Raw genomic sequence first — 56,334 nt, forward strand, 5'->3', positions numbered from 1 at the left:
ACGGTTCAATCCTTACCGGGTCGAGCGGCTCAATTTGCGCTAGGAGCGGCTCAGTCGAGCCTCAGCCGGAAGCGCGCTTGAAAATCTCCCTGCCACCACATCGGGAAATTGGTTCCCCATTTATTGTTGTGCAGATTGAAGCGGATGCCGGCGGTGAAATCCGGCAGCGTCCTGCAAAACGTCATGAAATCTGAGCTTTGCGGCGCAACGAGCGGCGCATCGAAGGTTTCGATCGTCAGCGGACCATCGGCAAGATCACCGCGTGCTGATGTTACCGCCTGCAATTGTCCGCCGCCGCTCGTCGCAATATTCCCGGATCGATGCCAGAGGCCCATCTTGCGGAAATTCCAGTCCGCGGCACCATCAGGCGTGAAGGTGAGGAAGCTTGCCTCCGGCATGCGGTTGGCCGGCTTGTCAAGCAACGTCAGGCGCAGGTCGAGGCGATCGCCCTCGGCGGTGAAATGCAGCATCACATGCGGCGGCGCGCCATATTTCTGTACTGCCTCGGCCGGCATCGACAGGAGGATGCCCGCCTCATCAGTCGCCTCCAGCGTCGGTAGAAGAACCTTCGAAAGTGCCGCCCCTGACCGGGCAAGCCCCGGCTTGTCATGGTCGAGCACCGCCCACTCCTGGCGATGGGTCAGGTAGGTTTCCATGTGCCTGACAACGTCGCCGGCATCGTAGCTCTCGTATCGATAGGCGATCAACGCGCCGTCGCGGCCGGTGATCGTCCTGCCGGACGGCGAGGTGATTTCGGCGACATCGCCGCTCGCGCCGTCGAGCATGATCGACCAGCCACCGGCCTGCAGGCGGAGCTCCCGCCCATCGCCCTCGATAACGGCAGGCGTGGCGAATTCGGCGAGCACGGCATGGGCCGCCTTCCGGTCCGTCTCGTCGAGCTCCGAGACCGCCTGGTCGAGATAGGCGCGCTGCTCGTCCCATGAGGCTTCGGTATAGGCAAAGCGATAATCGGATCGGCGCGCCGCCTCGAAATCGGCCCGCGACCACGCCTTGTCGTCGCGCAGATAGGATTTGATATCGACGCCGCAGGTATGCTCGGCCACCATCGCCAGTCCGCGCCCGAAGGCGAGACGCCGCGCATCGAGACCATCCGTCGCGAAGCGGTCGTAGAGCCGCTGCAGCGCGAGAAACCGCGCCGTCTTCACCGGATCGCTGCCGCTGCCATGGATCCAGCTGTCGCCGAGTTCCAGTTCGACAACAGGGAAACGCTCACGCTCGCTCCAGAGAATGGCGCCGTAATCCTCGAGCGTTGCCGCGCGGATGATTGCATCCGGCTCACGGGCGCGTAATTCGCGATACGCCTCGGCCGTCTGCGGCACGCTCTGCGGCCCGATATTGTCGTTGGTATGGGCAAAGCTCAGCCCATCCTCGAAACCGTCGGGGAAGCAGGTCTCGCCATAGGAGCGCTGGTACATGACGACCACTTCCTCGCCGCCAGGCGCCCGCCAGCGGAAGATGTCGGGCACATCAGGCGGCGGTGAGGCCGTATTGACGCCGAGATGCAGGAAGCGGATGCCCGCCTCGGCAAGCAGCGGCACCATGCCGAGCGTATGGCCGGGCACATCGGTCATCTTCGCCGCGATCGTCGTCTTGCCGAAGCGCCGGTCGAGCTCCTGCGAATAGGAAAGCCCGGCCCGAAAGAGATCCGGCGACATCAGCTCCGTATGCGTGGTGAACGGCAGGCCATGCCAGCGGATCAGCCCGCGCTCGATCGCCTGTTCCAGCGCCGCGACCTCAGGACCGGAGCGCGAATTCAAATGGTCCCAGATCAGCCAGGCGCCCGTCGTCCAGATGAATTTCGGCTCGTCGGGATTTTCAGCATGAAAATGCTTGCCCGTTTCGATCGCCTGCGGAATGAAGCGCTCGTGATATTGCCGGCGGACTTTCTCGGCATGATCGGTAAAGCCGATATCGAGATGGGTCTTGAAGACCAGATGCACGCGCTTTTCAGTCATTCCATTCCACACATCGGTGATGACATCCGAAATTCTGCCAGCGCTGCAAAGGCGCGACGGAATGTAACCGTTTCCACAAGCACCATTGCTCCCGCCGCAAACGCTCCGTCAACCGTTTTGGCACAAATCGATGAAATAATGTGGAATATCTTAACCAAGTATCCAGAACGCAGCGTCCGATCCTTTCGCCGTCAAATCGAATCACGACATGAATGAAGACGTGTTCATCGGCAATTTTTGAGAAAGGCGGGGGGCCTGCCGACTGGCGTGGGTGCGCTGCCTAAATCGCGGAGAAAAGGCTGGGCCGCTCTTCCGGGAGGTTCATCGTCAGAAGGCGCTGGTTTCCTGGCAGAGCGCCCGGTGAACCTCGGTCCAGAACAGCGCCAGCGGCGTGTCGCCGTTGCGTTCGGCAACGAGCGCGCGGATCAGCGCTTCGGAGCCTGCCATGTCCTGCCAGCTGGATTTCAGGCCCTTGGCGGCCTGTTGGCATTCGGCAATCTCGAATGGTCTCTTGCTGTCCATATGAGGTCTCCTCATGACAGGCGCTAGCAGATGGGGCCTGGATTGTCATTCCCCGCATATGTGGGGATGCCTTGTATTTGTGACGGCCCTCGCGGTAGGATTGAGGGGATTGGGGCAGTGGAAATGATTGAGAATACCTACAGCGAAAAGTTCGAGTCCGCTTTCGAACAGATCAAGGCTGCGGCCAATGTGGATGCCGCCATCCGCATTCTCCAGGCGGAATATGGCCTCGATTTCGTCACCTACCATCTTGCCCAGACGATCGCGAGCAAGATCGATTCGCCCTTCGTGCGCACCACCTACCCGGATGCCTGGGTCTCTCGCTACCTCCTGAACAGCTATGTGAAGGTCGATCCGATCGTCAAGCAGGGCTTCGAACGCCAGCTGCCCTTCGACTGGAGCGAGGTCGAGCCGACGCCGGAGGCCTATGCCATGCTGGTCGACGCCCAGAAGCACGGCATCGGCGGCAACGGCTACTCCATTCCCGTCGCCGACAAGGCGCAGCGCCGTGCGCTCTTATCGCTGAATGCCCGCATACCGGCCGAGGAATGGACCGAACTCGTCCGCCGCTGTCGCAACGAATGGATCGAGATCGCCCATCTGATCCACCGCAAGGCCGTCTACGAACTGCATGGCGAAAACGATCCGGTGCCGTCATTGTCGCCACGCGAAATCGAGTGCCTGCACTGGACGGCCCTCGGCAAGGACTACAAGGATATTTCGGTGATCCTGGGCATATCCGAGCACACCACGCGCGATTATCTGAAGACCGCCCGCTTCAAGCTCGGCTGCGCCACGATCTCGGCCGCCGCCTCGCGGGCCGTGCAATTGCGCATCATCAATCCCTAGGTCTTTTGTTGGCGCATGTCGTTGTCGCAAAACCGCGGCACACTTTTGTGCGACATGCTCTGCCCCCCTCATCTGAGGGGGCCCATCTGAGGGAATTTCCGATCCGGCCCGCCTGAACCATTCTGCCTCTCACGAACTTGAAAACGCTGGAGGGCAAAATGTTCGTTATCATTCAGGCGCATGAGTATCAGAAATACGCTGCCGTACTCGACCAGATGTTTCGCCTTCGCAAGAAGGTCTTCGCCGATACGCTCGGTTGGGACGTTCCTGTCATCGGCCCTTACGAACGTGACGGCTACGATTCGCTTGCTCCCGCCTATCTCGTCTGGTGCAACGACAGCCGCACCCGCCTCTATGGCGGCATGCGCCTGATGCCGACGACAGGCCCGACCCTTCTCTACGACGTCTTCCGTGAGACGTTTCCCGATGCCGCCAATCTTATCGCCCCCGGCATCTGGGAAGGCACGCGCATGTGCATCGACGAGGAGGCGATCGCCAGGGATTTCCCCGATATCGACGCCGGCCGCGCCTTCTCCATGATGCTGCTTGCGCTTTGCGAATGCGCGCTCGATCACGGCATCCATACGATGATTTCCAACTACGAGCCCTATCTCAAGCGCGTCTACAAGCGCGCCGGCGCCGAGGTGGAAGAACTCGGCCGTGCAGACGGCTACGGCAAATATCCCGTCTGCTGCGGCGCCTTCGAAGTATCGGACCGAGTGCTGCGCAAGATGCGCGCCGCCCTCGGCCTCACCCTACCCCTTTATGTCAGGCACGTGCCGGTTCGCTCGGTCGTGACCCAATTCCTGGAGATGGCAGCATGAACCGCCTCGCTGAAACCGCCACGCAGACCGCAATTCAGAAGGATATCGGCGCGCTGGAGCGCCATGTTCTCGCATCCCGCGACATCGCCACGCAGATAGGGGATCCCTTCCTCTCCTATCTCCTCTCGATGGCGCTGTTCACGATCTACGAGAAGAAGGCCCATCACGAGAACGAGGCGCTGAAGAGCAGCTTCAGCTGAGGGCCGGTTCCCCTCCGCCGCCTGAAGACGAGCATGTCTCCGGGCGCCTCGCGCGCAGCCGCAAAAACAGTCCCCGTTTTGCGGCTGCGCGCCCCTGTCATGTCATCAGGGTATTTCCGTTACGTCATCAGGGAATTGATGGTCGAAATCAGCGCGTCGTGCATATAGGGCTTCGGCAGGAAAGCGGTGTTGGCGGGCAGCGCCATCGGATCGAGCCGCACCATGCCCGAGGTGATGATGATGCCGATGTTCGGCCGCATCGCCCTCACCCGCTTGGCAAGCTGGAGACCGTCCATCGACCCGGCCATGTTGACGTCGGTGAACAGGATATCGACATCCTGCCTGCCCTTCAGCACCACCAGAGCCTCGTCGGCATTCGCCGCCTCCAGCGCCACATGGCCGACCTCCTCCAGCACATCGAGGATATTGAACCGGATCAGCGGCTCGTCCTCCACGATGAGCACCACGGCACTGTTCGAAGCCACCATCTGCGATCGCCCTCTTCATGCGGAATGTGACTTGGATAAGTGTAGCCCGCGCGAGAAGGTTCCAGTGGCTGCCCACGAAATATGCATCGTCCACAGATGCTTGCGCTCACCGCTTGTGGCTCTCCCGGATTTGCGTTAGAGCGGAACCCGTGCTGCGGGAACCATTGCCCCGGCACCCAAGCGCCGGACACGGCGCCAAGGGCCTGTAGCTCAATGGTTAGAGCCGGCGGCTCATAACCGCTTGGTTGGGGGTTCGAGTCCCTCCGGGCCCACCAACATTTCAAGATGCTGTATCTAGCCGGTCGCTGTAGCCGGACGCGAAAAACCGGAATTTTGACACTAGATTCCGGAATTTTCGAAATCTTTTGAAGCATGCTTGTGGGCGGTTTGATGGCGCGTCATTCGATGATGGTGGGAGCTGCGGACCTAGTCTCCACCAAAGTTCCCCGATTTCGAACGTACCTCAGCTAGATTTTCGTAATTTCTAATGATTGAATCATAAGCTCTTTTGGTTGCCTCGAGATCGACATTCAACGGAATGAAGGCATCGCATTTACCAAGCAGTCTTCGCTGATCCCAATCCCACACTTCAAGGACACCGTTGAGTATATAGTCGCGAACAAATCGCATGACGCTTGCGTAGCTTCTGGCCGCCCCCTCCGATCCGTCGTCGGCCGTCCTCAGCCCATCCTTCACATTTATCTGTAGTCGTTCCTCTGCGAAATTCAGCCTCAGCACCATCTCTGTAAGGTTGTCATCAGAGGTGCACATGACAGTCGCACAGCCATCCGCAATCGCTATTACCTCAGAATGAAGGTTGGTTAGCGCCGCGAACCCCTCACTGCGTGCCAACGACACTGTAAGCCTAGGAAGCAGCGGCCAAAGATTTCGCTCCGGCGAGGCGCCTGCCTTTATGGTCGCCACGGCACCTTCGCCGAATATTTCGTAGAAGCCCTTGAGTTCGTAAAGGTGCTCTTCCCAAATCGTTTGGCTGCTCTTCACACCGAAGTGGTGCTCGATGGCGTATTCCGCCAACATCTGAGCAACAGGCAAATCTTGTCGCATCCGCCGCATATCAGCCGGATCCTCAGGGTTTGCAGTAGTGCCAAAGGCGTGGGCCACAGCGCAGCGGTTGGACCCGTAAAGGTACTTGCCTGGCGTCTCGTTCGAATTCTGGAGGGAGGAGATGCGATTTCGCGCTCTCCGACTGTCTTTGATCTTAGGAATCGTATCGTCAATCCAAGCAATTTGATCTGGACCTTTATCCCTAAAGATGTTGAGAATTTTGAAGAAGCTCAAGCACGCGTAGGCAGGATTATTCAGACCAAGCCCCTCCCGATAGAGGGCAAGTGCCAGACGGGCCTTAGCGTCTGCAGGATCAGGCACGTAAGGGTGAAGAAAATCAGGGGTGGCAACATATGGCCCATTGAACCCGCCCATGGATCGCGGCAAATTTCCTCCACTCCACTGTTCGATCTCGATAGACTGCCCATGTGCCCAGGCCAGTGAACTGAGAAAATGGCTTATCAGCAGCTGCCCCGAATCCCGGTCTTCGTCAGGCTGTAAAGAGACAGCGGCGGCGGGATACATTATCCCGGCTGATCCTCCAGCATCGGCCCAAGGTATGAGGAAGATTGTGCGCTCCCGGAACAACACTTCTGTCGTTACAATCGGCCAAGCCATTTGAGAGCGAACACAAGCCACTACCCAATCGCCTCTCATAGCAAGTCGGCCGACATATAGATCCTGCAACTTTGGGACGGCGACTTTTTGGACCATGGCTATGCTTTATCAACTCCTTGGCGTCCTTCGAAGGGTACTTGAAGCAGCCTCAAAGGGGCTTGAACCGGCGGCAGGCAAGTCTATGGCTTCAGCACCCAAGCGACTTCGCTATAGCCTTGGAAGGGTGCATTCAAACTGCGACGGTTTTTCCGCTGACGCACGCTCGATGTTCACCTTGCTATAGGAAAAGCCCTCCGGCGTCGCCAAGCCAATCGAGCCGAAGTATCGTTCAAGAGCGCCTTGATCGAGACCGTAGCGGTAGGCGTCCGCATATCCAATGACACCGGCCGTGCCCGAAAAGTCCCTTCACATAGTCCCGGGACAGAAGCCGAATTTCCCTGTCGCAGGTTGTTCTCCCCATAAACCTAAGTTCTCTACTGGTTGGAAGGACTTGCGACAGGACTTCTGCCTTGTTTTCCAAAGCCCTGTTCGTTGCCGCTTGCTGTTCTTTTGCCGTGGAACCCAAGCGTTTCAATTCGACCTGACGCGGTGCGCGCCGGATATGGCATCCGCGCCTCAAGGCGCCTTCTGCCAACGCAAGCTGCTGCCGCAGATGGCGGATGTCCTCGAGCAGAGTGCCTATTCGGCCGCCTTATCTCCTTTGCGACAGGCTACCACCTCGGCGAATTCGTCGCCGACCGGGCCCGACCTTCGCTCTGGATTCATGGCAGCACCCATGAGCCTCCTACCTACACCGGGGTGAATGGAACCCCTTCGACAGGCTGCGGCTCCCCATGTCGTCGTTGTCCAAACAAACGACATCTGTAAGCGTGACCGAGACAGCCTCGATCGTGGCAGCGAGCGCTGGCGAAGGGCTTTCAGCCAATAACAAAATCTTGATCGACAACGACGGTTATCAGGACGCCTCATCGGCCCTACTTGCCAGGGTTATACGGACACTTTGGACAGTGAGGGGTGGGGAGATGCTTCAAACTCACAAACTATCGGCAGCTATGGCAGCCGTTTTCGTCATGGCCATGTCGGCTTCGGCCTGCACCACGAGCCCAAACGACTCGATGCAAACGGGCTCGATCGGCTACACCGCTCAGAGCGCTGACTTTGCCCTTCGGCCTGCCTGCCGCGATGGATTCGGCAACGATCGTCCATGCAGCTATTAGTGCTGGAAAATTGGAAGTCTGATGCCGCGAGACTTCGCCTCCGGCGATGGCCAGTCAGACGACTTCGTCCGGCGGCATCAAGCCCGATCGGCGCACATTTCTAATAGCTACAAGAACGCCCATCGCTCGGCCTGAACCCACCCCCACACGCCGGATTAAGCGGCTGACGCTCATAATAACCGCCATAACCGCCGCCGATCGACGACGTCTGGTCGAGGCTTCCGGACGAAGTGCAAGCCGAAATGATCGTGGCAAGGCTGATCAGCGTTCCGGTCGCGATAAATGCGAAAAATCGGTTCATCTGAGCTTCTCCTCGGAGGGGCACGGCTTTAGCCGAAGTTTGCAATCTACCACGCCATCACGAGGGTATGCGAGGACTTATAGGGGTTGAGCGGCCTCGGCGGCCCCTTCTAACGCCAATGTGATCGTTTTTCAGCTCCACTGCCTCAAGCCATGCACTGTCGCATAACTGTCATGTAAAATTGCCCATTGTGATAGCAGCTTGCGCAAAATATATGCTGCCAGCTAACAAAAAAAAGAATGAGTAAACTGCCATGAGTGCCATACACAAACTTTTCCACCGCAATCTCCTGACCCGCTTCGTTGCTGGTCTCGGCGCGGTTCCCCAGCGTATTCGCGACGCACGCGAAGAGCGCAAGCCCGCCATCCATCCATCCTTCATGGACGATTTCGGCGCTTAATAGGACAATTGGCGAGTCAACAGACTCGTCTGCCCCGCGATTACGTCCTCCAATGTCATCTCAGTTGATATCTGATGGGAAGCCGCCAGCGGCTTCTGATCAACTTGCGGCGTAAAATTCCTTCCGGAACCAGATCCGGTCAACGGGCCGGCCTCCCGCATGCCCGCTGACCCTGCCGAATTCGACATATCCGAGCTTCGGGTAAAAATCCGGGGCCTGGGTCGAGAGCGTGTCGACGCAGGCCGCGACCGCGGCGCGGCGACGCCCTTCTTCTTCGGCCGCCGCCATCAATTTCGTGCCGATGCCGCCCAGCCGCAGCGATTTTGCGACCCACAGATTACCGATGAAAAGAACCGAGAAGGAAACGGACGCCGTTATTCCGGCGATAAGCCCTCCGTTCTCTCGCCAAACGATGGCAAAAGCCTCGCGTCTGATCTCAGCGCTCTCGTTGAAGGCGTTCAGGCCGTCGGAAATCGCGGTGGCGATCTCGGACGGGACGGGATCGAGCGTTTCGAACATTGCTTCCTCGTTGTCGATGGTCGCCATATGATAGCGAGCCGTCGGTTCCGGTCCAGCCGTTTCGGCTCTTGAGGATCGGCGGACGTCCTGCCGGTTTAGGCTCCGATACAGGCATCCCTGACATTTTTTTCTCGCTACACATGCGCCTGTCTTTTCCGCCGTAATAGCTTCACAATCAACCGACAGAAAGCTCTTCCGGGAAACGACAACCAAGGAATGAAAACATGGCGCCGATCTATACCAGAACAGTCCTGATGACCGCCCTTTTGGCGCTGCCGCTCGCCGCCGCAGTGCCCGCCTTCGCGCAGGAGATGAAGCCGCGCGAGCCGGTGATTTCGGTGACCGGCGATGGCGAATCGTCCGTCGCTCCCGATATGGCCATCGTAAATTTCGCCGTCGTCAAACAGGCGAAAACCGCCCGCGAAGCGCTCGACGAGAACAACAAGGCGATGAACGACGTGCTTGCCGCGCTGAAGAGCGGCGGCATCGCCGAGCGCGACCTCCAGACCTCCGGCTTTTCCATCCAGCCGCAATACAATTATCCGCAGCCGGTCGACGGCCAACAGCAGCAGCCACAGCTGATCGGCTACCAGACCATCAATTCGGTCACCGTCCGGCTGCGCGATCTCGCCAAGCTCGGCGCGGTGATCGACCAGTCCGTCAGCCTCGGCATCAACCAGGGCGGCGACATCCAGTTCACCAATGACAAGCCGGATGCCGCCATCGAAGAGGCGCGCAAGGATGCCGTCGCCGAAGCCGTCAAAAAGGCGAAGACGCTGAGCGAAGCCGCCGGCGTCAAGCTCGGCCGCATCATCGAGATCAACGAGAATGTGCCTCGCGCAATGCCGCAGCCGGTCTATCGCGCTACGATGATGAAGGAGGCCTCCGACGCTGCCGTTCCCGTCCAGAGCGGCGAGAACAATTACAATGTCAGCGTCACCGTGACCTTCGCCATCGAGCAGTAAAATGAAAGCGCCGCGCGTCTTTTCAGACGCGGGGCTCAAACTGCTGACAAAGTCTACCGACTTCCTGCTGATTGAGACACGCAACATCTCGGCTCTGGAGATCGGCGAGACCAGCCCCTCATCCGGCTGCCCGCCACCAGCCGGATTGAGGGGCAGCCATTGGCGCCAACCGGACAGCCGTGGCACAAGACCCACGATGATGCCGGAGGAAAGAGCGCAGTCAGACTGAGCGCACAAAGAAAACCGCCCTTGCCGATCCGGGGAGACTGGCAAAGGCGGTTGTGGCCGCCGCATCGGGGAGACGGGGCGGCGTTTTCTTCTAACGATTAGCGGCGCAGAGCGGGGCAGCCGCGCACATTGCCGAAGCTCATTTCATCTTGGCCGCGACGCGTCCAACCCTGGACGATCACACGGCGCGGCGTGATGTCGACGACCCGGGCGCGACGAAAGCCGTAATCGCGAGCAAGGTTTTCGGCGAGCTGCGGATTGCAGCCGCGCGACGGGCGGCCGTAACCCGGAGGCGGACGGTCATAACCCGGAGGCGGACGGCGGTAGTCCTGCGGCGGGCCACGGTCCTGATCGCCAATAATGATATTCAACTGGGCGGCGGCCGGGGCCACCGTGCCGGCCAGGGTACCGGCTGTCAGCATGACGGCAAGACCCGCCTTTGCCAGAAACTGCATCATCGAAAAACCTTTCGTTTGAAAGTCGGTGCGGTCAAGCCGCCCTCCCCATTAGTCCGCATTACGCCGAAGCGTCATTTGGGAATCACTCATACAGGTCAGAGAAGAGACGGCTGAAAGTGTCAGCGTCAAGGCAAAAACCGACCGGAAGCGCCGCATCGGCGCCTCCGGCCGCAGTCCTCAGCGCCGGATCAGCGGGCAGCCGCGGACATTCGCGAAGGTGATCCTGTCCCAGCCGCGGCGTTCGCGCCCGGCGACGACAACGACCCGCGGCGACATGCGGGTGATGCGGGCATCGCGCAGGCCGAAATCACGCGCCTTGCGCACCGCGTGCATCGGCGAGCAGCCGCGGATCGGGCGATGGTATTGTGCCTCGACGATAAAGCTCGTCTGCGGTCCTGCGGCGGCCGCCGTGGAAACGGTGGCCGGAATGGTGCAGAGGGCGAGCAGAGCGGCAAGCGAAGCCTTGGTCAGGAAATGCGTCATGGGATGTCTCCGTCGATTGGTATTACCTAAGCTCTCCCTTCAGGGATTGTCTCGACAGTAACCGCCGCAAACTGAACGGTGTTCGAACCGGGCATTCAGTTTGCATTCACAAGAGCATGATGCCGAAAAGTGTAAGCGGTTTTCGGACGACATCATGCTCTCCTTCTTCGATTTAGATCCGGATGATCATCCGGATCTGGAATTAATCCGGTTTCAGCTGCTAAGATGCAGCACGATTTCGCGCCGGTGCGGCCGGTCGCGATGTTCGTAGAGATAGATACCCTGCCAGGTGCCAAGCATCAGCCGCCCCCTGGCGACGGGAATGCCGATCGAGACCTGCGTCAGCGCCGCCTTGATATGCGCCGGCATGTCGTCCGGCCCCTCGGCCCGATGCACGACCCAGCCCATCGAGGGATCGGAGGCCGGCGGCACGAGGCGGCGGAAGAAGGAGAGGAGATCGGTGCGCACGTCGGGATCGGCATTTTCCTGGATCAGCAGCGAACAGGAAGTGTGGCGCACAAAGACAGTGAGAAGCCCCTCCTCCCGCCCCGACGCGCTGACGAAGGCCTCCGCCTGGTCGGTGAATTCGTAAAGGCCCTGTCCGCGTGTGGACAAGGTGAGGATCGTCTGAGGCAAGGCGCTCTCCCGTCTCGGAATGACATTCCCCGCGAGTTGGCGCGCCACCGGCGGCAAGTCAATGGCTGCCTTGGGCCATCAGAGCTTGAGCATCATCTCGAAGCCGCCATAGATCATCCGCTTGCCGTCGAACGGCATCTGCCAGCCGTCGCCCTTGAGCCTCGGATCGTCCATCACCTTGGCATTGATATCGTCACGCTCCTGGCGCGAGCCGTAGACGATCCAGGAAAAGATCACCACCTCATCCTCCTTCGCCTGCACGGCCCGGGGAAAGGAGGTCAGCTCGCCATAGGGAACGTCGTCGCCGATGCATTCGACATATTCGAGGGCGCCATATTCCTTCCAGATCGAGCCGGCGAAGGTCGAGAATTTTTTGTAGGCCTCGATATTCGCATTCGGAACCGCCACGATGAAACCATCGACATAGGACACCTCGCTCCTCCTCTGCGTGTCTGCGCGTCGTTATCGTGGAGGAGATAGGAGACTTGCCAAGCGGGTCCAGTCCGCTACCGAGCGGTTAACCCCACGCGCTTATAGCTTCCTGGCGATCAGGGCCCATTCACCAGCTTGAGGATGAGCTGCTGGATATTGCCGCCGTCGCCCATTTCGATCTTGTCGAAGTCACGGCCGCGCTGGCGCTGCCGGGCGGAGATCTCGCCGAGGCGGCGGGTCAGCTCGATCCTGATCTTCTTGCAATCGGGATCATCGGCAACGGTGAGGCCGATGCTCGTCGCCTCGATCTCCTTGACCATTTCCTTGATGGTCTCGCCATGCACCCGCTCGTGGGCTTGCACGCCTGATATGAAGGCCTGCCAGCTGCTCTTGACGGCGGCCGGCAGCTCGGCCGCCGGCTTTGGCAGCGTATAGGTGATGATAAGCTTCGGCCGGTTGGTGACGATAACGCAAGCATTGTCCTGCGGCTCGTATTTCCTGGTCCAGGTCAATTTGAACGTCGTATGCGCGATCGCCCGGCCCGCACCGGCTTCGGGCCCTCGCGCGCCGATCGATTCATAGAGCTCAGCGCCCGTTTTGCCAGATATCGAATAAGGCCGCACCTCTTCGACCGCCTGCCACTCAGCCAGCGCCATAGCCGGCACCGACGCGAAAACCGCCGCCAGCACACAGGATAGAAAATTTGTCGTCACGCGCGGCTCCGCCGTATGATGTTCGGGGCGAACCTATCGGGAGCGGTCGCCGCTTTCAACGCGTCATGCATGCGCTAGCCCTGCAGCGTCTTGACCTGGGTAAGATCGGGGAAGAGCCGCATCCACAGGAGCACGACGACGATCGTGCCGAGCCCGCCGACAACGCCGGTGGCGACGGGCCCGAGGGCTGCCGCCATCATGCCGGATTCGAATTCTCCGAGCTGGTTGGAGGTGCCGATGAACAGCGAGTTGACAGCGCTGACGCGGCCACGCATCTCGTCCGGCGTCAGCAACTGCACCAGCGAGCTGCGCACGACGACGCTCACCGTGTCGGACGCGCCGACGACGAGCAGCGCTACGACGGAAAGCGCGATATTGGTGGAGAGCGAGAAGACGATGGTGGCGACGCCGAAGACGGCGACGGCGGCAAGCATCTTGCGCCCGACATTGCTCTCGAGCGGCCGGCGGGCAAGCACGATCGACATGGCGAGCGCGCCGACCGCCGGAGCGGCGCGGAGAAAACCGAGGCCCCAGGGACCGGCATGCAGGATATCGCTGGCAAACATCGGCAGCAGCGCGGTCGCGCCGCCGAGCAGCACCGCGAAGAGATCGAGCGAGATCGTGCCGAGCATCACCGGCCGGCTGCGGATGAAGGAGACGCCGGCAAAGACCGAGGCTGGTGTCACCGGTTCGCGCTTGGCAGGGCTCCATTGCATCCGGATCGAGATGACGTTGAAACTCGCAACGGCAAAAAGCAGCGCTGCCATAGCAAAGGGCGCGACGGGGTGGAGGCCATAAAGCAGGCCGCCGAGCGACGGACCGATGATCAGCGCCGTCTGCATCATCGAGGTCGAGGTTGCAACCGCCTTCTGCAGCATCGAGGCCGGCACGATGTTCGGCAGCAGCGCCGCCATGGTCGGGCGCTCGAAGGCGACGACGGCGCCGAGCACCGTGACGGCGGCAAGGATGCCGGCCGGCGTCAGCCATTGCTGCCAGGTGGCAACCGCCAGCACCAGTGCCGTCACCGCCTCGATCAATTGGCAGACAAGCCCGATGCGCCGCCGGTCGAACCGGTCGGCGACATGGCCGACGACGAAGGTCAGCACCGCCATCGGCAGGAACTGGCAGAAGCCGACGAGGCCGAGCGCAAAGGCGCTGTGCGTCTGATCGTAGATCATCCATCCCATGGCGATGCCAATGGACTGGAAGGAGAGCGAGGAAAAAACGCGGGAGGCAGCGAAGTTCAGATAGCCGGGGTGGCGAAGAACGCTCCCCGGTCCTTGGGATATGTCCATTGCGATGTCACCGGCCGGCTAAGACTGCGCCGGCCTTATAAGAGTTTTTAAGATCGGAGCGGTGTTCTGCCCGAATGGACGAATTGTCAATCGCAATGAGGCGCCGTCACCGGATTGTGTGATGCCTCGACCTCAGGCCCTGTCTTAGCGCGGTTCCCTGGAGATGCTGAGATAGCCGGGATCGAATTCGGCGATTTCCTGCAGGCGTTCCCAGTCGACAATGGTGATCGTCCGGTTCTCCCAGATGAACACGCCCTCGCGCCTCAGCGCCTGCAGCGTCTTGTTCAGATGGACGACGGAAACGCCGAGCACGTCGGCCATCTCGATCTGCGTCAACGGAAACTGGAAGCTTGCGCCCCGCGTCCGCTTCACCACCTGCAACCGCACGAAGAGTTCGCAGACGAGATGGGCGATATGGGCGCGCTTGGAGCGCCGGCCCATGGCAACGATCCACTCGCGGTGGATGGCGCCATCGACCAGCGTGTCGAGCCAGAGCAGCCGCGTCAGATGCGGCATGCGCTCGGTGATCGCCTTGAGATCGCCGTGGTCGGCGAAGGCGACATGGCAGGACGACAGCGCAACGATGCCGTGATCCATCTTCTTGATCGGGAAAGCGTGAAGGTCGACGAAATCGCCGGCGACATGCAGCGCGGTGATCTGGCGACTACCATCGGCCATCACCTTGTAGCGCGCCGCAAAACCATCGAGCAGCAGCGTGCTGTAACCCGGCCTGCTCCCTTCGGAGACGAGATCCTCCCCGGCAACAAAGTACCTGTCTTTGACGATGATTGCTCTGAGATGGCCTTCCTCTTCGGCCGACAAAACATCGCGGCTTCCAAGGTTGAGCAGCAGGGATTCAATCACGGCCCTGTCCGCCGATGTTGCAAGTGCTCCGGACCATTTCGATGCGACCTGTATTTTCTATAAGAATCAATGCCTAGCCCCTGGAACAATTGTCTTCATCTGTGATTTCTCCTGTGACGCGCAGGAAAAAACATGGCTCGCTACTATTTCGATCTACACAACGGGGAAGGTCCCACGCGCGACGAGCACGGTACCGAGCTCAGATCTCGTGAAGACATTCCGAAAGAAGTGACCCGCATCCTGCTGGATGTGGCCCGTGACGAACTGCCTGCGGGTGATCGCACGATCATCGCCGTCACCGTCCGCAACGAAAGCGGCGATCCGGTCACGGTTGCTAGCCTCGTCTTTAGCAATGAATGGCTCGACGTCTTACGATAGCGGTTGCCTTTTAAGGGCTGCCGCCGGTCACACATACGCATCAATCCGACTCGGTCGGTTGGCGCGACGCTAAGACCCGCCTTCATAGCCGGCAATTAAATTTGACATAGTCTTTTGATTGCTTTGGTTCGATCGACCGGCATTACAGGTCGGCGTGCCTATCGTGGCTGTTTTGCAATTTCTTCGAGAATCAGCCGGATTTCCGCGAGCGGTCGCCGGCTTTCATCGAAGAGTTCCACCGACATCATATTCAAAGGTGCAGCCGGCAGGCCTTCGGTGGCCATCTCCGCCAACACACGCCGTGCCTCCGCTTTCGCAGCCTCGATGGATTCAAAATCATATGCCGTCTCGGTCGTCCCGGCGCCATCACGATCGAAGAGCTGAAAATAGAATTTTGGCACGACACATCCCCTGCAGCAATTCCGGCAAAGTGCGCAGCGGTTTTGCATCCGGAATTGCACAAACAAAAGCCGGAGCATTTCCGTGATTCGGAGAAAACAGAAATGCTCTAGTTGGTCCTAACGGTCGGGCGGACAACATGTTCCGACGGAACGGGTTTCCGTGTCATGCGCACCGTCAGAAGGCGCCGGCTTCCGGAGAGGCCATCTCCTCGATGCCGTCGACGCGGTCGGGATAGAAGGCGAGATGGTCCTTGATGCTGCTGACCGCGGCATTCGGCGCCTCGTAGGTCCAGACGGCATTCTTCGAGCGCTCGCCGCCCGGAATGATGCTGTAATAGGAGGCGTCGCCCTTATAGGGGCAATGGCTGCTGTGGTCGGTGCGTTGAAGCAGCGACATCTCCACATCCCTGCGCGGAATATACTGCACTGGTGGATAGGAGGCCTCGCACAGCGTCAGCGCATCGCGGGTATCGGCAATCGTCTTGCCGCCGAGTGTGACGACGACGCGGGAGGGATTGTGCTCGACGGTGATCGGATGATCCGGCCCCGGAATCTTGAACGACTTATCTGACATGGGGTTCGTCTCCAGGAGATATCGATCGCATGGAGATAGGGCGGGCATGCCGCCGGCCCAAGACCTCGAACGCAGCTTTCCCTGAAATGCTGCGCCCTTAGAACTCGAAACGCGGCGATACCGGACTTAGCATCGCCGTTTTCGGCGCCGCCGGCCAGTGCCGCGCAAGCGCATCCGCAACTGTTTCGACCAGCCTGGCGATGTCGTCGCCGGCGGAGGCGTGCAGGGCCTCGGCAACGATCAGCACCGAGTGCGTCGTTCCCCGCACCGCCGAAAGCCCGCTCTGCCGGTTCGTCCAGCGCCGCGCATGCGCGTTCTCCCCGCCATCTGCGAAGATCACTTCGTTTGGCTCGGGATGTTCGATTTCGCCGCCAAAGGTCAGATAGGTCTCGTCACCCCCAGCCCGCCGGACCTCGAGGTCGCCAACGATCTTTTCAGTGTCGAAGACGGCGACCGGAATGGCGAAGGCGAGTGAAATCGCATTGCAGAGATCGATGAGTGGATGCAGGCGCGGCAGCGCATGTTCCTGGCGGAAGCGCCGCAGCAGCGCCTCGGAAGCGCAGCGATATTGCGTCGGCTTCAGCCCCATGCGGGAAAAGCCGCGCCGCCAGGCCTGGATTTCAGGGAACTCGCTTTCCTGCGCTTGCGTCAGCCGGGCCTCGGCGATCGCGTTGAAGTCTGCGATCGCCGCCTCGACATCGGCATCCGCATGGATCCCTCCCGCATGCAGCGCGCCGGCGCGAAGCTCCGGAAAGGCCTGCCACATAGCATCGGAATGGCTGAACTGCATGATCTATCTCCCACTTGCAAGTTTGACCGTGCGGCTCCCGGCAAAGGCAAGTCCGAGCACGGCCGCAAGCACACAGGCGATGCCGGCGATCTGGTGGAGCCCCACCGGCTCGCCAAGGATGATGAAGGCAAGCATGACGGCGGAAACTGGCGCAACCGCGGTGAAAAGCGCCGCTTCGGTGCCGCTCACCCTTTCTGCCCCCGCATACCACAGCAGAAATCCACCAACGGTCGGCACCAGCGCATAATAGACGACGGCGGCAACAGCGCTTCTCGAAATACCATGTGCGAAAGGCGCTTCGAAAATGGCCGGGATGGCGGCAACGATGAAGCCGATGCCGGCCATCAGCGTCGACTGCGCAAGCGGCGCAATCTCCGTCTTCAGCCGTTTGTTCAGCAGGATGAACAGTCCCTCGCAGACGACCGCCAGGAAGATCAATGCATTGCCGGAGAGCGATCCTCCGGCCGCATCCGGCGTGACGGCGATCGACAGCACGCCTGCCGTCGCCAGCGCCACGGCCAGAAGCAGGGCACGCTGCGGCCGTTCGCGAAGCAGCAGGATGGAGATTGCGGCCGCCACCACCGGCAGCGTGCCGATGATGACGCCGGCATCGGCCGCCGAGGTCAGGCTGAGGCCGGAAATCAGCAGCGTCGTATAACCGACACTGCCGGCCCCCGCCTGAATGACAAGGATGAGGCGGTCTTCCCTGGAGAATTTCGGCAGCCGCGCGCCAGTCGCCCACATCAGCAGGAGAAAGACCGGAAAGGCGATGGCGAAGCGCAATGCGGTGGCGCTGAACGGCGGCAGACCGGATGCGATGAGTTTGCTTGCGACAACCGTGCTTCCCACTGTCAGCATCGCCAGCGCCAGATAGAGATAACCTTGAACCTGCCTCGACATTCAGCGTCTCCTGTTGGATACGCCGAGAAAACAGCAGGAGCCTATCGGGGTCTTGAACGAAATTGCAGGCGCAAAGCCGGCGCTCAGAGAAAGGCGCCGGCATAAAGGCGCGGCGACAGACCATACTTGCGCACGAAAACGCGCGTCATATGGCTCTGGTCGGCAAAGCCGCTGGCAAAAGCTGCTTCCGCAAGCGGCATGCCCTGAGCGATCAGCCGGCGGGCGATATGGATGCGAGCCTGGACGAGATAGGCATGCGGCGTCAGGCCGGTCGCCTTGGCAAAACCCCGCAGCACCTGGAAGCGGCTGAGCCCGCTTTCCCTGGAGAGGTCGGCGAGCGAGACGGCGGCAAGCGGATCGTCATCGATCAGGTTTCGGGCCGCGCGGATCGACGCCGGCACCAGTGGCCGCTCTTCGGTACCAAAGCGCTCGCGCATGACATCGGCGACAAGTTGCAGAAGCAGTTCCTCGCAGAGCAGCCCATCCGCCGCCCTGCCACCGGTCACCGCGCCAAACAGCGTCTCGAAACGGGCGGCGATCGCCGCATTGCGGATGACCGGATGCGGGATTTCCGATCGCCCTGCCCCGCCTTCGCTGATCTCTTGCGACAGACCACTGACGATGCCGGGATCGAAATAGAGGATGCGCCACGACCGCCCCTCGCCGATCGGCGCGCCATCATGCACCTCGTTCGGATTGACCGTGATGATGTCGCCGGCCTCAGCCTCCACCATGCCGCGACCGCTGAGCGACGACTGCGCCCCGGCGGAAATCAAGCCGATGCCGAACTGCTCATGCGTATGGCGCGCGAAGCTGTGATGCGTTTCCGCTTCCACCGCTTCGACGCCTGCCAGCGCCGAGCGCAGCATCCTGAACTGGTTTTTCGCCATCATCTGTCCGCAGGTCCGATCGCCGGCCACTCTGCCAGCCCCCGTGAGATGACGCAATCGTGGCGGCTAGGATGCATACCTAGAAGAATTCGTCGAGCAGCTGATAATAATTGAGCCTTGCCGGATCCGTGGCCGGCATGCCGTAGCGATCAAGGAAGGGCTGCACCAACACCTCGCCGAAATTATAGGCGATGCTGCGGCAGGCGAGCGCGATATCCTGATAGCGGTCGGCGACGCCGAGACGGCTGCAGTCGATATAGCCGGAGAATCCGTCTTCCGAAGCGATGAAATTCGGCAGGCAGGCATCACCATGGGTAACGACGAGATCCTCGCGGTCCGGCCTCCCGCTTTGGAGTTCGGCAAACAGAGCCTCGGCACTCTTTCCAAGCCGCGTCTCATCGAAATCGGTCTCGTCGACGATGCCGGCCTGCATCCGCGCTTTTGCGGCCGCGATACGCGTCTCCAGCCGATGATCGTACGGGCAGGCTGCGATCGGCAGGCGATGCAGGTCAAGAAGCGCCGCAGCCAGTAGTTCGACCCGCGCGATCGGCGCCAGCGCCGATGCGCTGGCGAGATCATTCCCGGGCAGCGCGCTGATCAGCAACCGGTTGCGCATACCGTCACTGTCCTCTGCAATGACAACAGAACAGGGCAGACCGGAAGTCTGGAGCCAGCGAAGCCTGGCTGCCTCGTCAGCGAGTTCGCCGAAAGCACCAGCCTCTTCGACCTTCAGATAAAGGCTCGGCAATCCGAGAGCTTCCAGCCGGAAGACACTCGCGGCGGAGCGGCCAAGCGCATCGCGCTCGAACCGATACCCAGCAAGACGGGCATCAAGCACGCCCGCTGACGGTGGTTGATCCTCTTGGCAAATCGACATGATATCTGGAACCATTGACGCCAGCCGCATTATCTCGACCGGGCGGGAGACCGCAAGCGGCGCGATCGGCTAGCACGTCGGCAGACTGAACAGCCCTCGGGAACCTCAGTGAACGGTTTCGGCGGGCGCGGCTTCGAGAAGAATTTCGAAAGCCTCTTCCAGAGCAGCCACCAGAATATCGGTCAGCTCATCGCCCTTGTTTTCCAGGAACAGCGCGCTCACGGCTTCGTCCTGACGCTCAAAGAAACGCTCGATCTCATTCGACATATCATTGTCCTCTTCTTCACCGGATCATCACGGCCATGGGAAGAAGCTAGGTAGGGTTGCTTGCGCGTGGCTGTTGCCGGTGAGACGCAATCCAGGATCACGAGGACTAGTCACGAATTTCATATTTCGCATACTGACTGCGGGGGATCAATCCACCAACTTCGTGGGCAAACGAGACGACTTTCGTGGCGTCCTCATCCACCTCGCAACGGAAACGAACCTGGTACCAGCCCTTGAGTGTGCCAAAGGCGGCATCTCTCACATCAAGGATGGTACCGGTTCGCAATCCAAAACTGGGCAATGCGGACGGGAAATAACGCGGCGAACCGTGAACGAGCTGGCCCTGAAGCTCGGTGGCGCAAAGCGTGGCCACTCGCTCTTTGCGCGGAAGACCACTGACCGCAGTTTGCGCTAACAAACTGCCATCTTCCGTCCGTGAAAACAGAGTTTTTGCCTTGGGCAGATCGTCCTTAGCAATCACTTTCGGTTTCTCAGCGGTCTGCTGCTCCGGCGGCTTCGCCTGCTCGATAGTCGTATTGGCTTCGCCAGAGACGTCTGTCGGCGGCCCATTGCGCTCCGGAGAAACGTCAGTCGTCGCGACCTCAGGAAGCTTCACATCGTCCGGCACCGGCTTTGACGGAGGCTCCTCAGTTTTTGGTTTTTCTGCAGCAGCCTTTGTCGGCATCTGCTCCGGTTCGGCATCGTGCTGCGGCGGAGTTGTTGCGGGTTTGGCTTCGCCCTGAGGAGAATTTCCCGCCAACGACTTTTCGGGGCCGCTATTCCTGTCGCCAAACTCGATGACAGGGCTCAGAGTCGGCATAGGCCTCGGCTTAGCTTGCTCGGGAGTCTTGCTGGCCGGCGGAGGTGGTGGCGGCGGAAGCTCCTTCTTAGCCTCTTCCGGCGGCTTCGGCTCCGGTGGCTTTTCCTCGGGCTTGGGCTCCGGCTTCTTCTCCTCCGGCGGCGGAACGAGCTCCACCTTCACGCTCTCGTCTTCGGGAGGCTTTGGCTCGATCTTCGGCAGCCCGAAAATCAGAAGAGCAATGATAGGAATATGCGCAACAACGGACGCAACGATGCCCCAGCGGATTTCAGGCCGCTGCTTTCCCGTTTCGTGCTGCGTTTCCGCCGGTTCCACGTCTTCTTCTGTCACAGCAGCGATGTGGCCTCTAAAGCCGGCAGCATCAAGCCACAAAAGAAAAAAACCGCGTGATCGCAGCAGCGACGAGAGTTATTGGTCGGCGGCTCCATCGTCGGCCACCAGATTGTGCTCCTGCCATTCGCCTTGCGGAATGGCATCACCGACGAGAAAGGCGAAGGACAGGACCTTGCCGGAGCCGGCATCGAGCTCGCATTTGAACTGGATGTTGTACCACTTGCGTTTGCTGCGGAAGGCGCCGCCCTTCACCTCGACGCTGTTGCCACTGACCTTCTCCGCCGCCATCGCATAGGGCGCAAGCACATCCGGCGCCATGGCCGGCTGCGCCCGGCGCACCTGCTCCAGCGCCTCGAGATCGCAAAGCTGCAGATTGCGCTCGCTGCCGGAGAGTTGGCGCAGCGCCTCACGGGCGCGGCGGCTGCGCGGATCGGCAAGGACCTTGTCGGAAAACAGCTGTCTTGCCTCGATGAATTCCGTCGGCTTTGGCGCCGGCGGAGCGATTGGTGCCACAGAAGGCATTGCCGCAGCAGGCGGACTATTTGCGACCGGCGCCGCCGGCTCGGCTTCGGGCTTTGCCGCCTCAGGCTTTGCCTGTTCCGGCAAAGGCGCCTTGGCGGGCTCGGGCATTTTCAGCGATTCCACGGCCTGAGGAACGATCTCCACCGAGAGACCGTCATCTGGCAATGGCAGCGGCGGCTCGGCCTTCGGCAACAGCAGCAGAAGGAGCAGGATGGCGATGGCATGCAGCGCGAACGACGCCGCAGCGCCCCGCCGGATCCCGTCATCCCACTTGCCCGCCGCCAGTTCCATCGGTCAGGAAGCGGCTGTCGGACGATCAATGGCGACCATGAAACTGAGGAGCGCTTTCATCATGAGCTTGCCGAAAAGTCGGGCCGGAGCCTGCCGCGGAAATTGAAGCACGCCACGACACTGCCAGCGCAGCTAACGCTCCGCAACCTTCAAGATCGACGATCTCCGGCTCCGGCTACCCGAGCGAGCCGATGAGATCCCGGTAGGCGGCCTCCGGGAATGCCTTCAGCGTCTCCGTGCGGACATTGCCGCCCATCGCCAGCGAGAGGGTAAAATGCGCCATGACGGCGTCATCGGGCGCCTCGCAGACGGCGACCATGTCATGCCCGCCCATCGTCAGATAGAACTGGTTGAAGGAGCCTCCGACGCTGGTGAGCAATTTCTTCGCGGCGTCGAGCCGTTTTGCCGAGTCGCGCACATTGCGGATGCCCTGATCCGTCCAATTGATCAAAAGAATGTAAGTGGTCATGTCGCACCTCCCAGAGCATGATGCCGAAAAGTGTCAGCGGTTTTCGGACGACATCATGCTCTATTTCTTTGATGTGGATCCGGATTCAGATTTTAGGCCCGTCAGGCCTAAATCACCCGGATCTAGCGGAGGATTGGTTCACGCAGGCACACGTCGACCCTCGCTCGCGCGTTGCGATCGATGCCTTCCCCCGTGGCCGGATTATAGGCTTGTCACCAGGGAGGGACAAGAAAGATGCCGGGATCATTGGTATTAATCACAAAAGCAAAAGCCGGGCATGAAGCCCGGCTTTTCCAATCAGAACTGCGTGGCCGAAGCCTTAGCTGTCGAGGAAGCTTCTCAGCTTTCTGGAGCGGCTCGGATGCTTCAGCTTGCGCAGCGCCTTCGCCTCGATCTGGCGGATACGTTCACGGGTGACCGAGAACTGCTGGCCGACTTCTTCGAGCGTGTGGTCGGTGTTCATGCCGATGCCGAAGCGCATGCGCAGAACACGTTCCTCGCGCGGCGTCAGCGAGGCGAGAACGCGGGTCGTCGTCTCGCGCAAGTTCGCCTGGATGGCGGCGTCGATCGGCAGCAGAGCGTTCTTGTCCTCGATGAAATCGCCGAGATGCGAATCTTCTTCGTCGCCCACCGGGGTTTCGAGCGAGATCGGCTCCTTGGCGATCTTCAGGACCTTGCGGACCTTTTCGAGCGGCATGGCCAGCTTTTCGGCCAGTTCTTCCGGCGTCGGCTCGCGGCCGATCTCGTGCAGCATCTGGCGCGATGTGCGGACGATCTTGTTGATAGTCTCGATCATGTGCACCGGAATGCGGATCGTGCGGGCCTGGTCGGCGATCGAACGGGTGATCGCCTGACGGATCCACCATGTCGCATAGGTCGAGAACTTGTAACCGCGGCGGTATTCGAACTTGTCGACCGCTTTCATCAGGCCGATATTGCCTTCCTGAATGAGGTCAAGGAACTGCAGGCCGCGGTTGGTGTACTTCTTGGCGATGGAGATGACCAGGCGAAGGTTCGCTTCGACCATTTCCTTCTTGGCGATACGCGCTTCGCGCTCGCCCTTCTGCACCATATGGACGATGCGGCGGAATTCCGAGATCGAGATACCGGTCTCGGTCGCCAGATTCTGGATTTCCTGGCGAATGTCGCGGATCGTCGTGTTTTCACCCCTGGCGAACTCCTTCCAGCCGCGGGCGGCCAGATTGCCGATCGACTTCATCCAGTTCGGATCGAGCTCAGCGCCCTGATACTGTTCCAGGAAGGAGTCGCGCTTGACGCCGTAGGATTCGGCCAGACGCAGCAGGCGGCCCTCGTTGGAAACGAGGCGCTTGTTGATGTCGTAGAGTTGCTCGACGAGGGCGTCGATGCGGTTCTGGTTCAAGGACAGAGACTTGACGGCCTTGATGAGCTCATCCTTGAGTTCCTTGTAACGGCGCTCCTGGGCAGTGGACAGCGTGCCGGAAGCCGACAGCCGCTGCTCGACCTGCTGGTCCTGCAGCTTGCGCAGCTTCTTGTAGGTCTCGGCGATCGTATCGAGCGTCTCCATCACCTGCGGGCGAAGCTCGGCTTCCATCGCCGCCAGCGAAAGGTTGGATTCGTCCTCGTCCTCTTCCTCCTCCTCGGGAGGCAGGCCTTCGCCGCCGACATCGGTGATGTCGTCGTCGCCGGAGCGGGCACGACGGGTCTTTTCCTTCTCTTCTGCGAGCTTGCGATCGGCTTCGATCTTCTCCGGGCTCTGGAACTGCGGCGCAGCCTTGGCTTCAGGGCCGGAATAGGTCGTTTCGAGATCGATGATCTCGCGCAGCAGCGTCGTGCCTTCGTTGAGTTCGTCGCGCCAAATGATCAACGCCTGGAAGGTCAGCGGGCTCTCGCAGAGACCCGCGATCATCGTCTCGCGGCCGGCCTCGATGCGCTTGGCGATCGCGATTTCGCCCTCGCGGGAAAGAAGCTCCACCGAGCCCATCTCGCGCAGGTACATGCGAACCGGATCGTCGGTACGGTCGGTCGGTTCTTTTTTCTTGGCGGTCGCAAGCGCCGTGCCGCTCGAAGGCGCGAGTTCGCCGCCTTCGCTCTCCTCGTCGCCGCCAGCGTCGTCGTCATCGCTGCCGCCGGAAGCACCGGCTTCCTCAGCTTCCTCGTCTTCGATGACGTTGATGCCCATGTCGGACAGCATCGACATCGTGTCTTCGATCTGCTCGGACGTCACTTCTTCGGACGGCAGGACCGCGTTAAGCTCGTCCATGGTCACATAGCCGCGCTTCTTGGCGGCTTTGATCATCTTCTTGACCGCGTCGTCGGAAAGATCGAGAAGAGGGCCGTCGCTTGCGCCGTCGCGTTCGACTTCCGCTTCTTCGTTCTCTTTGACCTTGGTTGCCATTTATATCGTCGCCTTCCTGACGCTATCCAATCTCGCTACGGTGAACGGGCTGTCTCAGGGCCTGACGCGCCGCACGCGCCGCCCTCGAATCACCTTTGCCCACCTAACGGGATGACATTTAAAGCCTGATTAACCACGATTACCGGCACCGGACAGCAAAGCTTTCTTGCTCTTGGATTTCCGGCCATGGTTGCGCGATCCGCCTTGACCCAGTTCACCATTCAACAAGTCGAACGGTGATTCCCACATTTTTTGTTCTCGTCAAGCTTTTCCAGAAAAAAAGCCCACAAAAATACGGAAAAAGCCTTATCCACAGGCTTTGAACCGCGGCAGCGATTGCGAACCCTTATTTAAGATGCGGCGAACAAAAGACAAGGGCAGCAAATATTTTGCCCGCCATAGCAGTTGTTTCCATCATCTTCGCAGTTGTGCAGACGGAATATGCACCTTTAGAGGGCCGCGCGTCCTTCGGACGCACAAAGGACGCTCTAACACTTTGAGTCTGCGCATCGTGCTTTCCGAAAGTCGATTCCGATTTTCGGGCCGATGCGCTAGCCTGAGAAATTGTGGCTAACGCGCCGCGCCGTCATACGCCTTCACCGTCAGCACGCCGATATCGACCGCGGGAATGCAGCGCAGATTGATCGAAGCCATTGCCGCGCCGTTCGGACCCACAGCCTCGCCGAACGGTGCGATGCCGCAATTGGCGCAGAAGTGATGGCGAATGACATGCCGGTTGAAGGTATAGGTCGAGACATTGTCCTCCGGCGTTTTCAGCACCAGCTTCTCGCGCGGCACGAAGGCGAGAAGCCCGCCCCGCCTGCGGCAAAGCGAACAATTGCAGTCGAGCGCCTCGGTGAATTCGCCTTCGACCTCGAAAGCCACATTGCCGCAATGGCAGCTTCCTTCATAGCGCATGTCGTCCTCCTCACATCCAGTCCATGACAACCTTGCCGGAATTGCCCGACCGCATCGCCTCGAAGCCGTCGCGGAAATCGTCGATGCCGATCCGATGGGTGATGATGGGCGCGAGATCGAGGCCGCCCTGGACGAAAGCGATCATCTTGTACCAGGTCTCGAACATCTCGCGGCCGTAGATGCCCTTGAGATTGAGCATCTTGAAGATGACCTTGTTCCAGTCGATCTCGAAGCCCGCCGGCGCGATGCCGAGAATGGCGATCTTGCCGCCATTGTTCATCTTGTCGATCATGTCGCGGAAGGCGGGTGCGGCCCCCGACATTTCGAGCCCGACGTCGAAACCCTCCGTCATGCCGATCGCCTTCATGACGTCGGCGAGGTTTTCCTTCGATGCGTCGACGACGTGATCGATACCGAGCTTGCGCGCCAGCTCCAGCCGGTGCGGATTGATGTCGGTGATGACGACCTTGCGGGCGCCGGATCGCTTGGCGACGAGCGCGCCCATAATGCCGATCGGCCCGGCGCCGGTGACGAGCACGTCCTCGCCGACGAGATCGAAGGAAAGCGCGGTGTGCACGGCATTGCCGAACGGATCGAAGATCGCGGCGATCTCGTCGGAAATATCATCCGGGATCGGCACGACATTGCTTTCCGGAATGCACACGAATTCGCCGAAGGAGCCCGGCCGGTTGACCCCGACACCGAGCGTATTTCGGCAGAGATGCCCCCTGCCCGCCCGGCAGTTGCGGCACTTGCCGCAGACGATATGCCCCTCACCGGAGACCCGCTCGCCGACATGATAGCGGGTGACCGCCGAGCCGATCTCGGCGATCTCGCCGGAGAATTCATGGCCGACGACCATCGGCACCGGGATGGTCTTCTGTGCCCACTGGTCCCAGTTCCAGATATGGACGTCGGTGCCGCAGATCGCCGATTTCTTCACCCGGATCAGCACATCGTTCGGCCCGACCTCGGGAACCGGCACATTCTCCATCCAAAGCCCAACTTCCGGTTTCGCTTTGACCAGCGCCTTCATCATGTTCGACATCAACGATATCCGCCCTTGTTCTGGTGCCCGAACTTTGCGACTCCCTCTTCTCCCCGTCGGGGAGAAGGTGCCCGTAGGGCGGATGAGGGGGCGGCACGGCACGCCATTAAACCTTACTTTGTTCCTCGCTTGCCGCTCGAAACGTCGCTTCGCTCCTCCCCCTCATCTGTCCTGACGGACATCTTCTCCCCGCTGGGGAGAAGAGGGAAATGGCAAATCCCACTCAAATCACACCCAGTTCCCGCCCTGTCTCGGCAAAGGCCGCGATCGCCCGCTCCACATCCGCCCGCGAATGCGCCGCCGACATCTGTGTGCGGATGCGGGCCTGGCCTTTCGGCACGACGGGGAAGGAGAAGCCGATCACATAGATCCCCTTCTTCAGCATCAGGCCGGCCATATCCTGGGCGAGTTTGGCGTCACCCAGCATGACGGGAATGATCGGATGGCCTTCGCCGGCTAGCGTAAAGCCGAGCTTGGTCATTTCGCTGCGGAAGAGATCGGCATTGTCGGAAAGACGCTTGCGCAAGGCATCGCCGTTTTCGATGAGGTCGAACACCTTGAGCGAGGCAGCGGCGATGACGGGCGCCAGCGTGTTCGAGAACAGATAGGGCCGCGAGCGCTGCCGCAGCCATTCGACGACTTCCGCCTTGGCGGAGGTATAGCCGCCCGAGGCGCCGCCGAGCGCCTTGCCGAGCGTGCCGGTGATAATGTCGATCCGGCCCTCGACGCCGCAATGTTCGGCGGAGCCGCGACCGTTCTTGCCGACGAAACCGACGGCATGGCTGTCATCGACCATGACCATCGCGCCGTATTTCTCGGCGAGATCGCAGACACCACCCAAATTGGCGATGATGCCGTCCATCGAGAAGACGCCGTCGGTGGCGACCAGTTTGAAGCGGCTGCCTTCGGCCTTTTTCAGTTCCTCTTCGAGTGCTGCCATGTCGTTATTGGCGTAGCGGAAACGCTTGGCCTTCGAAAGCCTGACGCCGTCGATGATCGAGGCGTGGTTCAGCGCGTCCGAGATAATCGCGTCCTCTTCCGACAGCAGCGTTTCGAAGAGACCGCCATTGGCGTCGAAGCAGGAGGAATAGAGGATCGTGTCTTCCATGCCGAGGAAGGCGGAGATGCGCGCTTCGAGTTGCTTGTGCTCTTCCTGCGTGCCGCAGATGAAGCGCACCGAGGCCATGCCGTAGCCGTATCGGTCGAGCGCCTGCTTGCCGGCCTCGGCCAATTCCTCGTTGTCGGCAAGGCCGAGATAGTTGTTGGCGCAGAAATTCAGCACCCGCTCGCCGGTGGAAATCGCGATCTCGCCCGCTTGCTTGGAACTGATGACGCGTTCGGATTTGTAGAGGCCGGCATCCTTCAGCGCTGAGATCTCGTTGCTGAGATGGGAGAGAAATTGCGAGGTCATGGACGGCCTTTCCCAGAGATTTCCGTTTGCCCGCCGGGTTAGCATATTGCCGCCGGCTTGTCTTCTTCAGCGCTGGACCGCAATCAGCAGGAACATCGGCCGGTCCAGTTCCTCCGCCCAATTGGGATTGTCGCGCAATTCCTGGTCGTTCGGGCTCCACTCCTCGACATGGCGAATGGCAAAACCGGCCGCGATCAAGGTGTTGAGCGTCGTGCCGAGCTTGCGGTGCTGCTTGACCACGCCCTTGGCGAGCCAGTCGGTGGTGCGCGGACCTTCGACGGAATAGCGATCGAGCGGCCAGATGCGCCGCCCCTCGGCATCGGTTGCCCAGGCGGGATTGGTCGGCGCCATGAAGATCGGATGTTCGATGGTGAAGACGAAATGCGATCCCGGTAAGAGCGCGCGATAGACCGTCGCGACCAGACCAGCGAAATCCTCGATATAATGCAGCGCCAGCGAGCTGTAGGCGAAATCGAAAGAAGCTTGAGCAAGCATGAGATGCTCGAGATCGGCGATCTCATAGGTGATCGCGGCTTCAGCCGCATCGGCCCTCGCTCTCGCGATCATCTTTTCCGAAATGTCGAGCGCCAGCACGCTGGCAGCACCCTGGCTCACGGCGAAACGCGAAAACCAGCCGAAGCCGCAGCCGAGGTCGACGATACGCTTGCCGGCAAGATCGGGCAGCAGCGCACGCACCGCCGGCCACTCGGATGCTCCGTCAAGCCCGTGCACGGATCGCCTCATGCCGCTATATCCGGCGAAGAATTCCGGTCGGTCGTAGATATTCTGGGCCATCGGCGCTCCTCCCTACTGCATAATTCCTGAAATCGGAATCGATTTCAGGAGAAAATTATGCAGCAATTCAAAGTGCTACAGCGTCCTTTGCGCGTCTGAAAAAGACGCGCGGCGCTGTAGAGGCAGCACTACCATGCCCCCTCGCCGGATCTCAAGGATCAGCCGGGTCCGTTAGCCGTTGTCCTGCGCCAGAATGATCTCCAGGAAGGCATCGCCGTAACGCTCGAGCTTCGCCTGCCCGACGCCTGATATGGCGAGCAATTCCTTGCGGCTTCGTGGCTTCTCGGTGGCGAAGGCGATCAGCGTCGTATCGGGAAAGACGACATAGGGCGGCACGCCGAGCGATTTCGCGATCGCCATGCGCTCGGCCCGCAGCGCCTCGAAGAGACTGCCGTCTGCGCCTGATAGTCCCGATTTGCGCTCGCTGCGCTCCGCCTTCTTCGTGCGCCGTTCCGAGGCCGGCCGGTCCTTGCGGAAGAACACCTGCCGCTCGTGCTTGAAGACAGCGCGCGCCTCCGGCTCCAGCTTCAGCGCCCCAAAGGCCTCATGGTCGACGCGGATCAGCCCCATGGCGAGCAGCTGGCGGAAGACCGACTGCCAGACGCGCGCCGGAATGTCCTTGCCGGCGCCGAAGACCGGCATTTCGGCATGGCCGAAACGCTCGGTCTTTTCGTTGACGTTGCCAAGGAGCACGTCGACGACATGGCCAGCGCCGAAACGCTCGCCGGTGCGATAGATGGCGGCCAGCGCCTTGATCGCCGCCTCCGTGCCCTCCCAGGTCTCGACCGGCTTCAGGCAGGTGTCGCAATTGCCGCAATGGCCGGCATGCGCCTCGCCGAAATGGGCAAGGATGGCCTGACGGCGGCAGGAGGCGGTCTCGCAGATCGCCAGCAATGCGTTGAGCTTGGCGCGTTCGACCCGTTTGATCTCCGCGGCGGCATTGCCCTCATCGATCATCCGGCCGCGCTGGATGACGTCGGCCATGCCGTAAGCCATCCAGACCTCGGACGGCAGGCCGTCGCGTCCGGCACGTCCGGTCTCCTGATAATAGGCTTCCACCGAGCCCGGCAGGTCGAGATGGGCGACATAACGCACGTTCGGCTTGTCGATGCCCATGCCGAAGGCAACGGTGGCAACCAGGCAAAGATTCTCTTCTTTCAGGAAAGCATCCTGATTGGCGTCGCGAGCCGCCCTGTCCATGCCGGCATGATAGGCAAGCGCGCGGATGCCCTGCCCGTTCAGCCACTCGGCCGTATCCTCGACCTTGGCGCGCGACAGGCAATAGACGATGCCGCTGTCGCCCTTGTGGCCGGACAGGAACCGCAACAGCTGCTGGCGCGGCTGGTCACGCTCGACGATCTCATAGGCGATGTTCGGACGGTCGAAGCTGGTGGTGAAGATCTGGGCGGCATCGAGCCCCAGCCGCTCGATGATGTCGTCGCGTGTGTGCGGATCAGCCGTCGCCGTCAGCGCCACTCTGGGCACACCCGGATATTGCTCACCGAGCCGGCCGAGCGCGCGATATTCCGGCCGGAAATCATGGCCCCATTGCGAGACGCAGTGGGCCTCGTCGATGGCAAACAGCGCGATCTTCTCGTTGGCGATCAGCTCGCGGAAACCATCGGTCAAAATGCGCTCGGGCGTTACGTAGAGAAGGTCGAGCTGGCCCGCCGAAAGCGCGCGGCGAACCTCGACGAACTCCTCGCGCGACAGCGAGGAGTTGAGCGCGGCTGCCCGGATGCCGAGCTGCTTCATCGCCTCGACCTGATCGCGCATCAGCGCAATCAGTGGCGAAACCACGATGCCGACGCCATCGCGGCAGAGCGCCGGGATCTGGAAGCATAAAGATTTGCCGGCCCCAGTCGGAAAGAGCACGACCGCATCGCCGCCGGAAACCACGTGCTCGACCACCTGCTGCTGCTTGCCGCGGAAGGAGGAATAGCCATAGACCTGCTTGAGGATATCGAGCGGCGAACGGCCGGCGGAAAACAGCGCGCCGGAAGCGGAAAAACCCGGTTCATTCCGTTCAGTCAGCGACATCAGTGGTTCGCCGCCCCTTTAACGCGGCCGGAAAGCACGCCGAAGCCGTCGATGATTGCCTCCTGGTTCTCAAGGCGCACCCCTTCGAAATGCACTTCCTGCTGCGCCCGCATCAACTGAACGATCGCCTCGCCGTCGCCGGCTTCGGTCGCCAGCGCGATCTCGCGCTCGAGCTCGATCTTCTGCCGGCGCAGCGCCTTCGCCCGCTTGTGGGAGGCCAGCGCCTGACGGTATCCCTCACGCGCATCTTCCATCGCCGCCTCCTCGGTCGCGATCCACAGCCGGGCATTGCGCACCTGCTGGTCAAGGCTCTTGATAAGCGGGCCGAAGCCTTCGAATTCCAGCCTTTCGGTCAGATATTCGCGCGTCAGATGCGGGCCGGCGACGGCCGCAGCTGCCCCCAGCATCGCCGACCAGAGCCGCTGCAGCTCGCGGCTGTCATATTCGATCGCGGCGATCTCGTCATAATCGTCGATCATCAGCGAGGGGTGATTGACGACGGTCAGCGCCAGCACGCATTCCCGCAGCGCCGTATTGTTCTGGTGGCCGCGCACCGGGCCTGACCGGGCGAGCCTTTCGGAAATGACGCTCGGGCTTTTCGGCCCTGCCTTGCTGGCATTGTCGCGGCCCGTCCGGTAATTGCCATTGCCGTTGAAGCCGCCGCGGCGATCGCCATTGTTGCGGTTCTGGAACTGCGGCTGGAAGAAGGCGTTCAGCCGGTCGCGAATATCCTGCTGGTAGTGACGGCGCACGTTCTCGTCGGCGATGACCGCGACCAGTTGCTTCAGTCGCGCCTCCAGTTCGGCGCGCGCCTCGGGCGTGTCGAACTTGCCGGTGCTGATCTCCCGGCTCCAAAGCATCTCGGAGAGCGGCTTTGCCTGGCTCATCACCTTGTCGAACGGCGCGCGCCCGTCATCGCGCACGAGATCGTCCGGATCCTTGCCGTCGGGCAGAAGCGCGAAGCGAACAGAACGGCCGGGCTTGAGATGCGGCAGCGCCAATTCGGCGGCGCGATTGGCGGCGCGGATGCCGGCGCCGTCGCCGTCGAAGCAGAGCACCGGTTGCGGCACCATCTTCCAAAGCAGCTCGAGCTGGTTTTCGGTGAGCGCTGTGCCGAGCGGCGCAACGGCATTCTCGATGCCCGCCTGATGCAGCGCAATCACGTCCATATAGCCTTCGACGGCGATGATGGTGCCGGTCGCATTGTCGTCCTGAGGATCGCCGCGGCCCGGTCCCTGGATCGCGCGCCGCGCACGGGCGAAATTGTAAAGAACATTGCCCTTGTGGAAGAGCTCCGTCTCGTTGGAGTTCAGATATTTCGCCGGCGCGTCGGCCGACATGGCGCGGCCGCCGAAAGCGATCACCTTTTCCCGCGACGACAGGATCGGGAACATGATGCGGTCGCGGAAACGATCGTAGGAAACCGGCACGTTTTCATGGACAACCAGACCGCAGGCCTCGATCTGATCCTTGGAGACACCCTTGCCGGCGAGGAATTCCTTGAGCGCATTGCGGCTCTCGGGCGCATAGCCAAGGCGGAAGGTCTCGATGGTGCGCCCCGTCAATCCGCGGTCGCGCAGGTAGGCGCGCGCCCTCGCCCCATTCGCCGTCTGCAGCTGATCCTGGAAAAATTGCGTCGCCATTTCCATGACGTCGATCAGCGAGCCGCGCTCCTTTTCGCGCTTCTCCATCACAGGATCGGCAAGCGGCATCGGCACGCCTGCCATATCGGCGATCTGCTGCACCGCCTCGGGAAAACTCAGGCCTTCCAGCTCGGTGAGAAAGCGGAAATGGTCGCCGGTCACGCCGCAGCCAAAGCAGTGATAGCGGCCCTTTCGGTCCTCGCAGTGGAAGCTCGGTGATTTTTCGCCGTGGAACGGGCAGCAGGCCCAGTAATCGCCGCGCGACACATTGGTCTTGCGCTTGTCCCAGCTCACGCGGCGCGCGATCACGTTCGAAATCGGAACGCGGTCGCGAATATCATCGAGGAAGGTGTTGGAAAAGCGCATTTATACCTCTTGGCCAATCTCCATATAAGCTGCTTTTCCGCTCCATGCCACGAAACTTGTCATGAAAACCCGCTATTCACAGGCTTTACGACCGTCTTCAGCGGCGCGGATTATCCAATCAACAACACGTTATCGCCCCCTGCGACAGGGTGCGACATTATTGTCCCTTCTGAGCCGGAATTCCGCCGTCAGAAAAGCTTCAGCAAAGAGCGGCGACCCTTGAAAAAACCGATGAAAATCGTTTAGAAACAAAGGATTATTGCCTCTGATAATTGTGCTTCATCATACTCCACGCCGCCTCCTGAGAGTCCGCTTCGACGCCTCACAAACCGCTGATTCCGGCAATTATTATTTTTTTGTAATTTGAATAAGCCGCCGCACCGCAATAGGTTCGATCTCAACAAAGCGATCCCCGAGCGAAGCACCATCCCTACCCCCGGCGCCGCTTCGCAAGGGTGCCTTTGCAAATACCCTCCGGCTTGGGCTTCGGCCCTGCGTGCCGGTGGAAGCAAAGAGCAAGAAGGCAGGAGCGCCCCCAGCTCCTGCCTTCTTAAATTTTTGGCTCTCCCTGCGACAACTCTCCCTTTGAAATTAACCGCTTATTGACAAAACCGTTGACAGGCGGCGCTCGCATGAAAGATGTATGCGCCGAACTCCCTGGACCTCTCCAAATGGCTTTTACCGCGGACAATCTTGCAGCAGACGATCGCTTTCTCGCTGCCATCCTGCATTGCGCCGATCAGATGCTCTCCATCTATCGTGAGAGCCCGCGCATCGCCTCGATCTTCGCCGCGCAGCAGCGCTGGCTGATGGCCCATGCCGGCTTCGCGCTTCATTACGGTTATTCCGACGACGGGAAGAGCGGCGGCCTCTATTCCGGCCGCTTCATCGATTTTGCGGTCAAGAACGACATCGCAAGCCGCAACACCGCCGCGGCCTTCATGCAGGAAATGCTGGCCTATCGCTTCCTGCGACCGGTCCCCGGCCCCGACAAGCGCACACGCTACCTCGAGCCCACCGAAATCGCCGAGCAGCATTTCACCCGATGGCTCGTCGCCCATATGATGATCCTCGACAGTCTCGACGGCGGTGAGCGCGCCGATAAGATCACCGCCAATCCCTCGGCGATGATGGCAGCGATCCAGCCGCTGATCGCAAGGGCGATCATCGGGAGTGAAGCGGTGCGCAATCCGGGCGCCACCTTCAACCTCTTCAACTGGGCGAATTCCGGCGGGCTGGTGATGGACTACCTGATCTCGCGCCTTCCGGAATTTCCAAGGACGGCCGACCGCGTCGTGCTCGGCCCCCTGTCGCTCAGGGAAATCCGTGAACAGTTCATGATCTCCAACACCCACCTGAAGCGGCTTCTGACGCAGGCAGCGACCATGGAGAGCATCGGCTGGACGGAACCCTCCCGCAAGGGCGACTTCTGGCTGTCGGCCCATTTCATCCGCGAATACTGGAATTATCAGGCGGCGAAATTCGCCATCATCGATGCTGCCGCCGAAGCGGTGCTCGGGCCTGCGGTCCGTGACGAACCGCAGGCAAGAAAGGTTATCTGAGGCTTATCCGTTCAACAGTTCCTTGACGGTCGCCGACGCCTTGGCGAAATCCATCTGGCCGGCATAACGCTCCTTCAGCGCCGCCATCACCTTGCCCATGTCCTTGGCGCCCGCCGCACCCGTCTCGGCGATGATCGCCGAGACGTTGGTGCGCACTTCGTTGTCCGAAAGCTGCTTCGGCATGAAGTCCTGGATGACAATTATTTCGGCGCGCTCCTTGGCGGCGAGCTCCGGCCGCGAATTCTCCTCGTAGATCTTTGCCGATTCGTCACGCTGCTTCACCATTTTGGCGAGGATCTGCAGGATCTCGTCATCGCTCGCCTGCTCCTTGCCGGTGCCGCGATTGGCGATATCGCGGTCCTTGACCGCGGCCTGAATCAGCCGGACGGTGGAAAGCCGCTCCGCATTCTTGGCCTTCATCGCCTCTTTCAGCTGGGTGGCGAGTTGATCGCGCAGCATGGTCTTCACTCCTGTTTTGATGCCGCTTCATAAACCACGCTGATGCGGGGGATCAAATAAATTGCGCGGTCAGTGCGATAAAGCGCAGGAAAACGGCAGCAATCTCGGCTACAAAGATTGACCGCAAGCGATTGCGTGGCTATTTACCGCCACCTGCACCAAAATTCGTGATCAGGCCTGAAGCGCGCGGCATTGCCGCGTCCACACGCCTGCGAGATCAAAGGCGGCGAGCCGCGGCAACGCGCCCACCTGCCGGAAACGGGATGAAGATGACCGCGACAGCACCCTGGACAATCGAAAAGCCGACCGCCCTGCTCGTTCTTGCCGACGGCACGGTCATCGAAGGCAAGGGCATCGGCGCCACCGGCAAGGTGCCGGCCGAAGTGGTCTTCAACACGGCGCTGACCGGCTATGAGGAGATCCTGACGGACCCCTCCTATCTCGGCCAGATCGTCACCTTCACCTTCCCGCATATCGGCAATATCGGCACCAACGATGAAGACATTGAGGATCTGACCCCTGCCGCCCGTCACGGCGCCGTCGGCGTCATCTTCAAGGCCGACATCACTGAGCCCTCGAACTACCGCGCCGCCAAGCACCTCGACCAATGGCTGAAGGCCCGCGGCGTCATCGGCCTTTGCGGCATCGATACACGCGCGCTGACCGCCTGGATCCGTGAGAACGGCGCTCCGAACGCGGTGATCGCCCACGACCCGAACGGCGTGTTCGACATCGAGACGCTGAAGGCCGAAGCCAAAGCCTGGAGCGGCCTCGAAGGTCTCGACCTCGCCAAGATCGCCTCGTCGGGCCAGTCCTCGCAATGGACCGAAACGCCGTGGGTGTGGAACGAAGGTTACGGTGAACTCAAGGCGGCGGACGCGAAATACCACGTCGTCTGCCTGGATTACGGCGTCAAGCGCAACATCCTGCGCTTGTTTGCCGGGCTCGACTGCAAGGTGACTGTCGTGCCGGCCGCAACGAGCGCCGAAGATGTGCTCGCGATGCAGCCGGACGGCATCTTCCTGTCGAACGGCCCGGGCGATCCGGCGGCAACCGGTGAATATGCCGTGCCTGTGATCAAGACACTGATCAAGACCGATATCCCGGTCTTCGGCATCTGCCTCGGCCACCAGATGCTGGGCCTGGCACTCGGCGCGAAGACCGAGAAGATGCATCAGGGCCATCACGGCGCCAACCACCCCGTCAAGGACCACACGACCGGCAAGGTCGAGATCGTCTCGATGAACCACGGCTTCGCGGTCGACTCGAAGTCGCTACCGGATGGCGTTGAAGAGACTCATATTTCGCTTTTCGACGGCACCAATTGCGGCCTGCGCGTCCTCGGCAAGCAGGTCTTCTCCGTCCAGCACCATCCGGAAGCCTCTCCCGGCCCGCAGGACAGCCACTATCTCTTCCGTCGCTTCATCAACATGGTGCGCGAGAAGAAGGGCGAACCGGCGCTCGCCGAACGCTAATTTCAAGTACCACCGACTTCCGATGAAGGCCCGTTCAACCGGGCCTTTTTCTTTATCCGCCTATTGACCTCAGCTTAACTTGAGGAATTACAGATCTGGCTGCAGACATCTGATGCAGGAGAAAACTGGATGAGCGGAGCTTTCTTTCGAGTAGACAAATTCATCGTGCCGGCGGCGGCACGCGAGGAATTTCTCGTCAAAGTGATGATGACCCACAAGGTGTTGGAGGCGCAGGACGGTTTCATCGATCACAGGGTGCTGGAGCAGGTCGCCGGTCCAGGCGAATTCAATTTCGTCACGATCGCCGAATGGGAAAATACCGAGGTCGTCGAGCGCGCGCGGGCAGCCGTGGCGGCCGCCCAGAAGGCCGCGAATTTCGATCCGCAGGAAATGTTTGCGCGTCTCGGCATTCACGCCGATATCGCCAGCTACAAGCCTGTCGCGGCCTGACAGCAGATGCGGCTGGCTCAGGCGTGGGTCAGTTCCGCCTCGCGGCGCAGGAGAAGGTAGAAGCGCGCACAGAGCATGACGGCGGCGGCCGCCAGCCCGACGAGAAAGCCGAACCAGATGCCGATGCCACCGAAACCCAGCGGGAAGGCAAAGGCCCAGGCGAGGAAGAAGCCGATCGGCCAATAGGCGATCAACGCCATGATCATCGGCACGCGTGCGTCCTTGAGGCCGCGCAGCAATCCATTGGCGATCACCTGCAGCCCATCGACGAGCTGGAAAAGCCCGGCAACGACGATCAGCGGCCCGGCATAGGCAAGCACCTCGGGCGCCTCGGGCGAGTTGACGTCGAGGAACCAGCTGCCAAGGAATTGCGGCATGGTGGCAAAGAGCACGCTGCCCACCGCCGAAATGGCGCAGGCGAGGATGAGCACGGTGATCGAACCGCGCACCAGGCCCTGATAATCACCCTGCCCGTGGGCGACACCGACGCGCACCGTTGCCGCCTGGCTGAGGCCGAGCGGAATCATGAAGGCGATCGAGGCCCATTGCAGGGCAATGCCGTGGGCGGCGAGCTCGATGGTGCCGATATAGCCCATCAGCAGCGAAGCCACCGTGAACAGGCTGACCTCGGCAAGGATGGTGACGCTGATCGGGAAACCGAGCCGGATGACCTCCAGCAGCGCGTGCCAGTCGGGCCTCCAGAACCGCACGAAGATCTCGTAGCGCCGCGTCTCTTCCCGCCGCTGCACGAAAGCCAGGATGAAGAGGAAGCCGGCTGTCTGCACGGCGACCGAAACGATCGCCGCGCCCTCGAGCCCCATCGCCGGAAAGCCGAAATGGCCGAGCACGAGAATATAAGCGAAGATCGCATTCATCACCAGCGTGGCGATGGTGACGTTGAGGATGATGCCCGCCTTGCCGATGGCGCTGACCAGCGCGCGCATGACGTTGAAGAGCAGCGCCGGCAGCACGCCGAACTGGCCGATCATGATGTAGCCGTGGGCGAGCTTGGCCACTTCGGGCTTCTGCTGTGCGAAGAGGAGGACTTGCTCCGAATTGAAGAAGGCCGGCTGCATGATGACCCAATATGCGATCACCACCCACAGACCCATGCGCAGCGACCGGCGCACCGAGACGAGGTCGCCGCGGCCATAGGCCTGCGCCACCATCGGAATGACGGCGATGGCAAAGCCCGAGCCGAAGATCAGGATCGTAAACAAGAACTGTGCCGCAAGCACCATTGCCGCCAGATGTTCGGCGCCGAGGCGGCCGACGATCATGACGTCGGTGGTGTTGATGCCGAGTTGGGCGAGTTGCGCGCCGATCAGCGGAATGCCGAGCGCCAGCGTTGCACGGAAATGTGCGCCCCAACGATTATCTGCTGTCGGCGCAAGTCTGCGCGCGTCGATCGGCGTGTCCATGACACCAGTCCTGTGATTGAAATATGCTTCGCCGCAGCTTGCGGCGAAATATCATCCGGGCTTAGATCAAAGCCCCGCAAAGAACTACCCCAAATGAGGCAGATGATGAAAAATTCATCATCGCATCAGCGTTTCTGATCGATCAACCTGCCGCTTCCAGCGCCTCGGCCGGCTCACGCACCCGGACCCGAACGAGGAACACGCCAGCGGCCACCATGATGAACAGGGCGGCGGCAAGATAGGGCGCGCCGGCAAAGGTGACCGGCGCTTCGGGCCGCGTGAAATAACCGAACATCTGCGTGAAGATCAACGGCCCGGCGATAGTGGTGATGCTGCTGAGGCTGGTGAGCGCGCCCTGCAGTTCACCCTGCGCCGAAGGCGGCACCTTGCCGGCGGCGATGCTGCGCAGCGGCGGATCAGCGACGTTTTCCATGACAGTCGCAACGATGATGACATAGACCACCCAGCCCTCCCAGGCGAAGGCATAACCGGTGAGCCCGACGGCCGAGAAGCAGAGGCCGAGAAGAGCGGTCTTCCACTCGCCGAGCACCGGCACGATCCGTGGCAGAACCAGGCCCATGACGATCGCGGCGCCGATGCCGTAAATGCCGAGCGACAGGCCGATTTGTCCTTCGCTCCAGCCGTAGCGATAGGTCGAGACGAACGCCCAGACCGAGGGATAGACGGCATGTGCCAGGAAGAACAGGAACATGACGAGGCTGACCCAACCGATGCCGGGATAATGGCGCATCTGGCGCAAAGCGCCGAGCGGGTTGGCGCGTTTCCACTCGAACCGGCGGCGGTTCTTCGCCTCCAGCGTCTCCGGCAGCAGGAAGCAGGCGGCGATGAAATTGACAAGCGATAGCGCGGCCGCGCCGAGGAATGGCACACGCGGGCCGAATTCGCCGAGGACACCGCCGACGACAGGGCCGATGGTGAAACCGACGCCGAAGGCGATGCCGATCAGCCCGAAATTCTTCGCCCGGTTCTCCTCCGTGCTGATATCGGCAATATAGGCTGAGCAGGTGGCGAAACTGCCGCCGCTGATGCCGGCAAGCACACGGCCGACGAACAGCATCCAGAAGCTGGTGGCGATGCCGCAGATGAAATTATCGATCGCGAAGGTCAGCACCGAAAGCAAAAGGATCGGCCGGCGGCCGAAACGGTCGGACAGGTTTCCGAGCAGCGGCGCAAACAGGAATTGCATGCCGGCATAGACCAGCATCAGCCAGCCGCCGTCGATCGCCGCATCGCTGACGCTGCCACCGGTCAGCTGCTCCAGATAGGCGGGCAGCACCGGCATGATGATGGCGATGCCGATAATGTCGAGGAAAAGGATGATGAAGACCAGGAAAAGGCCGCGGCGAACGAATTTGGGGTCAAGCATGAGGCATCTCTACAGCGGTTGGTTCTGAAAAGACGATCTCGTCGCCGAGAAAGTGACATAGCTCAGAAAAGAAACCGAAACAATCCGTGAACATTTCAAAGTTTTTGACAATGCGCAACGGGAAATTTATGAGAGGCCTCAACCGGAGGGAGCGCGCTGCCGTTCCAGCTTCAGAAAATCGACGAAGGCTCGCAACGGTGCCGGCATATGCCGTCGGCTGGCGTAGTAGAGATACGGGCCGGAAAATTCGCTGACCCAATCGTCGAGGATAGCAACCAGTTGACCGGAGGCGAGGCTCGGTTCCAGGAGCTCCTGGAATGAGCCGATGATGCCCAGTCCCGCGATCGCCGCGGCAAGCTCCACCTCGATCGAATTGGAAGTCAGCGCACCGCTCGGCGAGATGGCCAGAGTCTCGCCGCTGCGCTCGAATTCCCAGGTGAGCGCGGCCCCGCTGAGGAAACGGTGCCGGATGCAGCTGTGCTCCAGCAGATCACGCGGATGCTGCGGTACGCCCCTTTCCTGGAGATAGGCCGGCGAAGCGGCGGTGACGTAGCGCTGCCGGCGCGGGCCGATCGGCACAGCGATCATGTCGCGCTCGATGCGCTCGTCATAGCGGATGCCGGCATCGAAACCGGCCGCGAGCACGTCGATGAAACTATCCTCGGCGACGATCTCCAGCTCGATCTCGGGATAAAGCTTCAGGAACCGGCAAGCAATGTCGGGCAGGAACAGCCGCGCCGCGATCGTCGGCACATTGAGCCGCAGCGTACCGGCCGGCCTGTCGCGGAAATTGTCGAGCGCCCCGAGTGCGGCCGCGACCTCACTGAGCGCCGGCGCCAGCTGCGCCAACAATCGTTCGCCGGCGGCCGTCGGCGTGACGCTACGCGTCGTCCGGTTGAGCAGGCGCACGCCGAGCCGCTCCTCCAGCCGCCTGAGCGACTCGCTCAGCGAAGACGCTGAAACCCCGCGCTTGCGGGCGGCGGCGCGGAAGCTTCGCTCCCTTGCAATTGCCGTGAAGGCATCCAGATCACTCAGGGGAAGATCGTTCATTGTGCATTTTTCCGTACGGCCCGTTCGACACTATCCGGATTATCGCACAAATGCGAAAGCGGTAAAACGGCGTCCCGCAGCGCCACTCCGGCGCCGAAGAAGGAGAAGACAATGCAGACCTATCGTTTGGGAAAGACCGGACCCGATGTCTCGGCCATCGGCCTCGGCTGCATGGGCATGTCGGGCATGTACGGCCCCTCCGATCGCGCGGAAAGCATCGCGACGATCCATGCCGCGCTCGATGCCGGCATCAACCTGCTCGACACCGGCGATTTCTATGGCATGGGCCACAATGAAATACTGATCGGAGAGGCATTGAAAGGCCGCAGGCGCGAGGACGCCGTCATCAGCGTCAAGTTCGGCGGCCTGCGCGATCCCGTCGGCGGCTGGAGCGGCATCGACGCCCGCCCGGTCGCGGTGAAGAACTTCCTCAGCTATACGCTGCAGCGCCTCGGCGTCGACTATATCGACATCTATCGCCCCGCCCGCCTCGATCCGAACGTGCCGATCGAGGACACGGTCGGCGCCATCGCCGACATGGTCAAGGCAGGTTATGTCAGGCATATCGGCCTGTCGGAAGTCGGTGCCGACACGATCCGCCGCGCCGCCACTGTTGCCCCGATCGTCGACCTGCAGATCGAATATTCGCTGATCTCGCGCGGCATTGAGGAGAAGATCCTGCCAACGACACGCGAACTCGGCATTTCGATCACCGCCTACGGCGTGCTCTCGCGCGGCCTGATCAGCGGCCACTGGCAAAAGGGCCAGGGTGGGACGGCCGGCGATTTCCGCGCCTACAGCCCGCGCTTCCAGGAAGGCAATATCGAGCAGAACCTCGCTCTGGTGGAGAAGCTGCGTGAGATTGCCCAGGCAAAGAGCGTCTCTGTCGCCCAGATCGCCATCGCCTGGGTCGCTGCCAAGGGCAAGGATATCGTCCCGATCTTCGGCGCTCGCCGCCGCGACCGACTGACCGAGGCGCTCGGCTCACGCGCCGTCGACCTGTCGCCAGAAGATTTCGCCATCATCGAACGCGCCGTGCCGAAAGACGCGGCCGCGGGTGGGCGTTATCCCGAGCATATGCTGCAGCATATGGACAGCGAGAAGTAGGCAAGGGATGGAAGGGGCTGCGATGTGCTTTGTGCCATGCGCCCCTTCATCTCTAGCCCTCAAATCGGGCCGGAGAACGTATCACAGGCTGACAGCTGGCCGCTGTCGAAGCCGCGCTTGAACCATTTGACGCGCTGTGCCGAGGTACCGTGGTTGAAGCTTTCCGGCACGACATAGCCCTGCGACCGCTTCTGCAGCGTATCGTCGCCGATCTGTTGGGCGGCGTTCAGCGCCTCCTCCAGATCGCCGGACTCCAGCAGACCCTTCTGCTGGGTATATTTGCCCCAGATGCCGGCGAAACAATCGGCTTGCAGCTCGACGCGCACCGACATCTTGTTGGCGTCAGCCTCGCTCATGCGCTGGCGGGCCTGGTTGAACTTCGGCAGGATGCCGAGCAGGTTCTGCACGTGATGGCCGACCTCGTGGGCAACGACATAGGCCTCGGCAAAATCGCCCGACGCGCCGAAGCGGTCGGAAAGTTCCTGGAAGAATTCGGTGTCGAGATAGAGCTTGTGGTCGCCGGGGCAGTAGAACGGGCCTGTTGCAGATGATGCGGAGCCGCAGGCTGATGCCGTCGAGCCCGAGAACAGCACGAGCCGCGGCTCCTCGTAATTCTGGCCCTGCGCCTGGAAGATGCCCTGCCAGGTATCCTCGGTCTCGGCAAGAACGGTGCGCATGAAAGCGGTCATCTCGTCATTGGCGGGCGTGCGCGTTCCGCCGGACTGGCTCTGCTCGTAGCCGGGGCCGCTCGTCGTGCCACCGGTGTCGAGCACCTGCAACAGGTCGATGCCCATCATCTTGAAGATAAAATAGATGACGACGAGGAAGATGATCGTGCCGATGCTGAGGCCGCCACCGGCCCGGCGAACGCCGCCGGAAGGAAAATTGAAGCCGCCACCGCGGCCGAAACCTCCGCCGCCCGGATCGCCGCGGCGATCCTCGACATTATCGGACTGACGCCGGCCTCTCCATTCCATCTTCGCTCTCCCCGGCAATGCCTGTGCTTGCACTCAAGGAGTCTATATATCCGTCGGCGGCTGGAATTCCAGCGACTTCATCGGGCAATCAAGCCCCCGCATCGGCGGCGCAGCATGATCGCGATCAGGATCGAGCCGATCACCGCCGCAGCAAGGACAGCCGGCCATTCCGCACCGGTGAAGATGACCGCATGCATGATCCGGCCAGGCACGAAAGTGAACAGGCCGGCAAGGACGATGCCGCCGAAATAAAGCCCGGCGACGATGCGCTTGTGCAGACGGATATCGCCGCGACGAGCCGCCGCGATCGCATTCCAGCTGCCCAACAGTGTTGCGATCGACAAAAGATGGATCGGGCTGAACCCGTAGAAGAGATCGAGCTCATGAATGAAGAAGCTTGATGTCGCCGTTACAACCATCAGCGCTATCCAGATCCTGCCGAGCAGCCGGTGCAGCGGCGTGCCCTTGGGGCGCAGCAGGATATAGGCACCGAGAAGTGCCGCCGGCGTAACAGCGGCGACATGGATCTGAACGGCGAACGGAGCATCGAGGAGCGGTTCGAGGGTCATCAGCGGCATCCGGTTGAATTCGATCACTCTTTCCGCCAAGACTTCATCTGTCTCAATCCAAACCGCGCGAACGGCAGGAAAACTTCGTGATTCAACCCTTCTTGCAATCCACGCTTCGCGAATTGCAGGTCTTTCTCCACTCCCGGCGTTTCTGGGGAACCTTTGCCGCGATCGTCCTGCTCTTTGCCTTCACCGGTCCCTACGGCACGATGGAAAGCATGGCCTTCGGCGAGCGCCTCGCCTATTGGCTGACCCTGCATGCCCTTGCCTGGGTGATCGCCATCCTCTGCGCGGTTGCGGCCGAAAGACTGCTGCGGGAGGTGATCGTTTCCATGTTCGCCCGCATGATGACGGGCTCGCTCGCCGCCGCCCTGCCCATCGGTTTTGCCATCGGCCTCGTCGACTATGTCTTCACCGGCGAAACGACGACGCTGCAAAGCGGCCTGCAGCGCGCGCTTTTTGCGGTGCCGCTCTGCGCCCTCTTCTGCCTTTTGACCTACATGGCGATGAGCCAGAAAATCGCCGAAGCCGCAGCACCTGAGGAAACCAGCCACGGCGTCTCGATCCTCGACCGGCTCAAGCCTGAGAATCGTGGCCCGCTGCTGCGCCTCTCCGTCCAGGATCACTATACCGAAGTGGTGACGAGCCGCGGACGCGAACTGGTGCTCTTGCGTTTCGCCGATGCGCTGAAGGAAACCGCCGCAACGCCGGGCCTTCGCGTTCATCGCTCGCACTGGGTGGCCGACGCCCATGTCGAAAGCCTGAAACGCGACAATGGCAGGCTGCTGATCCTCACCCGCGACGGCACGAAAATCCCGGTTAGTCGCAGCTATGCCGAGGATGTGCGCCGCCGCTTCACGTAAAGAAGACGCGCCAAACGCTTGACGGGACTCCCGCTTTAGCTCTTCTGGAAGCAGGGCAGCGGCGAAATCCGGGTGGTGGTCGTGCCTGACGGGAAATAGTCTTTCGCGCCGTGTTGGATTCCTGTCGATTCCGCGATTTATGGGGTTCCGTTTGCAAATACATTTGCCTATAAGCCGCTTCTAGCCTGAAAAGACCCAGCATGCGCGACCCGACCCGGTGATCTCCCACCCTGGCCGGCTTTCTGCGCAGCCAGAAAACGGAAGCACTCATGCCGAAGCGCCAAGATATCAAATCGATCCTCATCATCGGCGCGGGACCGATCGTCATTGGCCAGGCTTGTGAGTTCGACTATTCCGGCACCCAGGCCTGCAAGGCGCTGAAGGAGGAGGGCTACCGCGTCATCCTCGTCAACTCCAACCCGGCGACGATCATGACCGATCCGGGCCTTGCCGACGCCACCTATGTCGAGCCGATCACCCCCGAAGTCGTCGCCAAGATCATCGCCAAGGAGCGCCCGGATGCGCTGCTGCCGACCATGGGCGGCCAGACGGCGCTGAACACCGCGCTTTCGCTGAAGCGCATGGGCGTGCTCGACCGCTACAATGTCGAGATGATCGGCGCCAAGCCCGCCGCCATCGACATGGCCGAGGACCGCGCGCTGTTTCGCGAGGCGATGGCCCGCATCGGGCTTGAAACCCCGCGCTCGATGCTGGCGAACGCCACCGACATCAAGGACCTCGACCGCAAGACGCACGAGGCCGAGCGTAACAAGCTGCGCGAAAGCCTCTCCGGATCCGATCTCGACAAGGCGCTGGACGAGCTGGAAAATCAGTGGAACCTCGGCGAGAGCGACCGCAAGCAGCGCTACATGAGCCATGCCATGGCGATCGCTGCCCAGGCGATCGACCATGTCGGCCTGCCGGCGATCATCCGCCCCTCCTTCACGCTCGGCGGCACCGGCGGCGGCATCGCCTACAATCGCTCGGAATTCTTCGAGATCGTCGGCGGCGGCCTCGATGCCTCGCCGACCACCGAAGTGCTGGTCGAGGAATCGGTGCTCGGCTGGAAGGAATATGAAATGGAGGTCGTTCGCGACAAGGCGGACAACTGCATCATCATCTGCTCGATCGAGAACATTGATCCGATGGGCGTCCACACCGGCGATTCGATCACCGTCGCGCCGGCGCTGACGCTGACGGACAAGGAATACCAGATCATGCGCAACGCCTCGATCGCGGTGCTGCGCGAGATCGGGGTCGAGACCGGCGGCTCGAACGTCCAGTTCGCCGTCAATCCGAAGGACGGCCGTCTCGTCGTCATCGAAATGAACCCGCGCGTCTCGCGTTCGTCGGCGCTCGCCTCCAAGGCTACCGGCTTCCCGATCGCCAAGATCGCCGCCAAGCTCGCCATCGGCTATACGCTCGACGAGCTGGATAACGATATCACCGGTGGTGCAACGCCTGCCTCCTTCGAACCGTCGATCGACTACGTCGTCACCAAGATCCCGCGTTTCGCCTTCGAGAAATTCCCCGGCGCCTCGCCGGTGCTGACGACCGCGATGAAATCGGTCGGCGAAGTCATGGCGATCGGCCGCACCTTCGCCGAATCGCTGCAGAAGGCGCTGCGTGGCTTGGAAACCGGCCTGACGGGCCTCGACGAGATCGAGATCCCCGGCTTTGAAGAGGGCGAATCCAGCCAGAACGCCATCCGCGCCGCAATCGGCACACCGACGCCCGATCGCCTGCGCATGGTCGCCCAGGCGCTGCGCCAGGGCATGAGTGAAGCCGAAGTCCACGAAGGCTGCAAGATCGACCCCTGGTTCATCGCCGAACTGAAGGCGATCGTCGAGATGGAGGCCCGCATCCGCGAGCACGGCCTGCCCCAGGATGCCGCTAACCTGCGCATGCTGAAGGCCATGGGCTTTTCCGACGCGCGCCTGGCGACGCTGACCGGCAAGCGCCCGAAGGAAGTCGCCGAATTCCGCAACAGCCTGAACGTCCGGCCTGTCTTCAAGCGCATCGATACCTGTGCGGCCGAGTTCGCCTCGCCGACCGCCTATATGTATTCGACCTATGAGACGCCTTTTGTCGGCGCCGCCCGCTCCGAGGCTGAAGTGTCTGATCGCAAGAAGGTTGTCATCCTCGGCGGCGGCCCGAACCGCATCGGCCAGGGCATCGAGTTCGACTATTGCTGCTGCCATGCCGCCTTCGCGTTGAAGGATGCGGGTTATGAGGCGATCATGATCAACTGCAACCCGGAAACCGTTTCGACCGACTACGATACCTCGGACCGCCTCTATTTCGAACCGCTGACGGCCGAGGACGTGATCGAGATCCTGCGGGCAGAACAGGAAAAGGGCGAAGTCGTCGGCGTCATCGTCCAGTTCGGCGGCCAGACGCCGCTGAAGCTTGCCGAGGCGCTGGAAAAGAACGGCATCCCGATCCTCGGCACCGCCCCTGACATGATCGACCTTGCCGAGGACCGCGACCGCTTCCAGAAGCTCTTGATGAAGCTCGACCTCAACCAGCCGAACAACGGCATCGCCTATTCGGTTGAGCAGGCCCGCATGGTCGCCACCGAAATCGGCTTCCCGCTGGTCGTGCGTCCCTCTTACGTGCTCGGCGGCCGCGCCATGCAGATCCTGCATTCGGAAGGCCAGTTGCAGAGCTACCTGCTCGATACCGTGCCTGAACTCGTGCCTGAGGATATCAAGCAGCGCTATCCCAACGACAAGACCGGCCAGATCAACACCCTGCTCGGCAAGAACCCGCTGCTCTTCGACAGCTATCTCAGCAACGCCATCGAAGTCGATGTCGACTGCCTCTCCGACGGTACCGACGTCTATGTCGCCGGCATCATGGAGCATATCGAGGAAGCCGGCATCCATTCCGGCGACAGCGCCTGCTCGCTGCCGCCGCGCTCGCTGTCGGTCGAACTGCTCGACGAACTGGAGCGCCAGGCCAAGGCCATGGCCAAGGCGCTCAATGTCGGCGGCCTGATGAACGTCCAGTTCGCCATCAAGGATGGCACCGTCTACGTTCTCGAAGTCAATCCGCGCGCCTCGCGTACCGTGCCCTTCGTCGCAAAGACCATCGGCGCGCCGATCGCCAAGATCGCCGCCCGCGTCATGGCCGGCGAGAAACTCGATGCGACCTTCGCCGCCTATGGGCAAAAGCCCGATCCGCGCAAGCTGAAGCACATCGCCGTCAAGGAAGCCGTCTTCCCCTTCGCCCGCTTCCCCGGCGTCGACACACTGCTCGGCCCGGAAATGCGCTCGACGGGTGAAGTCATCGGCCTCGATACTGATTTTGCGCTGGCCTTCGCCAAGTCACAGCTTGGCGCCGGCGTCGAGCTGCCGCGTGACGGGACGGTCTTCGTCTCCGTCCGCGACGCGGACAAGCCGCGCGTGCTGCCGGCGATCCGCATCCTCGTCGAGCAGGGCTTCAAAGTGCTGGCGACCGGCGGCACTGCCCGCTTCCTTGGCGAAAACGGCATCACCGCCACCAAGATCAACAAGGTGCTCGAAGGCCGTCCGCACATCGAGGACGCGATCCGCAACCGCCAGGTCCAGCTCGTCATCAACACCACCGATGGCAACAAGGCGATCTCGGACTCCAAGTCGCTGCGCCGTGCGACGCTGATGCAGAAGGTGCCCTACTATACGACGATGGCAGGCGCAGAGGCCGCCGCCCAGGCGATCAAGGCGCTGAAAGCCGGCAATCTGGAAGTGCGGCCGCTGCAGAGCTATTTCGCCTGAGATACGGAACGCCATCGCTCGCTGAGCGGTGGCGCCAGCCTTGCCATTGAATCCGTTTATGCAGCTGCCAGCATAAGGCGCTGAATTGTTGCCATATCTTCGCGAAATCGTGACAGTTCCTCCGCTTTCAGCCGCTCGTCTGGAATACGCAGCAGATAGGATGGATGCACGGTCACAAAGAGCGTTCGCCTCTCGTCGATCGCGATCGCTTTCCCCCTGACATCCTGCAGCCGCTGTTTCGTATCGGTCAGCGCCGAAAGCGCCGTCGCCCCCATCGCAACGACCAGCTTCGGCTTGATCAGCGCCATCTCCAGATTGAGCCACCAGCGGCAATGCTTCACCTCGCCCATATTGGGCTTCTGATGGATGCGACGCTTGCCGCGCGGCTCATATTTGAAATGTTTGACGGCATTGGTGACGTAAAGCAGTGAGCGATCGATGCCCGCTTCAGTGATCACTTGGTCGAGGAGCCTGCCGGCGGGACCGACGAAGGGGCGCCCTGATATATCCTCCTGGTCGCCCGGCTGCTCGCCGACGAACATCACCTCGGCATCACGCGGCCCCTCCCCGAATACGGTTTGCGTCGCCTTCGCATGAAGCGGACAACGGGTGCAGGCGGCAGCTTCCGCGCGCAGCGCTTCCAGCGTGCCCGCCGGCGCTTCGGGCTCGGCAGGAATAGTGCGCGCGGCTTCCTGCAGGCGATCGTGAAAGGGCAACGACTGGGTCGCCTCTCGTGCGGCCATGGCCCGCACCTTGCTCTCCGCCGATGCGATCAGCCCAGGGATGAGATCGGCTTCCGGCAGGTTCTTCCAGTATTTTTTCGGCATCTCCGCCTGCATCGCCTTCAGCTTCAACCGCGCCGGATTGAAAATGCTGGCGTAGTAGGTGCGCCAAAGTTCATCGGCAGCATCGGTGAGATTGGGTTTTTCGCATGGCTCGTCGCTCATCGTCAGCCGCTCGCCGTCCCAGGCGGCCGAACCCTTAGGCGTGGCGATCAGCCAGTCCATATCGGTGAAGCGCCGTTGGAAGAAAGGCGCTGTGCGCCTGACGATATGGTGATCCGGCTCGAACCAGGCGAAGAATTTTCGACGGTCGGCCGATACCGCACCAACCTCCTTGAAGCGGACGAAGGCCATCATCTTGTGCGCGTCGCGTCGAACGTTTTTCGCCATCAGCCTGGCACGGGCGACGTCCTCGTCGGAAGCCACTTCAAGCAGTTGCCGGTCCAGTTGCAGCCGCCAGAGCAGACGGTAAAGCAGAGAAAAGCGCGCCGGGTCGGAATGGCAGAGAACTGTCTGCGCGAGCTCGATGAAGGCGGGCGGCACCGTCATCGGCTTGCGTGCCATGACAGGCGCCGGCGGCATGGCGTCGCGTTGAAACGCAAGGTCCGCCTCCGCGCCTTTTTCGCACCAATCGATCTCTTCCGGCAGGATGCCCGCGGCCGCGAAAGCGCGCGCGGCATCACGCCATTCGGCAAGCTCCCCGCGTCCTGCAAGCACGACCCGGCGCATCACAGCAACGACAATTGTTCGGGTTGCGGTTCGAACATGGCGCGAAGGTCGGGGCGCTCGATCAATCGGCGCGGCGACCAGCCTTCCGCCGAGATGAAGGACTGAACCTTCTTGATCGAAATGCCGAGCCGCGAAAGATCGTCCAGCCGCAACCGGCGAAAACGTCGGGCCGAAACGATCGCTTTGACTGTCTTTGTGCCGAGACCGGGCACGCGCAGCAACCGTTCACGCTCGGCCTTGTTGATATCGACGGGAAATTCGCCCCGGTTGGCGAGCGCCCAGGCAAGTTTGGGGTCGAGGGTGAGATCAAGCATGCCGCCCGCCTGGTTCGCGGTGATCTCGTCGATGCCAAAACCGTAGAATCGGTAGAGCCAATCGGCCTGATAGAGCCGGTGCTCGCGCATCAGCGGCGGCTTGATCAGGGGCAGATTTTTCGACGAGTCCGGGATCGGGCTGAAGGCGGAATAATAGACGCGCTTCAGGCCGTAGCTGCTGTAAAGCCGGCCGCTGGTCGCAAGGATCGTCGCATCGTTCGCGCCATCGGCGCCGACGATCATTTGCGTACTCTGGCCGGCCGGTACGAAACGCTGACGCTTCTTCGTCCGCAGCGTCGGTTCGCCGGCGGCCTCGATCTTCAGCCTCAGATCTCCCATCGATCGCCGGATATTGGCAGGCTTCTTTTCCGGCGCGAAGCGGGTGATGCCGTGATCCGTCGGCAACTCGATGTTGAGCGACAGCCTGTCGGCATGAAGCCCCGCCTCCTCGATCAGACGCGGCGACGCCTCGGGGATCGATTTCAGATGGATATAGCCGCGGAAATTATGGGTCACACGCAGTTCGCGGACGATGCGGACCATCTCTTCCATCGTGTAATCGGACGAACGAATGATGCCGGAGGAAAGGAACAGGCCTTCGATATAGTTGCGGCGGTAGAATTCCAGCGTCAGCCAGATGACCTCTTCGGGCGTAAAGCGCGCCCGTTCGACATTGCTCGACGAACGATTGACGCAATAGGCGCAGTCGTAGATGCAGAAATTGGTCAGCAGTATTTTCAGAAGCGAAATGCACCGCCCGTCCGGGGCATAGGCATGACAGATGCCGGATCCCTCTGTCGAACCGAGCCCGCCACTTGCCCGGGAATCACGTTTGACCGTGCCGCTGGAAGCGCAGGAAGCGTCATATTTCGCAGCATCGGAAAGGATGGCCAAGCGTTCTGTGAGCGACTTCTTCATTAGTATGTTCACTATATGTTCTTGTATGCAAAGTCAATCAGGACGATCCGATTTCTGCCCATTTTCAAGGCGCACCACCGGATATCGGGGCGGGCCGCGTTTCCTTTATGCGAATTTTCTGGAAATCGGCCTTGGCGATCTGCTATAAGCGTCCGACTAAGATTGTGGCACGGTTCCGAAGCTCCCCTTCGGGACCTGTTTTCTTTTGTGTTCGCCGCTGATTGTGTGGATACGAGGATTGAAGGACAGAAAAATGGTTGAAAAGGTACCGATGACACCGGGCGGTTTCGTCAAGCTGCAGGAAGAGCTGCGCTGGCGTCAGCAGGAGGAGCGCCCCCGAATCATCGAGGCGATCGCCGAAGCCCGTGCCCATGGCGACCTTTCCGAAAACGCCGAATACCACGCCGCCAAGGAAGCCCAGAGCCACAATGAAGGCCGCATCAGCGAGCTGGAAGACCTGACGGCGCGCGCCGAGGTCATCGACCTCACCAAGATGTCGGGCGACAAGATCAAGTTCGGCGCCAAGGTGAAACTCATCGACGAGGACACCGAGGAAGAAAAGACCTACCAGATCGTCGGCGACCAGGAAGCCGACGTCAAGGCTGGCCGCATCTCCATCTCCTCGCCAATCGCCCGTGCGCTGATCGGCAAGGAAGTCGGCGATTCCATCGAGGTCAACGCGCCGGGCGGCTCCAAGGCCTACGAAATCCTCCAGGTTTCCTGGGGCTGATCGCCCGCCAGCCGCGAGACCCCTCCCTTGCCCGATATCCGTGACGTCGAGATCATTGCGCCCAATTTCAAGCGCCGGCTCTCCGGCGTCACGTCGACGATCGTCCAGCTCATCCCATGCCAGATCCGGCTCGGCATCAAGATCGCGACACTCGGCCCCGGCCTGCCGGAGGACCTGCCGAAACTTAAGTGGCGGCAGCTCCTTGGCCTCTGGCGCCCGCCGGCGCGCCGGCGCCGGCGTGTCTGGCACGCGCGCCGCAACAATGAGATGGCCTTCGGCATCCTGCTTCGCCATCTCGCGCGCATCCCGCTGAAGCTTCTCTTCACCTCGGCCGCGCAACGCCGCCACACCGCCTATACGAAATGGCTGATCCGCCGCATGGACGCCGTCATCGCGACCAGCGACCGTTCCGGCTCGTTCCTCGATGTGCCGCACACGGTCATCCAGCACGGCGTCGACCTTGCCCTCTTCCATCCGCCGGAAACCGCAGAGGACGGCATCGCCGCCACCGGCATGCCCGGCCGCCATCTGGTCGGTTGCTTCGGCCGTGTGCGCCACCAGAAAGGCACTGATCTTTTCGTCAGGGCGATGATCGAACTGCTGCCGCAGCATACTGAGTGGACGGCGGTCGTCTCCGGCCGCGTGACGGCGGAGCACGCGGCATTCGCAGACAAACTCAAGGCGGATGTCGCCGCCGCCGGGCTGAGCGACCGTATCCTCTTTCTCGGCGAAGTGCGTGACATCAAGATCTGGTATCGCCGCCTGACGCTTTACGTCGCCCCCTCCCGCAACGAGGGCTTCGGCCTGACGCCGCTCGAAGCCATGGCCTCGCGCACCGCGGTGGTGGCATCGGATGCGGGCGCCTATGCCGAGCTCATCGTCACGGGCGAGACGGGTTCGGTCGTCGCCGCCGGCGATGGCGAGGCGCTGACGCGGGCAATCGCGCCCTATATCGCAGATCCCGCTCTGGCGATCGCACATGGCGAGAATGCGCTGCGGCATGTCAGGGCGAATTTCGCGCTGGAGAAGGAAGCGAGCGCGATCGGCGCCGTTTATAACAGCCTTCTCGGCGACAATCGCAGCTGAAGCAGAAAAGAGAAACGGCCCGTTGGATGACGGGCCGCTGCAGGGATTCTAAGGATAAGGGGATAGCGGCTGACTATTCGGCCGGCTGCAGCCCGGCAGCCGAAGTATCCTCTCCGGTCTGGCCGCCCAGTGCCGCAGCAAGCTGCGCCGTATCCAGCTCGTTTTCCCAACGTGCCACGACGATCGTCGCCACGGCATTGCCGACGAGGTTGGTCAGCGCCCGGCATTCCGACATGAAGCGGTCGATGCCGAGGATGAGCGCCATGCCGGCGACCGGCACGGATGGGACGACGGAGAGCGTTGCGGCAAGCGTGATGAAGCCGGCACCGGTGATGCCTGCGGCACCCTTCGAGCTCAGCATCGCCACCAGCAGCAGCAGGATCTGATCACCCCAGGAGAGATGGATGCCGGTTGCCTGAGCAATGAACAAGGCAGCCAGCGTCATGTAGATGTTGGTGCCGTCAAGATTGAAGGAATAGCCTGTGGGGATGACGAGGCCGACGACCGAGCGCTTGCAACCGGCCTTTTCCATCTTGTTCATCAGTCCCGGAAGCGCTGCCTCCGAAGACGAGGTGCCGAGGACCAGCAACAGTTCTTCCTTGATGTAGCGCAGCAGCGCCACGATCGAGAAGCCGTTGTAGCGGGCAACAGCGCCGAGAACGACGAGGACGAAGAGCAGCGAGGTGACGTAGAAGGTGCCGATCAGCATGGCAAGGTTGGCGATCGATCCGACGCCGTACTTGCCGATGGTGAATGCCATGGCGCCGAAGGCGCCGATGGGGGCAGCCTTCATCAGGATGGCGACGAGCTTGAACACGGGCGCCGTCAAGGCATTGAGGAAGTTGACGACCGGTTCGCTCTTTTCGCCGACCATGGCGAGCGCAATGCCGAAGAGCACCGAGAAGAACAGCACCTGTAGAATGTCGCCATCGGCAAAGGCGCCGACGATCGTCGTCGGGATGATGTTGGTCAGGAAACCGACGATGCTCTGCTCATGCGCCTTTGCGGCGTAGCTGGCGACGGCGGCCGGGTCCAGCGAGGCCGGATCGATATTCATGCCGGCGCCGGGCTGGACGACATTGGCGACGATCATGCCGATGACGAGCGCCGCCGTCGAGAAGGTCAGGAAGTAGAGCATCGCCTTGCCGGCGACGCGACCGACCTTCTGCAGGTCGCTCATGCCGGCAATGCCGGTCGCAACCGTCAGAAAGATCACCGGTGCGATGATCATCTTGACGAGCTTGATGAAGGCATCGCCGAGCGGCTTCAGCTGGGTGCCGAATTCGGGATAGAAATGGCCGAGAAGGATACCCGCAGCGATAGCCGCGAGAACCTGAACGTAGAGATGGCTATAAAAGGGCTTCTTGCCCTTGCTGCCTGCGACTGCATCGAGTGGTGCTGCGATCATGATGTCCTCCTAATGGCTCGTCCGGAACAAACTCCGGCCTCCCGAGCCGTTCGCTTCAAGTCCAACAGCTCAGCCGTTGTTGCCACCTCCTTCGCAATCGGCGTGCCAGTTTTAAGCCGCCCCTTCAACAGATTGAATTTATTAAGGAAAAATTTACGGGACTGCTGATGGGCTAATTAAGCAATGCGGAAATCCGCACAAATCCATTTGCGTTTCGTGCAGAAAAATGCACAAATCCGCCATGTCCGTGTCGCAGAAATTGTGGCCTTCCCTACCCGTGCAACATCGCATCCGCCGGATGTGGTGGGCCTATGCCGTGCTCGCCCTCGTCGCTGTCGTCGCAAGCCTGTGGGCCAGCGGCGAGATCGGCCGGCACCGGGCGGAGGCTGCCCTCGAGGAACAGGCCCGCACGGATGCGAGGCTGAATGCGGCGTTGCTGCGCACGGTTCTTGAAAAATACCGGGCGCTTCCCTTCGTGCTGTCGCAAGATACCGCAATCGCCGCGGCGCTGGCGGGCAGCGATGTCGGCACGTTCGACCGGCTCAGTCAGAAGCTGGAAATGCTGGCAGCGGGCACCAGGGCCGCCGTCATCTATGTCATCGACAAGGACGGCATGGCGGTTTCGGCCAGCAACTGGCGCGAGCCGACGAGCTTCGTCGGCAATGACTACCGCTTCCGGGAGTATTTTCAGGGAGCGGTCGAACGAGGGCAGGCCGAGCACTTCGCGCTCGGCACGGTCAGCAAGAAACCGGGTCTCTATATCTCCCAGCGGATTTCGGGCAGCAATGGCTTGTTGGGTGTCGTTGTGGTCAAGGTCGAATTCGACGACGTCGAGGCGGATTGGAACGCCTCGGGCACCCCGTCCTACGTCGTTGACGAGCGCGGCATTGTCCTCATCACCAGTCTTCCATCATGGCGGTTCATGACGATCGGCCGGATCGCCGAGGACCGGCTGACGGCGATCCGCGAAAGCCTTCAATTCGGCGATGCGCCACTTCAACCCCTGCCCCTCGACATGGTCCGAAACCTCGGCGACGGGCTCGATGTCGTCGAGATCGTCATGCCCGGCGATGCCGGGAAAACCAGGTTTCTCGATGTCGCAACGTCGGTGCCGGCGACCGGATGGCATTTGCAGCATCTGGTGGCGCTGGGGCCGTCCGTCGATGCGGGGATTCGCGAAGCCCGCATGCTGGCATTGCTCATACTCTTGCCACTGCTGGCCGGAGCAGCCTTCCTGTTGCGCCGCCGCCATACGATCGCCCTGCGGATCTCTCGTGAACAGCAGGCGCGGGAGGAACTGGAACGGCGGGTAGTCGAGCGGACGCTGGATCTCAGCCAGGCGCGGGACCGGCTGCAGGCTGAAATCATCGGCCACAAGAGCACGGAGCAGAAGCTGCAAGCCGTGCAACAGGATCTGGTGCAGGCCAACCGGTTGGCCATCCTGGGTCAGGTGGCCGCCGGCGTTGCCCATGAGATCAACCAGCCGGTGGCGACCATCCGTGCCTATGCGGATAATGCCCGCACCTTCCTCGATCGCGGCCAGACGGCGCCTGCCGGCGAAAATCTCGAAAGCATCGCGGCGCTGACGGAGCGCATAGGTTCGATCACCGAGGAGCTGAAGACCATTGCCCGCAAAGGCCGCGGCAGCGCCGAACCAACCGGACTGAAAGACGTCATCGAGGGGGCGGTGATGCTGTTGCGAAGCAGGTTTGCCGGGCGGATGGATACGCTCGACATCGACCTGCCGCCCGACGAACTGCAGGTGATGGGAAACCGGATTCGTCTCGAGCAGGTGCTCATCAACCTGCTTCAGAACGCCCTGGAGGCGGTGGCACCGAAGGCCGGAGAAGGTCGCGTCGAGATCAGAACATCAACCGATGCAGGGATGGTAACGGTGACGGTCGCCGACAACGGCCCCGGCATTCCGCCGGATATTCGCAAAGGCTTGTTCACGCCGTTCAACACCTCGAAGGAAAGCGGTCTCGGCCTTGGCCTCGTCATCTCCAAGGATATCGTCGGCGACTATGGTGGCCGGATGGAGGTTGCAAGCGACAGCGACGGTACCCGGTTCATCGTTCAGCTGAGGAAGGCTTGAGATCATGGACACACTGATGCCCGTTGCGCTG

Annotated in this window: 56 protein-coding genes and 1 tRNA gene (1 of these 57 only partly in view); 18 read left to right on the top strand and 39 right to left on the bottom strand. The window is 61.3% G+C overall.

The window, feature by feature from the left end; genetic code table 11:
• Nucleotides 1-50: 50 nt before the first annotated feature.
• The gene (locus tag ELH03_RS14650) at nt 51-1,976 is read right to left on the bottom strand and encodes a DUF5054 domain-containing protein (protein WP_130766448.1); all 1,926 of its coding nucleotides are present in this window, start codon (nt 1,974-1,976) and stop codon (nt 51-53) included.
• A gap of 327 nt (nt 1,977-2,303) precedes the next feature.
• Entirely contained in the window at nt 2,304-2,498 is a 195-nt protein-coding gene (locus tag ELH03_RS14655; protein WP_130766449.1) for a hypothetical protein, read from the bottom strand.
• 123 nt (nt 2,499-2,621) lie between these two features.
• On the opposite strand from ELH03_RS14655, the gene ELH03_RS14660 reads away from it, so the two are divergent.
• From ELH03_RS14660 to ELH03_RS14670, 3 genes are all read left to right on the top strand, one after another.
• Nucleotides 2,622-3,347 (top strand): LuxR family transcriptional regulator, encoded by a 726-nt coding sequence (locus ELH03_RS14660; RefSeq protein ID WP_130669044.1) that lies wholly within the window; start codon nt 2,622-2,624, stop codon nt 3,345-3,347.
• Between the two features lie 158 nt (nt 3,348-3,505).
• Nucleotides 3,506-4,171, top strand: a complete 666-nt coding sequence (locus tag ELH03_RS14665) for an acyl-homoserine-lactone synthase (protein WP_128401135.1) — start codon at nt 3,506-3,508, stop codon at nt 4,169-4,171.
• Nucleotides 4,168-4,371 (top strand): hypothetical protein, encoded by a 204-nt coding sequence (locus ELH03_RS14670; RefSeq protein ID WP_003541563.1) that lies wholly within the window; start codon nt 4,168-4,170, stop codon nt 4,369-4,371. Before ELH03_RS14665 ends, ELH03_RS14670 begins: the two co-directional genes overlap by 4 nt.
• Before the next feature lie 119 nt (nt 4,372-4,490).
• Here the strand turns inward: ELH03_RS14670 and ELH03_RS14675 are convergent, their stop codons facing one another.
• Nucleotides 4,491-4,859, bottom strand: a complete 369-nt coding sequence (locus ELH03_RS14675; protein ID WP_105006818.1) for a response regulator — start codon at nt 4,857-4,859, stop codon at nt 4,491-4,493.
• A gap of 199 nt (nt 4,860-5,058) precedes the next feature.
• Between ELH03_RS14675 and ELH03_RS14680 the strand changes: the two genes are divergently transcribed.
• Nucleotides 5,059-5,134 (top strand) — tRNA-Ile (locus ELH03_RS14680).
• A 151-nt stretch (nt 5,135-5,285) separates the two neighbouring features.
• Here the strand turns inward: ELH03_RS14680 and mauJ are convergent.
• A complete protein-coding gene (gene mauJ / locus ELH03_RS14685; protein WP_130766460.1) occupies nt 5,286-6,449 on the bottom strand; it encodes a methylamine utilization protein MauJ in 1,164 nt (387 codons plus the stop codon).
• Nucleotides 6,450-7,564: 1,115 nt separating this feature from the next.
• On the opposite strand from mauJ, the gene ELH03_RS37955 reads away from it, so the two are divergent.
• Complete coding sequence (locus tag ELH03_RS37955; protein WP_130766717.1) at nt 7,565-7,759, top strand: hypothetical protein; 195 nt, start codon at nt 7,565-7,567, stop codon at nt 7,757-7,759.
• A 100-nt stretch (nt 7,760-7,859) separates the two neighbouring features.
• Here ELH03_RS37955 and ELH03_RS14695 read toward each other — a convergent pair whose 3' ends face one another.
• A complete protein-coding gene (locus ELH03_RS14695; protein ID WP_028732885.1) occupies nt 7,860-8,060 on the bottom strand; it encodes a hypothetical protein in 201 nt (66 codons plus the stop codon).
• 253 nt (nt 8,061-8,313) lie between these two features.
• Between ELH03_RS14695 and ELH03_RS37425 the strand changes: the two genes are divergently transcribed.
• Nucleotides 8,314-8,460 carry a hypothetical protein gene (locus ELH03_RS37425; RefSeq protein WP_164902606.1) on the top strand — a complete coding sequence of 49 codons (147 nt, stop codon included), beginning with the start codon at nt 8,314-8,316 and terminating at the stop codon, nt 8,458-8,460.
• Nucleotides 8,461-8,559: 99 nt separating this feature from the next.
• On the opposite strand, the gene ELH03_RS14700 is transcribed toward ELH03_RS37425, so the two are convergent.
• Complete coding sequence (locus tag ELH03_RS14700; protein WP_128410830.1) at nt 8,560-9,006, bottom strand: GNAT family N-acetyltransferase; 447 nt, start codon at nt 9,004-9,006, stop codon at nt 8,560-8,562.
• 197 nt (nt 9,007-9,203) lie between these two features.
• Here ELH03_RS14700 and ELH03_RS14705 point away from each other — a divergent pair, with 197 nt between their 5' ends.
• Nucleotides 9,204-9,944: an SIMPL domain-containing protein gene (locus tag ELH03_RS14705; protein WP_128410831.1), complete on the top strand. Its 741-nt coding sequence runs from the start codon at nt 9,204-9,206 to the stop codon at nt 9,942-9,944.
• A gap of 326 nt (nt 9,945-10,270) precedes the next feature.
• Here ELH03_RS14705 and ELH03_RS14710 read toward each other — a convergent pair whose 3' ends face one another.
• The 7 genes from ELH03_RS14710 to ELH03_RS14740 form a co-directional block, all read right to left on the bottom strand.
• Nucleotides 10,271-10,630, bottom strand: coding sequence for a hypothetical protein (locus ELH03_RS14710; protein ID WP_105006825.1), 360 nt, complete (start codon nt 10,628-10,630; stop codon nt 10,271-10,273).
• 177 nt (nt 10,631-10,807) lie between these two features.
• Nucleotides 10,808-11,113, bottom strand: a complete 306-nt coding sequence (locus tag ELH03_RS14715; RefSeq protein WP_064245031.1) for a hypothetical protein — start codon at nt 11,111-11,113, stop codon at nt 10,808-10,810.
• A gap of 213 nt (nt 11,114-11,326) precedes the next feature.
• A complete protein-coding gene (locus tag ELH03_RS14720; protein WP_128410832.1) occupies nt 11,327-11,749 on the bottom strand; it encodes a secondary thiamine-phosphate synthase enzyme YjbQ in 423 nt (140 codons plus the stop codon).
• A gap of 78 nt (nt 11,750-11,827) precedes the next feature.
• Complete coding sequence (locus ELH03_RS14725) at nt 11,828-12,181, bottom strand: DUF1428 domain-containing protein (RefSeq protein WP_130766461.1); 354 nt, start codon at nt 12,179-12,181, stop codon at nt 11,828-11,830.
• Between the two features lie 116 nt (nt 12,182-12,297).
• A complete protein-coding gene (locus ELH03_RS14730) occupies nt 12,298-12,894 on the bottom strand; it encodes a DUF922 domain-containing Zn-dependent protease (protein ID WP_128410834.1) in 597 nt (198 codons plus the stop codon).
• Nucleotides 12,895-12,968: 74 nt separating this feature from the next.
• Nucleotides 12,969-14,189, bottom strand: coding sequence for an MFS transporter (locus ELH03_RS14735; RefSeq protein WP_130659149.1), 1,221 nt, complete (start codon nt 14,187-14,189; stop codon nt 12,969-12,971).
• 144 nt (nt 14,190-14,333) lie between these two features.
• Complete coding sequence (locus ELH03_RS14740) at nt 14,334-15,053, bottom strand: Crp/Fnr family transcriptional regulator (RefSeq protein ID WP_130766462.1); 720 nt, start codon at nt 15,051-15,053, stop codon at nt 14,334-14,336.
• Nucleotides 15,054-15,185: 132 nt separating this feature from the next.
• Between ELH03_RS14740 and ELH03_RS14745 the strand changes: the two genes are divergently transcribed.
• Nucleotides 15,186-15,431 (top strand): DUF6894 family protein, encoded by a 246-nt coding sequence (locus ELH03_RS14745; protein ID WP_128405277.1) that lies wholly within the window; start codon nt 15,186-15,188, stop codon nt 15,429-15,431.
• A gap of 158 nt (nt 15,432-15,589) precedes the next feature.
• Here ELH03_RS14745 and ELH03_RS14750 read toward each other — a convergent pair whose 3' ends face one another.
• The 17 genes from ELH03_RS14750 to dnaG form a co-directional block, all read right to left on the bottom strand.
• Nucleotides 15,590-15,832, bottom strand: coding sequence for a DUF6894 family protein (locus tag ELH03_RS14750; protein WP_018242968.1), 243 nt, complete (start codon nt 15,830-15,832; stop codon nt 15,590-15,592).
• 175 nt (nt 15,833-16,007) lie between these two features.
• Entirely contained in the window at nt 16,008-16,406 is a 399-nt protein-coding gene (locus tag ELH03_RS14755) for a DUF427 domain-containing protein (RefSeq protein ID WP_128410837.1), read from the bottom strand.
• Nucleotides 16,407-16,503: 97 nt separating this feature from the next.
• On the bottom strand, nt 16,504-17,196 hold the full coding sequence (locus ELH03_RS14760; RefSeq protein WP_128410838.1) for a B3/B4 domain-containing protein: 693 nt from the start codon (nt 17,194-17,196) through the stop codon (nt 16,504-16,506).
• Between the two features lie 3 nt (nt 17,197-17,199).
• Nucleotides 17,200-18,096, bottom strand: coding sequence for a DMT family transporter (locus tag ELH03_RS14765; RefSeq protein WP_128410839.1), 897 nt, complete (start codon nt 18,094-18,096; stop codon nt 17,200-17,202).
• Nucleotides 18,097-18,179: 83 nt separating this feature from the next.
• Complete coding sequence (locus ELH03_RS14770; protein ID WP_128410886.1) at nt 18,180-18,986, bottom strand: helix-turn-helix transcriptional regulator; 807 nt, start codon at nt 18,984-18,986, stop codon at nt 18,180-18,182.
• 79 nt (nt 18,987-19,065) lie between these two features.
• Nucleotides 19,066-19,863 carry an APH(3')-II family aminoglycoside O-phosphotransferase gene (locus tag ELH03_RS14775; protein ID WP_128410840.1) on the bottom strand — a complete coding sequence of 266 codons (798 nt, stop codon included), beginning with the start codon at nt 19,861-19,863 and terminating at the stop codon, nt 19,066-19,068.
• Nucleotides 19,864-19,968: 105 nt separating this feature from the next.
• Nucleotides 19,969-20,130, bottom strand: a complete 162-nt coding sequence (locus tag ELH03_RS37430; RefSeq protein WP_012758376.1) for a hypothetical protein — start codon at nt 20,128-20,130, stop codon at nt 19,969-19,971.
• 106 nt (nt 20,131-20,236) lie between these two features.
• Complete coding sequence (locus tag ELH03_RS14780) at nt 20,237-21,322, bottom strand: DUF930 domain-containing protein (RefSeq protein ID WP_130806695.1); 1,086 nt, start codon at nt 21,320-21,322, stop codon at nt 20,237-20,239.
• A gap of 36 nt (nt 21,323-21,358) precedes the next feature.
• Nucleotides 21,359-22,096: a DUF930 domain-containing protein gene (locus tag ELH03_RS14785; protein ID WP_128405129.1), complete on the bottom strand. Its 738-nt coding sequence runs from the start codon at nt 22,094-22,096 to the stop codon at nt 21,359-21,361.
• 175 nt (nt 22,097-22,271) lie between these two features.
• Nucleotides 22,272-22,565 carry a GYD domain-containing protein gene (locus tag ELH03_RS14790; protein WP_064651886.1) on the bottom strand — a complete coding sequence of 98 codons (294 nt, stop codon included), beginning with the start codon at nt 22,563-22,565 and terminating at the stop codon, nt 22,272-22,274.
• A 319-nt stretch (nt 22,566-22,884) separates the two neighbouring features.
• The gene (rpoD, locus tag ELH03_RS14800; protein ID WP_017989039.1) at nt 22,885-24,942 is read right to left on the bottom strand and encodes an RNA polymerase sigma factor RpoD; all 2,058 of its coding nucleotides are present in this window, start codon (nt 24,940-24,942) and stop codon (nt 22,885-22,887) included.
• 570 nt (nt 24,943-25,512) lie between these two features.
• Nucleotides 25,513-25,860 (bottom strand): GFA family protein, encoded by a 348-nt coding sequence (locus tag ELH03_RS14805; RefSeq protein WP_128410843.1) that lies wholly within the window; start codon nt 25,858-25,860, stop codon nt 25,513-25,515.
• A gap of 10 nt (nt 25,861-25,870) precedes the next feature.
• Nucleotides 25,871-26,908 (bottom strand): L-threonine 3-dehydrogenase, encoded by a 1,038-nt coding sequence (gene tdh / locus ELH03_RS14810; RefSeq protein WP_011652887.1) that lies wholly within the window; start codon nt 26,906-26,908, stop codon nt 25,871-25,873.
• Between the two features lie 223 nt (nt 26,909-27,131).
• The gene (locus ELH03_RS14815; RefSeq protein WP_128405126.1) at nt 27,132-28,319 is read right to left on the bottom strand and encodes a glycine C-acetyltransferase; all 1,188 of its coding nucleotides are present in this window, start codon (nt 28,317-28,319) and stop codon (nt 27,132-27,134) included.
• Nucleotides 28,320-28,385: 66 nt separating this feature from the next.
• Nucleotides 28,386-29,114, bottom strand: a complete 729-nt coding sequence (locus ELH03_RS14820; protein ID WP_130659152.1) for a class I SAM-dependent methyltransferase — start codon at nt 29,112-29,114, stop codon at nt 28,386-28,388.
• Between the two features lie 171 nt (nt 29,115-29,285).
• Nucleotides 29,286-31,154, bottom strand: coding sequence for a DNA helicase RecQ (recQ, locus tag ELH03_RS14825; protein WP_128410846.1), 1,869 nt, complete (start codon nt 31,152-31,154; stop codon nt 29,286-29,288).
• Nucleotides 31,154-33,163: a DNA primase gene (dnaG, locus tag ELH03_RS14830; protein WP_128410847.1), complete on the bottom strand. Its 2,010-nt coding sequence runs from the start codon at nt 33,161-33,163 to the stop codon at nt 31,154-31,156. Before dnaG ends, recQ begins: the two co-directional genes overlap by 1 nt.
• Nucleotides 33,164-33,834: 671 nt before the next feature.
• Here dnaG and ELH03_RS14840 point away from each other — a divergent pair.
• Nucleotides 33,835-34,725 (top strand): hypothetical protein, encoded by an 891-nt coding sequence (locus ELH03_RS14840; RefSeq protein ID WP_128410848.1) that lies wholly within the window; start codon nt 33,835-33,837, stop codon nt 34,723-34,725.
• A 3-nt stretch (nt 34,726-34,728) separates the two neighbouring features.
• Here ELH03_RS14840 and ELH03_RS14845 read toward each other — a convergent pair whose 3' ends face one another.
• Complete coding sequence (locus tag ELH03_RS14845) at nt 34,729-35,184, bottom strand: GatB/YqeY domain-containing protein (protein WP_128410849.1); 456 nt, start codon at nt 35,182-35,184, stop codon at nt 34,729-34,731.
• A 269-nt stretch (nt 35,185-35,453) separates the two neighbouring features.
• Between ELH03_RS14845 and carA the strand changes: the two genes are divergently transcribed.
• Complete coding sequence (carA, locus tag ELH03_RS14850) at nt 35,454-36,659, top strand: glutamine-hydrolyzing carbamoyl-phosphate synthase small subunit (RefSeq protein WP_128405130.1); 1,206 nt, start codon at nt 35,454-35,456, stop codon at nt 36,657-36,659.
• 129 nt (nt 36,660-36,788) lie between these two features.
• Nucleotides 36,789-37,109: an antibiotic biosynthesis monooxygenase family protein gene (locus tag ELH03_RS14855; RefSeq protein ID WP_128405121.1), complete on the top strand. Its 321-nt coding sequence runs from the start codon at nt 36,789-36,791 to the stop codon at nt 37,107-37,109.
• 17 nt (nt 37,110-37,126) lie between these two features.
• Here the strand turns inward: ELH03_RS14855 and ELH03_RS14860 are convergent, their stop codons facing one another.
• From ELH03_RS14860 to ELH03_RS14870, 3 genes are all read right to left on the bottom strand, one after another.
• Nucleotides 37,127-38,530 (bottom strand): MATE family efflux transporter, encoded by a 1,404-nt coding sequence (locus tag ELH03_RS14860; RefSeq protein ID WP_128405120.1) that lies wholly within the window; start codon nt 38,528-38,530, stop codon nt 37,127-37,129.
• A gap of 142 nt (nt 38,531-38,672) precedes the next feature.
• Entirely contained in the window at nt 38,673-39,917 is a 1,245-nt protein-coding gene (locus tag ELH03_RS14865; RefSeq protein ID WP_128405119.1) for a TCR/Tet family MFS transporter, read from the bottom strand.
• Nucleotides 39,918-40,055: 138 nt separating this feature from the next.
• Nucleotides 40,056-40,967 (bottom strand): LysR family transcriptional regulator, encoded by a 912-nt coding sequence (locus tag ELH03_RS14870; RefSeq protein ID WP_128410850.1) that lies wholly within the window; start codon nt 40,965-40,967, stop codon nt 40,056-40,058.
• Between the two features lie 111 nt (nt 40,968-41,078).
• Here ELH03_RS14870 and ELH03_RS14875 point away from each other — a divergent pair, with 111 nt between their 5' ends.
• Entirely contained in the window at nt 41,079-42,074 is a 996-nt protein-coding gene (locus ELH03_RS14875; RefSeq protein WP_130766463.1) for an aldo/keto reductase, read from the top strand.
• 59 nt (nt 42,075-42,133) lie between these two features.
• Here the strand turns inward: ELH03_RS14875 and ypfJ are convergent, their stop codons facing one another.
• Both ypfJ and ELH03_RS14885 read right to left on the bottom strand, forming a co-directional pair.
• On the bottom strand, nt 42,134-43,051 hold the full coding sequence (ypfJ, locus tag ELH03_RS14880) for a KPN_02809 family neutral zinc metallopeptidase (protein WP_128410852.1): 918 nt from the start codon (nt 43,049-43,051) through the stop codon (nt 42,134-42,136).
• 77 nt (nt 43,052-43,128) lie between these two features.
• Nucleotides 43,129-43,659: a DUF2306 domain-containing protein gene (locus ELH03_RS14885; protein WP_128410853.1), complete on the bottom strand. Its 531-nt coding sequence runs from the start codon at nt 43,657-43,659 to the stop codon at nt 43,129-43,131.
• Nucleotides 43,660-43,706: 47 nt separating this feature from the next.
• Between ELH03_RS14885 and ELH03_RS14890 the strand changes: the two genes are divergently transcribed.
• On the top strand, nt 43,707-44,483 hold the full coding sequence (locus ELH03_RS14890) for a LytTR family DNA-binding domain-containing protein (RefSeq protein WP_128410854.1): 777 nt from the start codon (nt 43,707-43,709) through the stop codon (nt 44,481-44,483).
• A 269-nt stretch (nt 44,484-44,752) separates the two neighbouring features.
• Nucleotides 44,753-48,241: a carbamoyl-phosphate synthase large subunit gene (gene carB / locus ELH03_RS14895; protein WP_128410855.1), complete on the top strand. Its 3,489-nt coding sequence runs from the start codon at nt 44,753-44,755 to the stop codon at nt 48,239-48,241.
• 56 nt (nt 48,242-48,297) lie between these two features.
• On the opposite strand, the gene ELH03_RS14900 is transcribed toward carB, so the two are convergent.
• Both ELH03_RS14900 and ELH03_RS14905 read right to left on the bottom strand, forming a co-directional pair.
• Nucleotides 48,298-49,752: a UdgX family uracil-DNA binding protein gene (locus tag ELH03_RS14900; protein ID WP_130766464.1), complete on the bottom strand. Its 1,455-nt coding sequence runs from the start codon at nt 49,750-49,752 to the stop codon at nt 48,298-48,300.
• Entirely contained in the window at nt 49,752-50,984 is a 1,233-nt protein-coding gene (locus tag ELH03_RS14905; protein ID WP_128405532.1) for a putative DNA modification/repair radical SAM protein, read from the bottom strand. Before ELH03_RS14905 ends, ELH03_RS14900 begins: the two co-directional genes overlap by 1 nt.
• Before the next feature lie 253 nt (nt 50,985-51,237).
• Here ELH03_RS14905 and greA point away from each other — a divergent pair, with 253 nt between their 5' ends.
• Entirely contained in the window at nt 51,238-51,714 is a 477-nt protein-coding gene (greA, locus tag ELH03_RS14910) for a transcription elongation factor GreA (RefSeq protein ID WP_003541639.1), read from the top strand.
• Between the two features lie 27 nt (nt 51,715-51,741).
• Nucleotides 51,742-52,800: a glycosyltransferase family 4 protein gene (locus ELH03_RS14915; RefSeq protein ID WP_130766465.1), complete on the top strand. Its 1,059-nt coding sequence runs from the start codon at nt 51,742-51,744 to the stop codon at nt 52,798-52,800.
• 73 nt (nt 52,801-52,873) lie between these two features.
• Here the strand turns inward: ELH03_RS14915 and ELH03_RS14920 are convergent, their stop codons facing one another.
• Nucleotides 52,874-54,208, bottom strand: coding sequence for a dicarboxylate/amino acid:cation symporter (locus ELH03_RS14920; RefSeq protein WP_128405534.1), 1,335 nt, complete (start codon nt 54,206-54,208; stop codon nt 52,874-52,876).
• A 226-nt stretch (nt 54,209-54,434) separates the two neighbouring features.
• Between ELH03_RS14920 and ELH03_RS14925 the strand changes: the two genes are divergently transcribed.
• Both ELH03_RS14925 and ELH03_RS14930 read left to right on the top strand, forming a co-directional pair.
• A complete protein-coding gene (locus ELH03_RS14925; protein WP_130766466.1) occupies nt 54,435-56,303 on the top strand; it encodes a sensor histidine kinase in 1,869 nt (622 codons plus the stop codon).
• A gap of 4 nt (nt 56,304-56,307) precedes the next feature.
• Nucleotides 56,308-56,334, top strand: the 5' end (the start) of a protein-coding gene (locus ELH03_RS14930; protein WP_130766467.1) for a sigma-54-dependent transcriptional regulator. Its footprint extends 1,320 nt past the window's final position; 27 of the gene's 1,347 nt are visible here — the first part of the coding sequence; the start codon lies at nt 56,308-56,310; its stop codon lies beyond the right edge, outside the window.

The sequence above is a fragment of the Rhizobium beringeri genome (genome assembly GCF_004306515.1).
Taxonomy (GTDB): Bacteria; Pseudomonadota; Alphaproteobacteria; order Rhizobiales; family Rhizobiaceae; genus Rhizobium; species Rhizobium beringeri.

Excerpts from the sequence above, each read along its gene's own strand:
- ELH03_RS14650 (WP_130766448.1), bottom strand. The coding sequence starts at position 1,976 with ATGACTGAAAAGCGCGTGCATCTGGTCTTCAAGACCCATCTCGATATC.
- ELH03_RS14655 (WP_130766449.1), bottom strand. The coding sequence starts at position 2,498 with ATGGACAGCAAGAGACCATTCGAGATTGCCGAATGCCAACAGGCCGCC.
- ELH03_RS14660 (WP_130669044.1), top strand. The coding sequence starts at position 2,622 with ATGATTGAGAATACCTACAGCGAAAAGTTCGAGTCCGCTTTCGAACAG.
- ELH03_RS14665 (WP_128401135.1), top strand. The coding sequence starts at position 3,506 with ATGTTCGTTATCATTCAGGCGCATGAGTATCAGAAATACGCTGCCGTA.
- ELH03_RS14670 (WP_003541563.1), top strand. The coding sequence starts at position 4,168 with ATGAACCGCCTCGCTGAAACCGCCACGCAGACCGCAATTCAGAAGGAT.
- ELH03_RS14675 (WP_105006818.1), bottom strand. The coding sequence starts at position 4,859 with ATGGTGGCTTCGAACAGTGCCGTGGTGCTCATCGTGGAGGACGAGCCG.
- mauJ (WP_130766460.1), bottom strand. The coding sequence starts at position 6,449 with ATGTATCCCGCCGCCGCTGTCTCTTTACAGCCTGACGAAGACCGGGAT.
- ELH03_RS37955 (WP_130766717.1), top strand. The coding sequence starts at position 7,565 with ATGCTTCAAACTCACAAACTATCGGCAGCTATGGCAGCCGTTTTCGTC.
- ELH03_RS14695 (WP_028732885.1), bottom strand. The coding sequence starts at position 8,060 with ATGAACCGATTTTTCGCATTTATCGCGACCGGAACGCTGATCAGCCTT.
- ELH03_RS37425 (WP_164902606.1), top strand. The coding sequence starts at position 8,314 with ATGAGTGCCATACACAAACTTTTCCACCGCAATCTCCTGACCCGCTTC.
- ELH03_RS14700 (WP_128410830.1), bottom strand. The coding sequence starts at position 9,006 with ATGGCGACCATCGACAACGAGGAAGCAATGTTCGAAACGCTCGATCCC.
- ELH03_RS14705 (WP_128410831.1), top strand. The coding sequence starts at position 9,204 with ATGGCGCCGATCTATACCAGAACAGTCCTGATGACCGCCCTTTTGGCG.
- ELH03_RS14710 (WP_105006825.1), bottom strand. The coding sequence starts at position 10,630 with ATGATGCAGTTTCTGGCAAAGGCGGGTCTTGCCGTCATGCTGACAGCC.
- ELH03_RS14715 (WP_064245031.1), bottom strand. The coding sequence starts at position 11,113 with ATGACGCATTTCCTGACCAAGGCTTCGCTTGCCGCTCTGCTCGCCCTC.
- ELH03_RS14735 (WP_130659149.1), bottom strand. The coding sequence starts at position 14,189 with ATGGACATATCCCAAGGACCGGGGAGCGTTCTTCGCCACCCCGGCTAT.
- ELH03_RS14745 (WP_128405277.1), top strand. The coding sequence starts at position 15,186 with ATGGCTCGCTACTATTTCGATCTACACAACGGGGAAGGTCCCACGCGC.
- ELH03_RS14755 (WP_128410837.1), bottom strand. The coding sequence starts at position 16,406 with ATGTCAGATAAGTCGTTCAAGATTCCGGGGCCGGATCATCCGATCACC.
- ELH03_RS14760 (WP_128410838.1), bottom strand. The coding sequence starts at position 17,196 with ATGCAGTTCAGCCATTCCGATGCTATGTGGCAGGCCTTTCCGGAGCTT.
- ELH03_RS14765 (WP_128410839.1), bottom strand. The coding sequence starts at position 18,096 with ATGTCGAGGCAGGTTCAAGGTTATCTCTATCTGGCGCTGGCGATGCTG.
- ELH03_RS14770 (WP_128410886.1), bottom strand. The coding sequence starts at position 18,986 with ATGGCGAAAAACCAGTTCAGGATGCTGCGCTCGGCGCTGGCAGGCGTC.
- ELH03_RS14775 (WP_128410840.1), bottom strand. The coding sequence starts at position 19,863 with ATGTCGATTTGCCAAGAGGATCAACCACCGTCAGCGGGCGTGCTTGAT.
- ELH03_RS37430 (WP_012758376.1), bottom strand. The coding sequence starts at position 20,130 with ATGTCGAATGAGATCGAGCGTTTCTTTGAGCGTCAGGACGAAGCCGTG.
- ELH03_RS14785 (WP_128405129.1), bottom strand. The coding sequence starts at position 22,096 with ATGGAACTGGCGGCGGGCAAGTGGGATGACGGGATCCGGCGGGGCGCT.
- ELH03_RS14790 (WP_064651886.1), bottom strand. The coding sequence starts at position 22,565 with ATGACCACTTACATTCTTTTGATCAATTGGACGGATCAGGGCATCCGC.
- rpoD (WP_017989039.1), bottom strand. The coding sequence starts at position 24,942 with ATGGCAACCAAGGTCAAAGAGAACGAAGAAGCGGAAGTCGAACGCGAC.
- ELH03_RS14805 (WP_128410843.1), bottom strand. The coding sequence starts at position 25,860 with ATGCGCTATGAAGGAAGCTGCCATTGCGGCAATGTGGCTTTCGAGGTC.
- tdh (WP_011652887.1), bottom strand. The coding sequence starts at position 26,908 with ATGTCGAACATGATGAAGGCGCTGGTCAAAGCGAAACCGGAAGTTGGG.
- ELH03_RS14815 (WP_128405126.1), bottom strand. The coding sequence starts at position 28,319 with ATGACCTCGCAATTTCTCTCCCATCTCAGCAACGAGATCTCAGCGCTG.
- ELH03_RS14820 (WP_130659152.1), bottom strand. The coding sequence starts at position 29,114 with ATGGCCCAGAATATCTACGACCGACCGGAATTCTTCGCCGGATATAGC.
- recQ (WP_128410846.1), bottom strand. The coding sequence starts at position 31,154 with ATGTCGCTGACTGAACGGAATGAACCGGGTTTTTCCGCTTCCGGCGCG.
- dnaG (WP_128410847.1), bottom strand. The coding sequence starts at position 33,163 with ATGCGCTTTTCCAACACCTTCCTCGATGATATTCGCGACCGCGTTCCG.
- ELH03_RS14840 (WP_128410848.1), top strand. The coding sequence starts at position 33,835 with ATGGCTTTTACCGCGGACAATCTTGCAGCAGACGATCGCTTTCTCGCT.
- ELH03_RS14845 (WP_128410849.1), bottom strand. The coding sequence starts at position 35,184 with ATGCTGCGCGATCAACTCGCCACCCAGCTGAAAGAGGCGATGAAGGCC.
- carA (WP_128405130.1), top strand. The coding sequence starts at position 35,454 with ATGACCGCGACAGCACCCTGGACAATCGAAAAGCCGACCGCCCTGCTC.
- ELH03_RS14855 (WP_128405121.1), top strand. The coding sequence starts at position 36,789 with ATGAGCGGAGCTTTCTTTCGAGTAGACAAATTCATCGTGCCGGCGGCG.
- ELH03_RS14860 (WP_128405120.1), bottom strand. The coding sequence starts at position 38,530 with ATGGACACGCCGATCGACGCGCGCAGACTTGCGCCGACAGCAGATAAT.
- ELH03_RS14865 (WP_128405119.1), bottom strand. The coding sequence starts at position 39,917 with ATGCTTGACCCCAAATTCGTTCGCCGCGGCCTTTTCCTGGTCTTCATC.
- ELH03_RS14870 (WP_128410850.1), bottom strand. The coding sequence starts at position 40,967 with ATGAACGATCTTCCCCTGAGTGATCTGGATGCCTTCACGGCAATTGCA.
- ELH03_RS14875 (WP_130766463.1), top strand. The coding sequence starts at position 41,079 with ATGCAGACCTATCGTTTGGGAAAGACCGGACCCGATGTCTCGGCCATC.
- ypfJ (WP_128410852.1), bottom strand. The coding sequence starts at position 43,051 with ATGGAATGGAGAGGCCGGCGTCAGTCCGATAATGTCGAGGATCGCCGC.
- carB (WP_128410855.1), top strand. The coding sequence starts at position 44,753 with ATGCCGAAGCGCCAAGATATCAAATCGATCCTCATCATCGGCGCGGGA.
- ELH03_RS14900 (WP_130766464.1), bottom strand. The coding sequence starts at position 49,752 with ATGCGCCGGGTCGTGCTTGCAGGACGCGGGGAGCTTGCCGAATGGCGT.
- ELH03_RS14905 (WP_128405532.1), bottom strand. The coding sequence starts at position 50,984 with ATGAAGAAGTCGCTCACAGAACGCTTGGCCATCCTTTCCGATGCTGCG.
- greA (WP_003541639.1), top strand. The coding sequence starts at position 51,238 with ATGGTTGAAAAGGTACCGATGACACCGGGCGGTTTCGTCAAGCTGCAG.
- ELH03_RS14920 (WP_128405534.1), bottom strand. The coding sequence starts at position 54,208 with ATGATCGCAGCACCACTCGATGCAGTCGCAGGCAGCAAGGGCAAGAAG.
- ELH03_RS14925 (WP_130766466.1), top strand. The coding sequence starts at position 54,435 with ATGCACAAATCCGCCATGTCCGTGTCGCAGAAATTGTGGCCTTCCCTA.